The sequence below is a fragment of the Streptococcus moroccensis genome (genome assembly GCF_030812835.1).
Taxonomy (GTDB): Bacteria; Bacillota; Bacilli; order Lactobacillales; family Streptococcaceae; genus Streptococcus; species Streptococcus moroccensis.
Genome location: NZ_JAUSTM010000011.1, coordinates 1 through 57,671, shown reverse-complemented (window position 1 = coordinate 57,671; position 57,671 = coordinate 1). Strand labels below are relative to the sequence as shown.

Annotated in this window: 49 protein-coding genes (1 of these 49 running past the window's edge); 16 read left to right on the top strand and 33 right to left on the bottom strand. The window is 42.2% G+C overall.

Annotated features, from left to right (window positions below; translation table 11 throughout):
* The 4 genes from J2S23_RS06560 to J2S23_RS06545 all read left to right on the top strand — a co-directional run.
* Nucleotides 1-900: the 3' portion of a sucrose-6-phosphate hydrolase gene (locus J2S23_RS06560; protein ID WP_307121951.1), read on the top strand. Its footprint begins 546 nt before the window's first position; 900 of the gene's 1,446 nt are visible here — the last part of the coding sequence; its start codon lies off the left edge, out of view; its stop codon occupies nucleotides 898-900.
* Nucleotides 890-1,858 (top strand): LacI family DNA-binding transcriptional regulator, encoded by a 969-nt coding sequence (locus J2S23_RS06555; RefSeq protein WP_307121950.1) that lies wholly within the window; start codon nucleotides 890-892, stop codon nucleotides 1,856-1,858. The genes J2S23_RS06560 and J2S23_RS06555 overlap by 11 nt, the downstream gene beginning before the upstream one ends.
* A gap of 121 nt (nucleotides 1,859-1,979) precedes the next feature.
* Entirely contained in the window at nucleotides 1,980-3,551 is a 1,572-nt protein-coding gene (locus J2S23_RS06550; protein ID WP_307121949.1) for an ABC transporter substrate-binding protein/permease, read from the top strand.
* The gene (locus tag J2S23_RS06545) at nucleotides 3,544-4,284 is read left to right on the top strand and encodes an amino acid ABC transporter ATP-binding protein (RefSeq protein ID WP_307121948.1); all 741 of its coding nucleotides are present in this window, start codon (nucleotides 3,544-3,546) and stop codon (nucleotides 4,282-4,284) included. The genes J2S23_RS06550 and J2S23_RS06545 overlap by 8 nt, the downstream gene beginning before the upstream one ends.
* A gap of 111 nt (nucleotides 4,285-4,395) precedes the next feature.
* On the opposite strand, the gene nusB is transcribed toward J2S23_RS06545, so the two are convergent.
* From nusB to J2S23_RS06510, 7 genes are all read right to left on the bottom strand, one after another.
* A complete protein-coding gene (gene nusB / locus J2S23_RS06540) occupies nucleotides 4,396-4,833 on the bottom strand; it encodes a transcription antitermination factor NusB (protein WP_307121947.1) in 438 nt (145 codons plus the stop codon).
* Nucleotides 4,826-5,215, bottom strand: coding sequence for an Asp23/Gls24 family envelope stress response protein (locus J2S23_RS06535; protein ID WP_307121965.1), 390 nt, complete (start codon nucleotides 5,213-5,215; stop codon nucleotides 4,826-4,828). Before J2S23_RS06535 ends, nusB begins: the two co-directional genes overlap by 8 nt.
* A gap of 96 nt (nucleotides 5,216-5,311) precedes the next feature.
* Nucleotides 5,312-5,872, bottom strand: a complete 561-nt coding sequence (gene efp / locus J2S23_RS06530) for an elongation factor P (protein WP_307121946.1) — start codon at nucleotides 5,870-5,872, stop codon at nucleotides 5,312-5,314.
* Between the two features lie 146 nt (nucleotides 5,873-6,018).
* Complete coding sequence (locus J2S23_RS06525; RefSeq protein ID WP_307121945.1) at nucleotides 6,019-7,092, bottom strand: M24 family metallopeptidase; 1,074 nt, start codon at nucleotides 7,090-7,092, stop codon at nucleotides 6,019-6,021.
* Nucleotides 7,093-7,244: 152 nt separating this feature from the next.
* The gene (uvrA, locus tag J2S23_RS06520) at nucleotides 7,245-10,073 is read right to left on the bottom strand and encodes an excinuclease ABC subunit UvrA (protein ID WP_307121944.1); all 2,829 of its coding nucleotides are present in this window, start codon (nucleotides 10,071-10,073) and stop codon (nucleotides 7,245-7,247) included.
* A 123-nt stretch (nucleotides 10,074-10,196) separates the two neighbouring features.
* Nucleotides 10,197-11,909 carry an ABC transporter permease/substrate binding protein gene (locus tag J2S23_RS06515; RefSeq protein WP_307121964.1) on the bottom strand — a complete coding sequence of 571 codons (1,713 nt, stop codon included), beginning with the start codon at nucleotides 11,907-11,909 and terminating at the stop codon, nucleotides 10,197-10,199.
* 39 nt (nucleotides 11,910-11,948) lie between these two features.
* Entirely contained in the window at nucleotides 11,949-13,139 is a 1,191-nt protein-coding gene (locus J2S23_RS06510) for a quaternary amine ABC transporter ATP-binding protein (protein WP_307121943.1), read from the bottom strand.
* A 282-nt stretch (nucleotides 13,140-13,421) separates the two neighbouring features.
* On the opposite strand from J2S23_RS06510, the gene J2S23_RS06505 reads away from it, so the two are divergent.
* Both J2S23_RS06505 and J2S23_RS06500 read left to right on the top strand, forming a co-directional pair.
* A complete protein-coding gene (locus tag J2S23_RS06505; protein WP_307121942.1) occupies nucleotides 13,422-14,369 on the top strand; it encodes a magnesium transporter CorA family protein in 948 nt (315 codons plus the stop codon).
* A 99-nt stretch (nucleotides 14,370-14,468) separates the two neighbouring features.
* Nucleotides 14,469-15,134, top strand: coding sequence for a DUF1129 domain-containing protein (locus J2S23_RS06500; RefSeq protein WP_307121963.1), 666 nt, complete (start codon nucleotides 14,469-14,471; stop codon nucleotides 15,132-15,134).
* A gap of 31 nt (nucleotides 15,135-15,165) precedes the next feature.
* Here J2S23_RS06500 and J2S23_RS06495 read toward each other — a convergent pair whose 3' ends face one another.
* The 5 genes from J2S23_RS06495 to J2S23_RS06475 form a co-directional block, all read right to left on the bottom strand.
* Nucleotides 15,166-16,155, bottom strand: a complete 990-nt coding sequence (locus J2S23_RS06495) for an aromatic acid exporter family protein (RefSeq protein WP_307121941.1) — start codon at nucleotides 16,153-16,155, stop codon at nucleotides 15,166-15,168.
* Nucleotides 16,156-16,333: 178 nt separating this feature from the next.
* Nucleotides 16,334-16,573 carry a 30S ribosomal protein S18 gene (rpsR, locus tag J2S23_RS06490; protein WP_000068664.1) on the bottom strand — a complete coding sequence of 80 codons (240 nt, stop codon included), beginning with the start codon at nucleotides 16,571-16,573 and terminating at the stop codon, nucleotides 16,334-16,336.
* 68 nt (nucleotides 16,574-16,641) lie between these two features.
* The gene (locus tag J2S23_RS06485; protein ID WP_307121940.1) at nucleotides 16,642-17,160 is read right to left on the bottom strand and encodes a single-stranded DNA-binding protein; all 519 of its coding nucleotides are present in this window, start codon (nucleotides 17,158-17,160) and stop codon (nucleotides 16,642-16,644) included.
* Nucleotides 17,161-17,171: 11 nt separating this feature from the next.
* Nucleotides 17,172-17,462 (bottom strand): 30S ribosomal protein S6, encoded by a 291-nt coding sequence (gene rpsF, locus J2S23_RS06480; RefSeq protein WP_018373684.1) that lies wholly within the window; start codon nucleotides 17,460-17,462, stop codon nucleotides 17,172-17,174.
* A gap of 145 nt (nucleotides 17,463-17,607) precedes the next feature.
* Nucleotides 17,608-18,171, bottom strand: coding sequence for an LOG family protein (locus J2S23_RS06475; RefSeq protein ID WP_307121939.1), 564 nt, complete (start codon nucleotides 18,169-18,171; stop codon nucleotides 17,608-17,610).
* A 254-nt stretch (nucleotides 18,172-18,425) separates the two neighbouring features.
* Here J2S23_RS06475 and J2S23_RS06470 point away from each other — a divergent pair, with 254 nt between their 5' ends.
* A complete protein-coding gene (locus J2S23_RS06470) occupies nucleotides 18,426-18,662 on the top strand; it encodes a GlsB/YeaQ/YmgE family stress response membrane protein (RefSeq protein WP_307121938.1) in 237 nt (78 codons plus the stop codon).
* A 31-nt stretch (nucleotides 18,663-18,693) separates the two neighbouring features.
* A complete protein-coding gene (locus J2S23_RS06465; RefSeq protein WP_307121937.1) occupies nucleotides 18,694-18,912 on the top strand; it encodes a CsbD family protein in 219 nt (72 codons plus the stop codon).
* A 78-nt stretch (nucleotides 18,913-18,990) separates the two neighbouring features.
* Here J2S23_RS06465 and J2S23_RS06460 read toward each other — a convergent pair whose 3' ends face one another.
* Together J2S23_RS06460 and J2S23_RS06455 are read right to left on the bottom strand one after the other, a co-directional pair.
* Nucleotides 18,991-19,638, bottom strand: a complete 648-nt coding sequence (locus tag J2S23_RS06460; RefSeq protein WP_307121936.1) for a YczE/YyaS/YitT family protein — start codon at nucleotides 19,636-19,638, stop codon at nucleotides 18,991-18,993.
* Nucleotides 19,639-19,762: 124 nt separating this feature from the next.
* The gene (locus tag J2S23_RS06455) at nucleotides 19,763-21,199 is read right to left on the bottom strand and encodes a 6-phospho-beta-glucosidase (RefSeq protein ID WP_307121935.1); all 1,437 of its coding nucleotides are present in this window, start codon (nucleotides 21,197-21,199) and stop codon (nucleotides 19,763-19,765) included.
* Nucleotides 21,200-21,354: 155 nt separating this feature from the next.
* On the opposite strand from J2S23_RS06455, the gene J2S23_RS06450 reads away from it, so the two are divergent.
* Nucleotides 21,355-22,551, top strand: coding sequence for a DUF6688 domain-containing protein (locus tag J2S23_RS06450; protein ID WP_307121934.1), 1,197 nt, complete (start codon nucleotides 21,355-21,357; stop codon nucleotides 22,549-22,551).
* Between the two features lie 59 nt (nucleotides 22,552-22,610).
* On the opposite strand, the gene J2S23_RS06445 is transcribed toward J2S23_RS06450, so the two are convergent.
* From J2S23_RS06445 to J2S23_RS06390, 12 genes are all read right to left on the bottom strand, one after another.
* The gene (locus tag J2S23_RS06445) at nucleotides 22,611-23,612 is read right to left on the bottom strand and encodes an aldo/keto reductase (RefSeq protein ID WP_307121933.1); all 1,002 of its coding nucleotides are present in this window, start codon (nucleotides 23,610-23,612) and stop codon (nucleotides 22,611-22,613) included.
* Between the two features lie 27 nt (nucleotides 23,613-23,639).
* Entirely contained in the window at nucleotides 23,640-24,224 is a 585-nt protein-coding gene (locus J2S23_RS06440) for a histidine phosphatase family protein (protein WP_307121932.1), read from the bottom strand.
* Complete coding sequence (locus tag J2S23_RS06435; RefSeq protein ID WP_307121931.1) at nucleotides 24,221-24,865, bottom strand: histidine phosphatase family protein; 645 nt, start codon at nucleotides 24,863-24,865, stop codon at nucleotides 24,221-24,223. Before J2S23_RS06435 ends, J2S23_RS06440 begins: the two co-directional genes overlap by 4 nt.
* Nucleotides 24,866-24,876: 11 nt before the next feature.
* Complete coding sequence (locus J2S23_RS06430) at nucleotides 24,877-25,233, bottom strand: hypothetical protein (RefSeq protein WP_307121930.1); 357 nt, start codon at nucleotides 25,231-25,233, stop codon at nucleotides 24,877-24,879.
* A gap of 73 nt (nucleotides 25,234-25,306) precedes the next feature.
* Nucleotides 25,307-26,770, bottom strand: a complete 1,464-nt coding sequence (locus tag J2S23_RS06425) for a glycoside hydrolase family 1 protein (RefSeq protein WP_307121929.1) — start codon at nucleotides 26,768-26,770, stop codon at nucleotides 25,307-25,309.
* A gap of 198 nt (nucleotides 26,771-26,968) precedes the next feature.
* A complete protein-coding gene (locus tag J2S23_RS06420; protein ID WP_307121928.1) occupies nucleotides 26,969-27,601 on the bottom strand; it encodes a GDSL-type esterase/lipase family protein in 633 nt (210 codons plus the stop codon).
* Complete coding sequence (locus J2S23_RS06415; RefSeq protein ID WP_307121927.1) at nucleotides 27,579-28,427, bottom strand: Cof-type HAD-IIB family hydrolase; 849 nt, start codon at nucleotides 28,425-28,427, stop codon at nucleotides 27,579-27,581. Before J2S23_RS06415 ends, J2S23_RS06420 begins: the two co-directional genes overlap by 23 nt.
* Nucleotides 28,428-28,750: 323 nt before the next feature.
* Nucleotides 28,751-29,581: a carbohydrate ABC transporter permease gene (locus J2S23_RS06410; protein WP_307121926.1), complete on the bottom strand. Its 831-nt coding sequence runs from the start codon at nucleotides 29,579-29,581 to the stop codon at nucleotides 28,751-28,753.
* The gene (locus J2S23_RS06405; RefSeq protein ID WP_370868698.1) at nucleotides 29,562-30,455 is read right to left on the bottom strand and encodes a carbohydrate ABC transporter permease; all 894 of its coding nucleotides are present in this window, start codon (nucleotides 30,453-30,455) and stop codon (nucleotides 29,562-29,564) included. The genes J2S23_RS06410 and J2S23_RS06405 overlap by 20 nt, the downstream gene beginning before the upstream one ends.
* A 92-nt stretch (nucleotides 30,456-30,547) precedes the next feature.
* Nucleotides 30,548-31,843 carry an ABC transporter substrate-binding protein gene (locus tag J2S23_RS06400; RefSeq protein WP_307121925.1) on the bottom strand — a complete coding sequence of 432 codons (1,296 nt, stop codon included), beginning with the start codon at nucleotides 31,841-31,843 and terminating at the stop codon, nucleotides 30,548-30,550.
* A gap of 130 nt (nucleotides 31,844-31,973) precedes the next feature.
* Entirely contained in the window at nucleotides 31,974-34,985 is a 3,012-nt protein-coding gene (lacZ, locus tag J2S23_RS06395) for a beta-galactosidase, LacZ type (protein ID WP_307121924.1), read from the bottom strand.
* Nucleotides 34,966-37,269, bottom strand: coding sequence for an alpha-galactosidase (locus tag J2S23_RS06390; protein WP_307121923.1), 2,304 nt, complete (start codon nucleotides 37,267-37,269; stop codon nucleotides 34,966-34,968). The genes lacZ and J2S23_RS06390 overlap by 20 nt, the downstream gene beginning before the upstream one ends.
* Nucleotides 37,270-37,480: 211 nt before the next feature.
* Here J2S23_RS06390 and J2S23_RS06385 point away from each other — a divergent pair, with 211 nt between their 5' ends.
* Nucleotides 37,481-38,485: a LacI family DNA-binding transcriptional regulator gene (locus J2S23_RS06385; RefSeq protein WP_307121922.1), complete on the top strand. Its 1,005-nt coding sequence runs from the start codon at nucleotides 37,481-37,483 to the stop codon at nucleotides 38,483-38,485.
* Nucleotides 38,486-38,738: 253 nt separating this feature from the next.
* Here J2S23_RS06385 and J2S23_RS06380 read toward each other — a convergent pair whose 3' ends face one another.
* Together J2S23_RS06380 and J2S23_RS06375 are read right to left on the bottom strand one after the other, a co-directional pair.
* Nucleotides 38,739-40,223, bottom strand: a complete 1,485-nt coding sequence (locus J2S23_RS06380; RefSeq protein WP_307121921.1) for a glycoside hydrolase family 1 protein — start codon at nucleotides 40,221-40,223, stop codon at nucleotides 38,739-38,741.
* A gap of 17 nt (nucleotides 40,224-40,240) precedes the next feature.
* Nucleotides 40,241-41,677 carry a glycoside hydrolase family 1 protein gene (locus tag J2S23_RS06375; protein WP_307121920.1) on the bottom strand — a complete coding sequence of 479 codons (1,437 nt, stop codon included), beginning with the start codon at nucleotides 41,675-41,677 and terminating at the stop codon, nucleotides 40,241-40,243.
* Between the two features lie 707 nt (nucleotides 41,678-42,384).
* Here J2S23_RS06375 and J2S23_RS06370 point away from each other — a divergent pair.
* From J2S23_RS06370 to J2S23_RS06355, 4 genes are all read left to right on the top strand, one after another.
* Complete coding sequence (locus J2S23_RS06370) at nucleotides 42,385-43,281, top strand: helix-turn-helix transcriptional regulator (protein WP_307121919.1); 897 nt, start codon at nucleotides 42,385-42,387, stop codon at nucleotides 43,279-43,281.
* Nucleotides 43,282-43,695: 414 nt separating this feature from the next.
* Entirely contained in the window at nucleotides 43,696-44,709 is a 1,014-nt protein-coding gene (gene sppA, locus J2S23_RS06365; RefSeq protein ID WP_307121918.1) for a signal peptide peptidase SppA, read from the top strand.
* Between the two features lies 1 nt (nucleotide 44,710).
* On the top strand, nucleotides 44,711-45,244 hold the full coding sequence (locus J2S23_RS06360) for an RDD family protein (protein ID WP_307121917.1): 534 nt from the start codon (nucleotides 44,711-44,713) through the stop codon (nucleotides 45,242-45,244).
* Between the two features lie 191 nt (nucleotides 45,245-45,435).
* Nucleotides 45,436-46,773: a ferredoxin reductase family protein gene (locus J2S23_RS06355; protein WP_307121916.1), complete on the top strand. Its 1,338-nt coding sequence runs from the start codon at nucleotides 45,436-45,438 to the stop codon at nucleotides 46,771-46,773.
* Nucleotides 46,774-47,338: 565 nt separating this feature from the next.
* Here J2S23_RS06355 and J2S23_RS06350 read toward each other — a convergent pair.
* The 4 genes from J2S23_RS06350 to J2S23_RS06335 form a co-directional block, all read right to left on the bottom strand.
* Nucleotides 47,339-48,598: a CapA family protein gene (locus J2S23_RS06350; protein WP_307121915.1), complete on the bottom strand. Its 1,260-nt coding sequence runs from the start codon at nucleotides 48,596-48,598 to the stop codon at nucleotides 47,339-47,341.
* Between the two features lie 257 nt (nucleotides 48,599-48,855).
* Nucleotides 48,856-50,520, bottom strand: a complete 1,665-nt coding sequence (locus J2S23_RS06345; protein ID WP_307121914.1) for a carboxylesterase family protein — start codon at nucleotides 50,518-50,520, stop codon at nucleotides 48,856-48,858.
* Nucleotides 50,521-50,529: 9 nt separating this feature from the next.
* On the bottom strand, nucleotides 50,530-52,014 hold the full coding sequence (locus J2S23_RS06340) for a prolyl oligopeptidase family serine peptidase (protein WP_307121913.1): 1,485 nt from the start codon (nucleotides 52,012-52,014) through the stop codon (nucleotides 50,530-50,532).
* 83 nt (nucleotides 52,015-52,097) lie between these two features.
* Nucleotides 52,098-54,032: a beta-glucoside-specific PTS transporter subunit IIABC gene (locus J2S23_RS06335; RefSeq protein WP_307121912.1), complete on the bottom strand. Its 1,935-nt coding sequence runs from the start codon at nucleotides 54,030-54,032 to the stop codon at nucleotides 52,098-52,100.
* Between the two features lie 331 nt (nucleotides 54,033-54,363).
* On the opposite strand from J2S23_RS06335, the gene J2S23_RS06330 reads away from it, so the two are divergent.
* The gene (locus J2S23_RS06330) at nucleotides 54,364-54,819 is read left to right on the top strand and encodes a rhodanese-like domain-containing protein (protein ID WP_307121911.1); all 456 of its coding nucleotides are present in this window, start codon (nucleotides 54,364-54,366) and stop codon (nucleotides 54,817-54,819) included.
* 98 nt (nucleotides 54,820-54,917) lie between these two features.
* Nucleotides 54,918-55,784, top strand: a complete 867-nt coding sequence (locus J2S23_RS06325) for a Cof-type HAD-IIB family hydrolase (protein WP_307121910.1) — start codon at nucleotides 54,918-54,920, stop codon at nucleotides 55,782-55,784.
* 733 nt (nucleotides 55,785-56,517) lie between these two features.
* Here J2S23_RS06325 and J2S23_RS06320 read toward each other — a convergent pair.
* A complete protein-coding gene (locus tag J2S23_RS06320; protein ID WP_307121909.1) occupies nucleotides 56,518-57,453 on the bottom strand; it encodes a dihydroorotate oxidase in 936 nt (311 codons plus the stop codon).
* Nucleotides 57,454-57,671 lie beyond the last annotated feature (218 nt).

Here is a 57,671-nt window from a genome sequence, read left to right as displayed (position 1 = left end):
GGACAAGATTTGGAGAACAAAGGGATCATCAAACTCTACAAAGCTGTGGATAACGACTATAAAAATTGGGAAGAAGTGGGTGACTTGGCCTTTGGCAATGACCGCACAGCCTACATGATGGAGTGTCCAAATCTTGTATTTGTAGATAACCGCCCGGTCTTACTCTACTGCCCGCAAGGCCTTGATAAGACGGTTCTAAACTACGATAACATCTACCCTAATATGTATAAAATCGGGCAAGACTTCGACCCTGAGAAGGCTGAAATCTTGGAGCCTTCAGCTCTTCAGAACCTCGATTACGGCTTTGAATGCTATGCAACTCAAGGTTTTAATGCCCCTGATGGTCGTGCCCTCACTGTCAGCTGGTTGGGACTCCCAGATGTTACATACCCGACAGATGATTACGACTATCAAGGTGCTCTTTCCTTGGTTAAGGAGTTAAGACTCCAAGACGGTAAGCTCTACCAGTACCCAGTTGATGCCATCACTAGCCTACGTCAAGACGAGAAACCTTTCGCTGCTCAAATGGAGACAGACAACGTCTACGAATTGCAGTTAACAATCCCTAAAGGTAGCCAGACAGAACTAGTCCTTTGCGCAGATGCGGATGGCAAGGGGCTCAAACTGTCCATCGACCTTCAAGAAGGAACCTTTACTGTTGATCGTAGCCAAGCCGGCCAACAATACGCCCTAGACTTTGGTCAAACTCGTAGCTGTTTCCTTGACAACCAAGACACTACGCTTGCTATCTTTATGGACAAGTCTATCTTTGAAATCTTTATCAATAAAGGAGAGAAGGTCTTCTCCGGTCGCGTCTATCCAAACGACGACCAGACTGGCATTCGTTTGACACATGGTCAGGCTGAAGGAACCTTCTACACATTAAACCATGGTCGCTAAACTTACCGATGTTGCTGCCCTAGCTGGTGTCAGCCCAACAACCGTTTCACGGGTCATCAATAACAAGGGCTACCTTTCGGATAAAACTATCCAGAAAGTCCACGCTGCCATGCGTGAATTGTCCTACAAACCCAATAATCTTGCCAGAAGCCTGCAGGGCAAATCGGCCAAGTTGGTCGGATTGATTTTTCCAAAAATTTCCAACGTCTTCTACGCCGAATTGATCGAGCATTTGGAACTCGAACTCTTTGATCGGGGGTACAAAACCATTATCTGCAACAGTCAAAGCGAACCAGAAAAAGAACGCGAGTATTTGGAAATGTTGGAAGCCAATCAAGTCGATGGCATCATCTCCTCCAGCCATAATTTAGGGATTTCCGATTATGACCGAGTATCAGCCCCTATCATTGCTTTTGACCGTAACCTTTCTCCTAGTATCCCAGTTGTTTCTTCAGATAACTTACAGGGTGGGAAATTAGCAGCTAACCAGCTGATCAAAGCCGGCTGTCAACGACCACTCATGATCTCAGGAAACGACGATTCTAACTCCCCTACTGGCTTGCGTCAGGCAGGTTTCACAGAGCAATTACCAGATGCTCCAGTCATCCATGTATCGTCTAATTTCTCAGCTCTACGAAAAGAGATGGAAATCAAAACCATTTTGAAGAAATATCAACCAGATGGGATTTTCACCTCAGATGATCTAACAGCCATTCTGGTACGGAAAATTGCTTTAGAGGCTGATTTATCTATGCCTCAGGACCTTAAATTGGTCGGCTATGATGGCACGGCCTTTATGGAAAACTACTTTCCTCAGTTAACCACCATCAAACAGCCACTCAAAGAAATTGCCCAATTGATGGTTGATCTCTTGGTTGAGCGCATTGAACAAGGTCAAGAACTACCTGAAAAACATTATATCTTACCCGTTACCCTTGTCGCAGGAACAAGCGCCTAATTTAAATGATCTTTCCAAATCACAGATTGCAAAAGTCTGTGATTTTTTTATCCAATTAGTTGCGAATTTTTAGAATTTTATGTAAAATGTTAGACTGAATGATTATTAATGAGGAGTCTATATGAAAAAGACATTTTTAAGCCTGGCCATGCTTTTGCTAAGCCTTTTTAGCTTTGTTAGCATTGCTCAGGCAGAGGATAACTACTTGCGTGTTGGGATGGAAGCTGCCTACGCGCCCTTTAACTGGACACAGGACGATGACACCAATGGAGCCGTTCCCATCGAAGGAACCAATCAATATGCCAACGGTTACGACGTCCAAATCGCTAAGAAAATTGCCGAAGATATGGATAAAGAGCTTCTGGTCGTTAAGACTTCTTGGACTGGTCTCATTCCAGCCTTAACCTCTGGCAAAATTGATATGATCGTCGCTGGGATGAGTCCAACAGAGGAACGAAAACTGGAAATTGCCTTCTCCGAAAGTTATTATACCAGCGAGCCTGTCCTCGTCGTCGCATCGGATGGCGATTATGCAGGGGCGACCTCAATCGAAGATTTTGTAGGGGCTAAGGTCACTGCCCAGCAAGGCGTTTGGCACGTCAACCTCTTAACTCAGTTGACAGACGCCAACATGCAGACTCCTATGGGAGACTTTTCGCAAATGCGGCAGGCCCTTCTAGCTGGTGTCATCGATGCTTACATCTCTGAACGCCCTGAAGCGATGACAGCTGAAGCTGCGAACAGTAAGTTTAAAATGCTGACATTAGACCCAGGTTTTGAGGTGGCAGAATCTGACGCTGCTATTGCTGTCGGCATGCGTAAAGACGATATTCGCATCGTACAAGTTAACGAAACCATTTCAAAAATGACTACCGATGAACAAGTGGCCCTCATGGACGACATGATCACCAAACAGCCACTGGAAGAAAATGATAGCGAAGAGACACCTTCCTTTCTCTCTCAAATGGCCACTATTTTGACTAAAAACTGGCAACAACTCCTTCGTGGAACAGGCATGACCCTCTTAATTTCTATTGTCGGTACCATCATCGGAACCATCATTGGGCTTTTAATCGGTGTTTACCGGACCGCTCCAAAAGCTTCCAATCGTTTTCTTGCTGGCCTTCAAACCCTCTTTGGTTGGCTGCTCAATGTCTATATTGAAGTCTTCCGCGGTACTCCGATGATTGTACAAGCCATGGTTATTTATTACGGTACGGCACAAGCCTTCGGACTTAATATCGACCGAACACTTGCGGCCATCTTTATCGTTTCCATTAACACTGGGGCCTATATGAGTGAAATCGTCCGCGGTGGGATCTTTGCAGTCGACAAAGGCCAATTTGAAGCAGCAACGGCTCTTGGCTTTACCCATGGGCAAACCATGGGCAAGATTGTCCTGCCTCAGGTAATTCGTAACATTCTTCCTGCGACAGGAAATGAATTCGTCATCAATATAAAAGACACCTCCGTTTTGAATGTGATTTCCGTTGTTGAACTCTATTTCTCAGGAAATACCGTGGCCACTCAGACCTACCAGTACTTCCAGACCTTTAGTGTCATTGCTATTATTTACTTTGTGCTCACCTTTACCGTAACCCGCATCTTACGCTATCTTGAAAAACGGATGGATGTGGATACTTACACGACGGGAGCCAACCAAATGCAAATCGAGGAGGTGCCACATGTCTAGTCCTATTTTAGAAATCAAACACTTAAAAAAATCCTTCGGCCAAAATGAGGTCTTAAAAGATATCTCCATGACTGTTCATAAAGGAGAAGTCATTTCGATCATTGGCTCATCAGGATCGGGAAAATCCACCCTATTACGCTCCATCAATCTACTAGAGGACCCGAGTGCAGGAGAAATCCTTTTCCACGGTGAAAATGTCTTGGAAAAAAACTTTAATTTAACAGCTTATCGGGAAAAAATGGGAATGGTTTTCCAGTCGTTTAATCTCTTTAACAACCTTAATGTTTTGGAAAATGCCGTCGTTGCTCAGACGACTGTCCTTAAAAGAGACCGAGCAGAAGCTGAAACCATTGCTAAAGACAATTTGGAGAAAGTGGGTCTTGGTCAACAATACTGGCAAGCCAAACCTAGTCAACTCTCGGGAGGCCAAAAACAACGGGTCGCTATTGCTAGAGCCCTCTCTGTCAATCCAGAAGCCATGCTTTTTGACGAACCAACGTCAGCCCTTGATCCAGAGATGGTCGGTGAAGTGTTGAAAACCATGAAAGATTTAGCCCAATCTGGCTTAACCATGATTATCGTGACCCACGAAATGGAATTTGCTAGAGATGTTTCCGACCGTGTCATTTTCATGGATAAAGGAGTGATCGCTGAAGAAGGCACTCCTCAACAACTGTTTGAAAACCCAAGGCAAGAGCGCACCAAAGAATTCTTACAACGGTTTTTGGGGTAAACTAAAAAAGAGCAAAGGTGTCTCGTCTGAAATGATCCTAGACCTTTTACTCTTCACTATTATCATTCGATACTTTTAAGGAGCTGGACTAAATGTCCAGCTCCTTTAGTGTTATTCTGTTTCTTCAGTAACAAACTGAGTTAAAACGCCATTGATAAACCGCGCTGACTGCGGATCTGAAAAGGCCTTAGCCAGCTCTACGGCTTCATTGACTGCGACTTTAGCAGGCGTTTCTTCAAAAAAGATTATTTCAAAGAGACCCAGACGGAGAATTGTTTTGTCAACCATGGTTAAACGATCCATAGTCCATCCAGCTTTCAGCTTCCCTGTTAAAAGATTATCCAGTTCGGACTGCTGTTGTGTAACCCCCTGAACAAGATTAAGCAAAAAGATTGGCAGTTCTAAAGAATCCCCTTGCGCATCAAGATCATCATTGCTATGGACATGTGCAAAACGTGCAGCATCCAATGGCTCTGCTCCAAAATCTATGGCTAATAACGCCTGAAATGCTTGTTCTCGTAACTGACGACGCGTGAAAGATTTAGTCATCAAGGAAGTCCTCGTTAAACAAATCTTTCAAATCAGGTTTTGGTGTTTTATCGGATGCAATACCAATAACATGGATATTGGCTTCTGCGATTTCAACATCTGCATAATTTAAGACAGCCGATCTAACCGCTTTTTGAATTTCCATCGCCACAGAAGGCACGCTCACACCATACTGCATATAGACATAGATATCAGCAGTAATATTTCCCTCTTCATCAGTATGTAAATATACACCGCGACCTTTATTCGTCTTTACCAAACCATCTGAAACAGCCTTATTCCGAAGTGCATACACACCGTCTACTTTAGCTGCAGCGATTCCGGTTATCACTTCCAGCACACGCGGTGCAATAACGATATCACCTAAGTTTTCCATCGTGATTTCCTTTCTATTTCTAGAAGTTAGAACTAGCTGTACGCCTATGACACTTTCCTATGGCCACAACCTATTAGTTCTTAACGGGCTTTGTATCCTATGTTAAGCGCGAGATACGTATGTGCCTTCTGCTGTATTGACAATCAATTTTTGACCAACTTCGATGAAGTCTGGCACGTTAACGACAAGCCCTGTTTCAAGAGTTGCTGGCTTACCAGAACCTGTGACAGTAGCACCTTTAATAGATGGTTGTGTGTCGACAACGGTCAATTCAACAGTTGTCGGAACGGTCACACCAATCACTTCTGTCCCGTAGAATTGAATTTTAACTTCTGTGTTTTCTAAGATATATTTCAATTCATCTTCCACGTTAACTACTGGAATTTCATATTGTTCGTAAGACTCTGTGTCCATGAAGAAAGCTGTATCATCCATTTGGTAAAGATAAGTCGCAGGACGTGTTTCAATGATGGCTTGATCAAATTTTTCGTCTGGACGGTAGGTCGTGTCAAATGTTGAACCTGTACGCACATCACGGAGTTTCATACGCATGATGGTGTTTCCTTTACCTGGTTTGTGATGGCTAGCTTCCAAGACACGCAACAGACGACCTTCATCTGTTGTGAACGTCATACCAGCTCTTAATTTACTTGCATCTACCATTAGTGTTTTACCTCTTCAAAAAATATTATTCGGTCTATTTTACCATAAACCACGGGCTTTCTCAAATGTTTTCTTCTCTAAGGCCTGATCGTTCGACTGGGGCTGGTCTCACGTAAAAACGAAAAGCACCCTTTCGGATGCTTCTCTTAAATCACGATTAACTCTTTTGGCGCATGGGTCAAAATCTCACAACCTGTTTCAGTAATCAGGAGATCATCTTCGATGCGCAGGCCGTATTTGCCCTCTAGGTAAATACCTGGCTCATCCGTAATGACCATACCTGCCTCGAGCACTTCATCAGTCTTTCTAAAGAAGGGTTCTTCGTGCACATCAAGGCCTATTCCGTGCCCAATCCCATGGGTGAAATAAGGACCGTAGCCAGCTTCTTCAATGACCTTTCGTGGAATCCCATCAACATCGGTAAAGGTCAGTCCTGCCCTAGCTTTTTCAATCAAGGCTTGATTCGCTCTTAGGACGATGTCATAAATTTCCCGCTCTTCATCGGTCACATGCCCGACATGAATGGTCCGCGTCATGTCGCTCACATAATGGTTGTAGTAACAGCCAAAATCCAAGGTCAAAGACTCCCCTGCTAGAATCAGCTTGTCACTGGCTCGACCGTGGGGCATGGCAGAGCGGTATCCTGATGCTGCAATGGTGTCAAAGGAAATCCCTGATGCTCCGTACTCTCGCATGCGAAAATCGAGGAAGGTTGCCACCTCTAATTCCGTCGTTTTTCCTGGCTTAATAAAGTCCAAGACATCCAAGAAAGCCTTATCGGAAATCGAGCAGGCTTGTTTGATGGTCGCAATCTCAGAGGCATCCTTAATGAGACGCAATTGCTCGACAAAGTTAGCCAAAGGCTCCAACTGATAGCCTTCAAAGACACGCGCCAATTGTTGGTAAAAGCCAAACGTCACGTCATTTTCAAAACCAATGGTCTCTAAGCCATCACCAGCAATAGCCTTAGCAATCTCACCCAGAGCATCGCGATGATCAATGATGTCAAAGCCCTGAACCACTTCTCTCGCCATGGCGATATAACGCGCATCCGTGACAAAGAGGCGGCGTTTGTCGCTTATTAAAATCGTCGCATTGGTTCCATGAAAACCAGTCAAGTAGTAAATATTAGTTAGATTGGTCACGAGAACAGCATCAACCCCTGAAGCTTCCAATGCCGCATCAAACCGAGCCAATCGTTGCTTTAAATAATTGGTCATAACAGTCTCCTTATAATCGATAGACCTATTTTATCATGAAAAGGGAGAGAAAAACCAGCTAAAACTGGTTAACCCGAAAACTTAGGAAATGACCTAAGTGAGGCTTACAGTATCAGCTAATCCTTCAGTTTGTTTATTAAATTGATTCCATCTTAATGATTTAGCTTGGCCTTCAGGTATTGACCGGTAAAGCTGGCCTCGTTTGCCGCGACGTCTTCTGGGGTGCCTGTCGCTATGATCTGTCCGCCTCCGATACCGCCCTCAGGACCGAGGTCAATGATATGATCTGCTGTCTTAATCACGTCCAGATTATGTTCGATGACCAGAACTGTATTGCCATCATCCACAAAACGTTCCAGAACCTTAAGCAAGCGGGCAATGTCCTCTGTGTGAAGGCCCGTTGTCGGCTCGTCTAAAATATAGAAGGACTTGCCCGTTGAGCGTTTGTGGAGTTCTGAAGCCAGTTTCATCCGTTGGGCCTCTCCTCCTGATAACGTCGTTGCTGGCTGGCCAAGACTGACATAACCTAGACCGACATCCTGAATGGTCTGGAGTTTGCGAGCAATCTTGGGAATGTGTTGGAAGAACTCAACCGCATCGTTAACGGTCATATCCAGAACTTCTGAGATATTCTTTTCCTTATAGTGAACCTCAAGGGTTTCACTGTTGTAGCGCCGGCCATGACAAACTTCACAAGGTACAAAGACATCCGGCAAGAAGTGCATCTCAATCTTGATAATCCCGTCTCCTGAGCAGGCTTCACAGCGGCCGCCCTTAACGTTAAAGGAGAACCGGCCCTTCTTATAACCACGGACCTTGGCCTCATTGGTCTTGGCAAAGAGATCGCGAATATCATCAAAAACACCGGTATAGGTAGCTGGGTTTGACCGCGGTGTCCGACCGATTGGGCTTTGATCAATGTCAATCAAGCGGTCAATGTGCTCGATCCCTTCAATCTTTTTATGCTTCCCTGGTTTGGCTGAATTGCGATTGAGTTTTTGGGCAATGCCTTTTTTAAGAATGCTGTTGACCAAGGTCGACTTACCTGAGCCTGAAACACCAGTAACAGCGATAAATTTCCCAAGAGGGAAGGTAGCTGTCACATTTTGGAGGTTATGCTCTGTCGCTCCCGTCACACGGATAAAGCGTCCGTTGCCTGCGCGTCTTTCTAGAGGTACCTCAATCTGGCGTTTGCCAGATAGGTATTGGCCTGTAATGGATTTTTTATTTTTAGCAACTTGTTTTGGAGTTCCGGCAGCGACAATCTCGCCACCAAACTTCCCTGCACCTGGGCCAATATCAATCAAGTAGTCCGCTGCCATCATGGTGTCTTCATCATGCTCAACCACGATCAGGGTGTTACCCAAGTCCCGCATTTTTTTCAAGGAGTCAATCAAGCGGTCGTTATCCCGCTGATGAAGGCCGATGGACGGTTCATCAAGGATATAAAGGACACCAGACAGGTTTGATCCAATTTGTGTCGCTAGACGAATCCGCTGGCTCTCACCTCCCGATAGGGTTCCTGCAGCCCTTGATAAGGTCAGGTAATTGAGCCCGACATTGTTTAGGAAGGTCAAGCGATCCGTGATTTCTTTCAAGATAGGTTTTGCGATAGTAGCTTCATTGGCGGACAATTGCAGGTCAGACACCAAAGCCAAGTGATCCGCAATCGACAGATCAGACAAGGCCCCAATATGCAGGCCATCCTGCCCACCAATCTTGATAGACAGGGCCTGATCGTTGAGGCGATAGCCCTGGCAGGTCGCACAGGTCAGCTCATTCATGTAAAGGCGCATCTGACCTCTGGTGAAATCACTATTGGTCTCGCGGTAGCGGCGCATGATATTGGTCAGAACACCCTCAAAAGGAATGTCAATGTCCCTGACGCCACCAAATTCATTTTCATAATGGAAATGGAAAAGTTCACCTTTTGAACCATGCAAAATTAGGTCCTGACTAGCCTTATCCAGGTCTTTAAAAGGCGTGTCCATGTCAATCCCAAACGTCGCCATGGCCTGTTCCAGCATTTGCGGGTAGTAATTTGACGAAATAGGGTTCCAAGGCACGAGTGCCCCCTCACGGAGAGTCAACTCAGCATCAGGCACAACCAAGTCCACATCGACCTCAAGCTTGCTCCCAAGACCGTCACAGTCGCTGCAGGAGCCAAAAGGCGCATTGAAAGAGAAGAGTCGAGGCTCCAACTCTGGCACCGTAAAGCCACAAACAGGGCAAGCATAGTGCTCGGAGAACAAGAGTTCCTCCCCATCCATGGTATCAATGATGACATAACCATCTGCAATCCGAAGAGCAGCCTCAACCGAGTCAAAGAGACGGCTTCTGATGCCCTCTTTGATAACAATCCGGTCGATCACAACCTCAATGTTGTGGGTGAAATTTTTAGCCAACTCTGGAGCTTCTGTGACATCATGAACCTCACCATCGATGCGAACCCGCACGTAGCCATCTTTTTGGATTTTCTCCAGCATGTTTTTGTGCTGGCCTTTCTTGCGGCGCACCACAGGCGCTAGAATTTGCAGGCGCTGGCGCTCAGGTAACTCCAAAATCTGATCCACAATCTGCTCAACAGAGGTTGCTGAAATGGCTCCGTGCCCATTGATACAGTAGGGCACACCGATACGGGCATAAAGCAAGCGCAGATAGTCGTTAATCTCCGTCGCTGTCCCGACAGTCGACCGTGGGTTTTTAGAGGTAGTCTTTTGGTCGATGGAAATGGCTGGGGACAGGCCATCAATACTATCCACATCTGGCTTATCCATATTTCCTAAAAACTGTCTGGCATAGGCAGACAAGCTTTCCACATAGCGGCGCTGCCCTTCTGCGTAGAGGGTATCAAAGGCCAGACTTGATTTTCCAGAGCCTGACAAACCAGTGACCACGACTAGCTTGTCCCTTGGAATTTCCACATCAATATTTTTTAAATTATGGGCACGCGCCCCATGAATAACAATCTTATCCTGCATAAAAGCCTCTTTCTACTATCCTTCTATTATAGCACATTTGGCAAACAAACTCTGAAAACCGCTACAGGAGTTCCTGCTGAAAACACAGGAAAAACCCCGCGGTAACCCACGAGATTTGAAGTCCTATTTGGTCCATTCAGCTACTTTTTCAGGATGTTCTGAAATCCATTTTTGAGCAGCTTCTTCTTCAGACATACCGTCTGCAATGTCTAGCATGACTGCTTCCATATCTTCTTTTTCCCAGAAGAACTGATCAATAATCTGATAAGCTTTTGGAAGGTCCTCTGCCAAACCTTTACGGCTTAATGTATGGATATTTTCCCCAGCACCGAAGACACCTTCCGGATCTTCTAAGTATTTGAGGTCATACTTAGCAAACATCCAATGTGGTGACCAAGCAGTGATAACGATTGGTTCTTCAGCCTTGATAGCCTTATCTAGAGCCGTTACCATAGCTCCTGTCGATGAGGCTTCCAAGGTCCAACTGGAGAGGTTGCTATAAACAGACAAACTCTCCTCGGCACTGTTCATGATCCCAGCGCCGGGCTCAATCCCTGTAATAGCAGAGCCAGCTTCTGTCGTTAACTGACTGATACTGTCGATACCAACATACGTTGGCACCGCTAGACCCAATTGAACATTTTCAAGGTTGGCTCCCAAATCATCGATTTGGTCTTCATATTCTTTTGCCAAGTCTCCGTGAGTTACCGGTAACCAAGCACTGACAGACGCATCCATACTGCCATCTGCTAATGATTTCCAAGCAACAGCATTATCCAGCGGTGTCATCTCGACGGTAAACCCTTCTTGACGAAGGACTTCTGCTATGACATTGGTCGAGGCAATCTCAGAGTCCCACTGAACATAGGCAAGTTTAACCGTATCTCCCTGATTGTCCTTGTTCCCGCCAAAAAGAGAGGCTAAGCTTGGCAAGAGGAGAAAAGCGATAGCTAAGCCCGCTAAGATTTTTTTCCAGAGGCTAGGCAGTCCTTTTCCTTGTGGTTTAACATTAACCAGTTGCATCATCCGGTCGATAATGATAGCCAGGATAACCAAGCTCAGACCATTGACAAATCCATTACCAATATCAGCTTTCTGAAGGGCCGATAAGACCCCACGACCAAGACCAGGGGCCCCGATCATCGAACCGGTAACCACCATGGACAAGGCGAGCATGATGGTCTGGCTGATACCCGCTACAATGGTATCCTTAGCCAGTGGTAATTCAACTTTAAAGAGCTTTTGTGGTCCCGTACTACCGAAGGATTCTGACGCTTCTACTAATTCACGCGGTACCTCCCGAATACCCAAATTGGTAAAACGAACCGTTGGCGGCAAGGCAAAGATGATGGAGGCAAAGACTCCTGGCACCATCCCGATACCAAAGAAAGCAACCGCCGGAATTAAGTAGACAAAGGCTGGCATGGTCTGCATAAAGTCCAGAATCGGGTTAATGACCTGCTGGACGCGATCGCTTTTAGCCATCCAAATCCCCAGCGGAATACCAATCACGACGGACAGGAGACTGGCAACAAGTACCAAACTTAGCGTGTTCATCAAATCTGTCCAAAGCCCTTGGTTGTAAATAAACAAGAGACCAATCAAGGTAAACACTGCTAGACCAAAACTACGCGCAGACTTTCTCCGACCGAGAAGATAAGCCAAGCCTGTCAAGACCGCAATCATGACCAAGGGATGGAAAAACAAGAGCGTGTCCGTCATGGTTGACATGACAGCATTACCGGCATCTTGAACGACGCCAAAGAGACCAGAAAAGGTTTTAGTGACCCATTCCGTTGCCTGGTCTACCATCGGTGCAACGGGTAAGGGGCTCATCTGTGATAAAACGATTAGTGTTGACAAAATGTCCTCCTTCTATTCAGCTGCTTCAGTGTCTTTAGCGAGGGCTTCAAGTACACGACCACGGATGATAACACCTTTTAGGCGCTCATTGTCATCGACCACAGCAATAGGACTCGATGAATCGTGAATCAATGGTAAAATATCCGTCACTAAAGTGTCTTGTGAAATGGTAATCACATCAGAATCCAAAACATCCTTCAGAGCGATATGGTTTTTGGCTGCTTCTAAGGCCTTATCTGCTGTCACCACACCCTGCAACTGACGCTTGCGGTTGACTGCCATCAACATGCTGACGGATTCTGTCCGCATCCGCTGAAGGGCAACCTTAGGACCATCAATATCCAAGTTGGTTGTGATGGGTTTAATCATGATATTTTGAGCCGTTAAGACCTTGGAACGGTCGACATCCTCGACGAACTCACGGACGAATTCATTGGCAGGATTGGTCAAGATTTCTTCACCCGTTCCTATCTGCATGATTTGACCATCCTTCATCAAGGCAATCCGGTCCCCAATCCGCAAGGCTTCATTGAGGTCATGGGTGATGAAGATAATCGTTTTTTGGACGCGTTCTTGAAGATCCAAGAGTTCATCTTGCATCTCTTTTCGAATCAGTGGATCAAGGGCTGAAAAGGCCTCGTCCATCAGTAGGATTTCAGGGTCATTGGCCAAGGCACGCGCCAAACCGACACGCTGTTGCATCCCCCCTGAGAGCTGCCCAGGATACTGATCCTTAAAGGCCAACAAATCCGAGTTCTCTAAGGCCTTTTCAGCTGCTTTTTGACGTGCTTCCTTAGGCACACCTCGCAATTCCAAACCAAATTCCGTGTTTTCTAGAATGGTTTTATGAGGTAAAAGGGCAAAGTTCTGGAACACCATGTTAATGGTATGGCGACGAACTTCCCGTAACTCTTCCTTATTCATCTTAGCGATATCCTGCCCATTGATATAAATATCGCCTGACGATGGCTCAATCAAACGGTTAAGAAGACGTATCAAGGTCGACTTACCACTACCAGATAAGCCCATGATCACGAAGATTTCCCCTTCTTTGACGTTAAAATTAGCATCGTAGACACCAACCGTTGCACCGGTCTTCTTTAAAATATCTGTTTTACTAGCACCTTCTTGAACCATTTTTAAGGCTTGCTTCTGTTTCTTTCCAAAAATTTTGGTCAGGTGCTTAATTTCTAATTTTTCCATGTTATCCTTTCTCTTGACTTGTCACAGTCATTAAAAATTCCACGGCTTTTAAACCGACCACACTATTTTATAATAAAGCGGTCACTTTTGTCAAGGAAGGTTAGCTCTATCAAATGATTTGTAATCCCTTTCTTTCCGTTCAGATAGGGCGATAAAAATTTTTTGAAAAATCATGGATTTTGCGAGATTCTGCCATCTTTTGAACTTTTTTAATTCCACTTTTTAGTGTATAATAGAAGGCGTGCATCAAGCATGAAAACAACTAAAGGAGGGATCGATAGGATGAAACAGATTTTTTTGTCTTCGGTAACTGAATTAGAAGAGATTGATACCTTTGCGCCTGGCGCTTGGATCAATTTGATCAACCCCTCCCAGAGTGAAACGATGGAAATTGCAGAACGCTTTAACATCGATATCACTGACTTGCGGGCACCGCTCGATGCCGAGGAGATGTCGCGTATCTCTGTAGAAGATGACTACAAATTGATTATTGTCGATGTTCCTATTTCGGAAGAACGCAATAGTAAAATTTACTATGTCACCATTCCCCTAGGAATCATCATTACGGAAGAGGCCATTATTACGACTTGCTTGGTCGATCTGCCACTTTTTGACTTCTTTATCAATCGTCGGGTCAGGAACTTCTATACCTTTATGAAATCCCGTTTCGTTTTCCAAATTCTTTACCGTAATGCTGCTATCTATCTCTCTGCCCTTCGCCAAATTGACCGAAAAAGCGAAGAAATCGAGAGCCAGATGCATGAATCTACGCGTAATGAAGAATTAATTGAACTGATGGAACTGGAAAAAACCATCATCTACTTCAAGGCTTCGCTTAAAACAAACGAACGTATCGTAAAAAAACTGACAGCCTCTTCCTACTTGCTTAAAAAATATGAGGAGGATGAGGATTTGCTGGAAGACACGCTCGTCGAGACCCAACAGGCCATCGAGATGGCTGATATCTATGGTCACATCTTAAAAGGAATGACCGATACCTTTGGATCGATCATCTCAAATAACCAGAATACTATCATGAAAACCTTGGCCTTGGCTACCATGGTCCTCTCGGTTCCGACCATGATTTTTTCAGCCTATGGCATGAACTTCGTCCAGATGGATGCCCTTCCTTTTAACGATATCCCTCACGCTTTTTGGTGGGTAATCTTAGGCGCTTTTTCTGTTAGTGGCCTCTTGATTATTTACTTTATTCGCAAAAAATGGTTCTAAGCTATGGAGCTATCGAACATCTGTCGTCATTTGACAGAAGTTCCTAAACTCTTTCTGACGACTAATACTAGACTAAAAACTTATGGAGATTTACTGATCATGGACAATACCTCGTTAACCACTCAACTGACTAAGAAAAACCAAGAATATATTCACATTGCCACCAACCAATTGTTAAAAAATGGCAAAACTGACGCCGAAGTAAAAGAAGCTTTGGAATCGATTCTCCCAACAATTGTTGAAAATCAAAAAAAAGGCCTCACGGCTCGTCAACTCTATGGTGCTCCAACTGTATGGGCTGATGGCCTCACAGCGCAAGCCGAGTACGAAGCTGCCAATCCTGCAGAAAATGACAATCCTTGGCTCATGTGGTTGGATGCCAGCCTCTTTATCCTTGGGATTATGGGGATCATGATGGGCTTACTCAGCCTAACACAATCTGATAATCAAGCTTATGGCTTAACCAGCTTGATCCTTCTCAGTATTGCGACAGGTGGTATGATGTATGCTATGTACTACTATGTTTACCGTCACCTCCGTAAACCAAAAGACCAACGTCCAGGTGGTCTTAAAACATGGGGAACATTGGCTCTCGTGATGTTTGGACTTTTCTTTGTCTTTAGCCTTAGTACCCTATTGCCAAGCCCCCTCAACCCTATCATGCCAACCTGGTTCAACGTCTTCATTGGTCTAGCAGGTTTTGGCGTTCGCTACTTGCTCAAAAAGCGTTACAATATCAAGAGCGCCATCACCAGTAAAGATTAAACCTTAAAAAGGCTTCCATGCGGAGGCCTTTTTATGCTTCTTCTAAAATGTCTCGTTCATTTTCTGAGTAAGTGGCGTAGAAATCGATCTTCAGTTGGATAAATCGCGTCAAGTCCGTCAATACTTGAAAGAGGATGGCTCTGGTTTCAAATTCCTGGCGGGTTTGGGGGAGGTCACGGGCTCTGAATTGCTCTAGCATAGCCTCGATATCCGCCAGCAAATAGGTTGCTGGGTTGTGCTCACTGAGCTGATCTGCAGTTAATTCAAACAAGCTGGCCAATAACTTGGCTTCTGTCAGTTCTAAGCGACAGCTTTTTAAATTCCAGGCCATGACTGCTAACAGTTTGACCTGATTATGCCGCATGTCTAAATAATGCAAGTCATAATCAATCTGACTAAAGAGGCGGTTCTCCCTTTCACGATAGACTAAACGCTTCGCCGCCTTGATTTCTCGCCTTAAGCTTTCGATGGTTTCAACCTGTTGATGGTCTTCCAAATCATATATAGCATTAGCAAGTCCTGAAAGGATGGCTCGTAGTTGCGCCTCTATGCTCTCGCGACTTGCCATAATAGCTCTTTGTTGTGAGGGCATGTAGACATGTAGCACAATGGCCAAACCAGCTCCTATTACCATCAGTAATAACTCGTTCCAAAGAAAGGAAAGGCTCAGGTCTTGAGCCAACCACAGGTGGGTGACCAAAACGGAACAGGGAGCAATTGCGGCCTTCATTTCAAAGCGGTAGGCAAAGAAAACAAAGACTGATAAATAAAGGAGAAAGGCTGGTAGCTGAAACCCTAAAAGGGCAAAACTGACTGCTCCCAAGGTCAGGGCTACAACCGTTGACACTAACCGTTGCCAGCCTATCTGGAGGGATGACTTTCTCGTATCAAGAACACTTAGCATGGCAATGATTCCGGCAGAAGTCCCATTTTCGAGGCCCATCAATTGCGCTAGTCCTATCGCTAGTCCAGTAGCGATGATTATTTTTAAGACTTGGACGGTCATGGTTTTTCCTAACATAAACTTTTACTCTTCTCTAAATGAACAACCGCCTTAGACCTTGCTAAGGTGATTTGATGAATTTCACCTCAATCGGCATCACCTAATTTAATTTTTAGTTATTGATTATTATTATGACTAAAAAAGAAGGTTTTTTCAACTAAAAATCCCTTTCCAAGTCTTGGAAAGGGATATCTAATTAATCTTCGTTTACGAATGGCATAAGGGCCATAACGCGAGCACGTTTGATTGCTGTTGTTACCTTGCGTTGGTTCTTCGCTGAAGTACCAGTTACGCGACGTGGCAAGATTTTACCACGCTCAGATACGAAACGGCTAAGCAATTCAGTATCTTTGTAATCAACGTATTCAATTTTGTTAGCTGCGATGTAATCAACTTTTTTACGGCGTTTGAATCCGCCACGACGTTGTTGAGCCATGTGAGTTTCTCCTTTATATGATAATGGGTGAACTCAGAAGAGTTCGATTCGTTCCAGATTTTCTAATCTTAGAAAGGTAAATCGTCGTCTGAAATATCCATTGGATTAGTAGCTCCAAATGGGCTTTCATCTCGACCGAAGTTTGGTGTTGCGTTTGATTGTGAACTACCTGATGGGAAACCACCGCCAAAGCTGTTGTCTCCTCCAGAAGCATGTCCACCAAAACTATTGTTGGCTTGATAGCTACCAGATTGGCCTTCACGCGCAGTGCGACTTTCCAAGAGTTGGAAGTTTTCCGCAACAACTTCTGTCACATAAACGCGTTGCCCTTGTTGGTTTTCATAATTACGGGTCTGAATACGGCCCGTAATCCCAATCAAAGCACCCTTTTTAGCCCAGTTAGCCAAGTTCTCAGCCTGCTGACGCCAAATCACGACGTTGATGAAGTCCGCTTCACGTTCACCGTTTTGATTTTTAAAATTGCGGTTAACCGCTAGTGTAAAAGTCGCAACAGCTTGGTTAGACGGGGTATAGCGAAGTTCTGCATCTTTGGTCATGCGACCAACAAGCACTACATTATTAATCATAAAACACCTGCTTACGCGTCAAGTTTGACGATCATGTGACGAAGAATATCGCCGTTGATTTTAGACAAACGGTCAAACTCGTTAAGAGCGACTGCATCTGTAGCTTCAACGTTAACGATATGGTACAAACCTTCGCGGAAATCATTGATTTCGTATGCGAGGCGACGTTTTTCCCATGCCTTAGACTCAACAATAGTAGCACCATTGTCAGTCAAGATAGAGTCGAAACGTGCGACCAAAGCGTTTTTCGCTTCTTCTTCAATGTTTGGACGAATAATATAAAGAATTTCGTATTTAGCCATTGATATGTTCCTCCTTTTGGACTAATGACCCACAGGCCTCCCTGTGAGTAAGTGAGGTTGTCTCACAAATAAACATTATAACAGATTTCTATGAGAATAGCAAAATATTTAGCCATTTTTTTAGGGATGCCGTTTCCGCCTCCCTTTACTTGTATGTTCGAATCTCCTGGGGTGGGAGAGAGTTAACAAAGGGTTCAATAGCATCCAGATGATCAACAAACGCAATACGTGCAAAATCCTTCTCACTCAAAAAGCCTTCGTCTCGCATCTTTTGATAGAAGTCTCTTAGAGCATCATAGTAATGGTTAACATTGTAAAAAACACAGACATTATCTGACTGGCCAATGCGCGCCCAAGAAATGGCTTCAGCAATCTCTTCTAGTGTTCCAGGTCCACCTGGTAGTGCAATACAAACATTGCTCCGATCAATCATGATTTGCTTGCGCTCTGCCATGTTTGGAGCACTGATCAGCTCCGTTAACTGGTCATGCGCAATTTCGCGTTCAATCAAAAAATCAGGCATAACACCAATAATCTTGCCACCTTGCTCCAAGATAGTGTCCGCCAAAACCCCCATTAAACCAACACTACCACCACCATAGATAACGTCTAAGTTCTTGTGGACTAGCCAGCTGGCTAATTCCTTAGCAGCCTCCGCATAAATAGGATTATGACCGGTTGCTGCTCCACAATAGACTGCTACTTTCACATTTTTCTCCTTTGCAATGCATCCTTAATCTTATTAATGAACACAGTTTACCATAGACGCCCTCTTTTTTCAAAAGCGAGCTAACCGATTTGAATGCTAACAGCTGTTAGTCGGAAAATTATCTTTTTCTTTATCTATTGCCTCACAGAGAAGCTAGATTTTCAACGCTTTCATAGACATTTTCAAACAATTGTGCTATACTATCAGTACAGAGGCTCAACTGAAGCCTTGAGTTTTATTTCAGGAGGCGTACTATGATTTGGTCTCTTATTATTGGTGCCTTGATTGGTGCCGTAGCTGGTGCTATTACCAACCGCGGTGAAAAGATGGGCTGTATCGCTAATATTATCGCTGGTCTTATTGGATCTTCTGTAGGTCAAGCATTGCTCGGCCATTGGGGTCCTAGTCTAGCTGGTATGGCACTTATACCATCTATCTGTGGAGCGATTATTGTCATTGCTGTTGTTTCTTTCTTCTTGGAGAAAAAATAAGGTCAGCATTTTAAAAAAAGGAGGCATTTTTATGTCTGAAAAAATCGATGCAAAGTTGGACCAATTAAAAGGTTCAGCCAAAGAAGTTATTGGTAAGGTCACAGGCGATAAAGAAGTCCAAGCTGAAGGCGTTATTGAAAAGACAATCGCCAAAGCGAAGGAAGCTGTCGTTGATGTCCAAGATGCAGCCAAAGGAGCGACAACTGCCATCAAGGATGCCTTAGATCAAAACGACAACAAGTCTCATTAATAATGAACAAAAGCAAGCTAGAAAATTCTAGCTTGCTTTTTATAGTCCGTTTGGTTCTTTTGTTAGCATCTGCTCCCACTAAGATGCCTTGATCAGTCGCTGGTACAGTTTTTCTGTGGTTGGATGACTGAGGGAAATAATACGCCCTGTAAAAACCATACCCAAAATGGTACCAACACCTACACCGACTAACCTTCCAGCGAAAATAAGTCCAATGAGGCTAGCTACTGTAATAGAAATCATGTCTAGCATATTTTTTCCTATCCCAAATCCTTTTCCCGTTACACGGCCGATGACATGGGCCAATGCATCAGCTGGGTTTGGCACGACATTCATCCCAACAGTCACAGAAGCTCCCACACCTACCAGACAAATGCCACATGCTAAATAAGCAATCCGTAGGCTGAGAGACTCAGGTGTTAGCAGATGGGTATCAAAGAGATCAATAAAAACACTACCCAGAAAACTTGCTAAAATTTGACTGAAATCTCTCGGTCGAAACTCTTTTCCTATCAAAAGAAATTGGACAACCATTAAGAAACAGAGGTAAAGAAAATTCGTAAGGGCAAATGATGTGCCAGTCACAGCTGCAATTGCAAAAATAACGCTGGTGACAGGGGAAACTCCGAGATTACTTTTGGCGTTTAAACAGATCCCTAAGGCTAGAACAACTGTCCCTAGCAAGTATACACCTAAGGTTCCTATAGTGATATGCGGTTTTTTCATGTCTTAACTTGTCTCAACCCTTTCTGTGCCTTCTGTTATAGTTTACCATGCTTGATAGCCCTGCTCAACCTCTTAGCTCAAAAAACTCACTCGGCTAAGGAGTACCGAGTGAGTTGGAGCCAAATTAGTTAACAGAAGCACCGTTTGTTGCAATGACTTCTTTGTACCAATCGAAGGACTTCTTCTTAGAGCGTTTCAATGTTCCGTTACCTTCGTTATCAAGGTCAACATAGATGAAGCCGTAACGTTTTTTCATTTCACCTGTTCCAGCTGAAACAAGGTCGATACAGCCCCAAGTCGTGTAACCCCAAAGTTCCACACCATCTTCATTGATGGCATCGCGCATCGTTTTCACGTGCTCAGCCAGGTAGTTGATACGGTAGTCATCTTCCACATAACCATTCTCATCAGGTGTGTCGATGGCACCTAGACCATTTTCCACGATAAAGAGGGGTTTTTGATAACGGTCCCAGATCACGTTAAGCGTGATACGTAGCCCAAGTGGGTCAATCTGCCAGCCCCACTCAGAAGCATCCAAATATGGGTTCTTAAGAGAAGCAAAGATGTTGCCAGCTGTCTTATCATTTACCTCTGGGTCACCAGATGCCACACGGCTTGAATAGTAAGAGAAGGAAATGAAGTCAACCGTATGTTCCTTCAAAACGTCAAGGTCGCCATCATCCATGGCGATTTCAATGCCTTTGCGTTCCCATTCTTTCTTAGCGTAGTTAGGATATTCGCCACGCGCTTGAACGTCTACAAAGAAGTAGCCTTCGCGGTCAAGGTTGATAGACTCCCAAACATCGCGCGGATGTGGCGTGTTAGGATAGTATTGACCAGCTGCCAGCATACAGCCGACCTTGTTTTCAGGGTCGATTTCGTGGGCAATCTTAGTCGCAATCGCTGACGCTACAAGCTCATGGTGAGCCGCCTGATATTTCACTTGTTCGACATTTTCGCCCTCTTCAAAGTAGAGGCCCGCTCCCATAAATGGGGCATGGAGAATCATGTTAATCTCGTTGAAAGTCAACCAGTACTTAACCAAGCCTTTGTAACGGGTAAAGAGGGTACGGCAAAGACGCTCATAAAATTCCAGCATCTTGCGGTTACGCCAACCGCCATATTCCTCGATCAAGTGCATTGGGCAGTCAAAGTGAGTGATGGTTACAAGAGGCTCAATGCCGTACTTGTGGCATTCTTTGAAGAGGTCTTCGTAGAATTGAAGGCCCTTTTCATTTGGCTCAAGCTCATCTCCTTTAGGGAAGATACGGCTCCAAGCGATGGACAGACGGTAAGTTTTGAAGCCCATTTCGCCAAAGAGCGCAATGTCTTCTTTGAAACGGTTGTACATGTCAATCCCCACCTTAGCTGGGTAGTGGTAACCTTCTTCAAAATCAAACATTTTACGTTTTCCAAGAATCACATCCACACGGTCTGGACCGATTGGTGCCACGTCAACGTTTGCTAAACCACGGCCATCCGCATCGTAAGCTCCCTCACATTGGTTGGCAGCGGTCGCACCACCCCAAAGGAAACCTTCTGGAAAAGTCAATTTTGTCATTTTGTTTACCTCACTTTTAATAAGTTAATTCTATTTTACTGTTTTCTGCAAACCTTTTCTTGTCTTTTTCTACGAAAAACTGATACTATTCTAAGATGTTTTCTTTTGATAGCTATTTAAAACCAATTATTGTATGATAGACTTGGAGGAACACTATGAACAAAAGAAACATCTCCATCAGCTTAATTATTATTGCTATCTTAGCTAGTATTTTCTTAGGTTTCGATACCGTAATCGTATTTATTCAAGCGATTGGCTTAATCTTGTTTTTCTTAGGAACACCGTTCTTTTTAACGTTCAAAAACATTCTATACCTTTCGAGCGTTTATCACAAGAAATCTACTTCCCATGCCATAACAGATTTCTGGACCATTTTCTTAGGCAGTCTCTTTAGTTATTTACTCCTAGACATCAGTTTTCATGTGACCAATAGCACTTGGTCGGAGGTCGTCTATAACAGTGAACGCCATCAAATCCTTTGGTCAGGGAGTTTTCCCAGCATTTTCCTGTTAACTATTTTCGTTTTTGGAGGCTACTTTTTACTAAATTATGCTAGTTTTCAAAGTTTTCCGCCTTTAGTCACCGTTTTAGCCATCAGTAGCCTCTACTTAGGAATCGTATTTTGTCTCACCTGGATGATTCAGTTAGCCATATTAGCTCAGGAAAATGACGCTATCTACCTTTTTCTCTATCTTTTTCCGATAAATCTCATCCTCATTTTTATCAGAAGCATTTTATATACTGTCATTCAATGGCCTGACTACTGTGCTGAGAGACCTTTCTCTAGGAAAATCCCTCAATCTTGGGTTAAATTCCTAAATTCAGCGCCCTCTTTACCTCTCCTAGCCCTGCTCTTTACATTACCTTTGCTTGGTTTTATCATTATGATAACGATTCTTTTAGGCCAAGAGCCAGACAGCCTTATTAAGGCATGGACAGAGACGAGTGATTGGACCTTGTCGCAAAGAATAGCTCCTCCTAACGCTTATTATGACGAGCACTACCTCTGTACTGTGGGAGCTAGTGGACACCGTAAGATTGTAAAACCAATCCGTATGGGAGTTCGCCACGGAAGACGTGTTGTGGTCAATCGCCAGCTCTGTATCGCCAATGCCTTTGAACAAATTCTTGAAGAACGTCTGCCCAAAATCCACCTTGCTATCCGATGCCTCTATGACCGTTATGGGTATCCACTGTCTCGTCATATCAAAAAAGCTTGGCAGGCAGACATCATTTACGTCCTAATGAAGCCTTTAGAGTTTCTCTTTTTAGCGGTTATCTACTTACATGATTCCAAACCTGAAAATCGTATCGCCTTGCAATACATTTCCAAACCTCCATTTACACCATAATTAAAACGAGACTATTCAGCCTCGTTTTTTTGTAATTTGTTAAAACCTCATCCTTAATCCTATCGGCGAGGTTTATAAGTGTTCTGAGCCATGACACCTGACAGGGCATGCGGAAGGTAGAGTTCTTCCAGATAGGCCAGGTCTTCTGAACTCAGTTTGAGGTCAAGAGCCTCAAGTGGCCCTTCTAGGTGGTGCGGTTTCGTTGCCCCAACAACTGGCGCATCCACTCTGGTTAAGAGCCAGGCCAGAGACACAGCCGTCATGCTGGTCTGGTATTTGTCTGCCAACTCTGCCACACGCGCGATGATTTTGTTATCTTCTTCAGCAGTTTGGTCATATTTGGACTGGGCAAACTTATCCTCTTCCAAGCGCTTGGTCGTCACACCCGGTAAACGCGACAAGCGACCACCTGCTAGTGCAGAGTAAGGCGTTGTTGCAATGCCCTCTTCTTGGCAATAGGTCATAAGTTCGCGCTCGTCTTCGCGCATGATAAGGTTGTAGTGACTTTGTACCGAGATAAAACGCTTGTAGCCCATCTTATCAGCGTAGGCATTAGCCTTGGCTAATTGCCAAGCAAAGCAGTTGGCAATCCCGATTTCACGGACCTTACCAGCCTCAATAGCACCATTTAGGGTATCCATAACCTCCTCAATCGGCGTATTATAGTCCCAGATATGGTAGATGTAAAGGTCAATGTAGTCCATGCCAAGGTTATCCAGACTCTGCTCAAGTGAGCGCTCAATGTGAGCGCGACCAGAGACGCCTGATTCAATATCTTCTTTAGAACGGGGTAGGAATTTTGTCGCAAGCACAACTTCTTCACGTTTGGCAAAGTCGCGTAGCGCCCGACCTACAAAGCGTTCGCTAGAGCCATTTTGATAGCCTAAGGCCGTGTCAAAAAAGGTTATGCCTGCTTCCAGGGCTTGCTTGATGATGGCTCGGCTATCTTCTTTGTTTAAAGTCCAAGAATGTGGACCATCGGTAGCGTCACCAAAGCCCATGCATCCCAGACAAATCCGAGAGACCATGAGGTCACTTTGTCCTAAGCGTCGTTTTTCCATCTGCTTCTCCTTTCATGCCTATTCTTCTTATTGCGCCGTTGGATCAATGACTGCTTCCAGTGTCAATTCGCCTTCCGCGTAGGTCAGTCTGCAAATGGCACAATTGCCAAAGCGTGCTCCCTCTGGTAAAACCGCATCAATATGCAGGATAAAGCCCCACATAGCCGCCCCATGACTAACCGCTAGCAAGGTGTCACCATCAGACGCCTGGTCCAAAACTGCTAGCAAGCCCTCATAAACGCGCTTGCCAACCAAGCGAATATCCTCCCCTCCATAGGGAACCAGCTGGTCTTCAAAAGACTTGGTCCCCGGACGGTGAACAGGCAAGAGCCGTTCTTCTTTTGCTTCAAAGGTGCCAAAATCCATTTCCTTGATAGCTTTAAGGCGTGTAGGCACTTGCCCAGAGACGATTTCTGCTGTATCACTGGCCCGCTCCTGGGTTGACGAATAGACCTGGTCAAAGCGAATGCCATTTGTTTCAAAATAATCCTTAGCCATGCCTGCTTGAGCAATTCCCAAGTCTGTCAAAGGCGAATCGTAAGCCCCTTGGACCCTGCCTTCGACATTAAGTCTCGTCTGCCCATGTCGCATCAAATAAAGTGTTTTTGTCATGTTGTTTCTCCAAATCTTAATTCCAGGTCCTTGGGAACCCCGTGTTCTTGATCGTACAAGAACTCACCGGCCACAGGGTCGTAGATTGAGAATAATTCAAACTGTGACCCAGTCACTTCAAAGTCTAAAATAGCGCAGTTGCGCATTCTAACTTGCGGTGGATCAGCTAATACCCCTCGGTAAAACTGGGCAATAGCCCCACCGTGACTCACGACCAAAACTGTTTTCCCATCATTGTCTCCCACAATCTGTCGAATGGTATCTCCCATACGCTGGCGCGCAGCCAGAGACCCTTCTCCACCATAGGTCACAAAGTAATCCCCATAACCGATGTCTTTTTGCAAGGGCGGATTGAGAAACTCCTGCTGACCTTCAAAAGCGCCAAAATCAATCTCCTTGAGCCCTTTTAGGCGGGTGTAGTCTGTCCGACCTGTTACCAACTCTGCGGTGTCACAAGCCCGCTCCTGGGTTGATGTGTAAATAGCATCAAAAGAGATGTTTTGCTGATCAAAATAAGCCTTGGCAGCAAGGGCCTGCTCAATCCCCAGGTCCGTCAAGGGCGAATCCGATGCTCCTTGAATCCTACCTTGGGCATTAAAACGCGTCTGCCCGTGCCGCATGAGATAGAGTTTTGTTGTCATAACGTTCCTTTCTAGAACGGCTGAGATACCACTAATTCTTTGACCTTATGAATAGTGTGTTCCAAAGATTTCTGAACAATCACAACCTGCTCACGGTCTATTTTACCCGAGAACAGGGTCTCATCATCCATAAAGACTAAATCATCTGATAATGACTCAGCTATTTCCGGGTATTTTTGCTGAACTGCTCGAAAATGAATGCCCACGATTTTTAAACTAATGTCTGCTTCTTCTATGTGAGATTGCTTAACCATACTTGACACAAAACCTCCCAAAAAGAACTCGAAACAACCAGGTCTCGTTAGGGCTTCGAGTTTGCGGTAAGCATAGTTTAATGCATCCAGTAGGGCTTGTAGATCCTCAGTCATTTCAATCCCTTCTTTCCAGCAAAAGACCAATAGAGGTTGGGCATCACGCCCAGCCTCCTTGTCTTATCCGTCTTTAGTCGTTCAAGATATTAGCACCGTTGGTTGCGATGACATCCTTGTACCAGAAGAAAGAATCCTTGCGTGAACGGTCAAAGCTACCATTGCCTTGGTCATCCGCATCCACATAGATAAAGCCATAACGCTTAGACATTTCACTGGTTGACGCTGATACCAAGTCGATACAGCCCCATGGGGTATAACCCAACAGCTCCACACCATCTTCGATGGCTTCATACATCTGCTCGATGTGTTTTTCCAAGTAATCGATCCGGTAGCTGTCATGGATCGAACCGTCTTCCTCGACCTTATCCAAAGCGCCAAGCCCATTTTCCACGATGAAGAGCGGCACTTGGTAACGGTCGTAAAGCTTGTTAAGGGTCACGCGCAGACCAACTGGGTCAATCTGCCAGCCCCAATCAGAAGCTTCTAGGTAAGGGTTCGATTCCCCTAACATTAAGTTACCTGATGTTTTCTCACCAGAAGGATTGGCACGCGCAATGCTGGTCATGTAGTAAGAGAAGCTCATGAAGTCTACTGGGTATTGCTTGAGAATCGCTTCATCACCTGGCTCAAACTGGAGTTCGATATTGTTTTCTTTGAAGAAACGCTTCATGTAACGAGGGTATTCCCCACGAACCTGCACATCTGAGTAGAAGAGGTTGGACTGGTCCTTCTTGATGGCTTCCATGATGTCATCTGGATTACAAGTTGCAGGATAGCTCTCCATACGGGCCAACATCATCCCAACCTGGTTTTCAGGATCAATTTCATGGGCAGCCTTGGTCGCAAGAGCTGACGCGATAAACTGATGGTGAACCGCTTGGTACATTTCATCCAAGTGCAACTTGCCATCTTCAAAAAGAAGTCCACCTGATAAGTAACCTGTCAAACCAAGAATGTTGATTTCATTGAAGGTCAACCAATATTTGACCTTGCCTTTATAGCGGTTGAAAACAGTCTCAGCATAACGCACAAAGAAGTCGATCACTTTGCGGTTTTTCCAACCACCGTACTCAGTCACCAAATGGATCGGAAACTCATAGTGGGACAGGGTTACTAAAGGCTCGATACCATATTTGTTGAGCTCATCGAAGACCTTGTCGTAGAAGGCAAGCCCTTCTTCATTTGGTTCTAGCTCATCCCCTTTAGGGAAAATCCGTGGCCACGCAATCGACAAACGGAAGGTCTTAAAGCCCATTTCTGCAAAGAGGGCGATGTCTTCCTTATAACGATGGTAGAAATCAGACCCCCAGCGTTTTGGATAGAGACCTTCTGTGTCTTCCATGGCAAACTTGAGTTTTTCAAGGGTCATTGGTGTGGTAAACTCCCCACCCATAGATTTGCGTTCTTCTGGGGATACGGCACGCGATGTATCAGAAGTCGCGAAACCTCGACCACCTTCACCAAAGCCGCCTTCATACTGGTTGGCAGCAGTCGCTCCGCCCCATAAGAAACCATCTGGAAATTGTTTTGTCATGATAATACCTCACTCATTATTTTTTCATAACTATAGTATAGCACGACCTGCAAAGGTTTTCCTGTGTTATTCTATTGAAAACTGGTATTATTCTAGGGAATAAAAATAGACAAAAAGGAAGACAGTATACCTTCCTTTGCCTAGTATGACATGAAAAATCCGATTATGGCAAGCAAGTGGGCATAATCGGATCTCGTCTTATAATATTTCCCCCAACCTCTCTAAAACCACCTGATAGCCGGGCATGGTAAGGTGAACGCCATCTCTAGTGTAGTCTGGATTGAGGGTTTGGTCTGGCATGGTCAGTTGGCTGTGCAGGTCGATATAGGTGATCCCTGTCAGGTTACGAAGGTAAAGATTGGCCACCTCTACCTCGTCAGTTAAGGCAGGCCCCCACTGGGGAGAATCCTGTCTCGGGTAAAGGCTTTGGAGGTAAATGTCGCAGGTTGGAAGTTCTGCCTGAATAATATCCAGTAGCTCTCTGATCTCCTCAGCCAGGCTTTCTGGGGCCATGCCAAACATGAGGTCATTGGTCCCGATAAGTAATACCAAACGGCTAGGCTTGAGGTCTAAGATAAGTTCCTTTACATGGTCTTTTAAAAAAGCAATGCCTGTCCCACGAATCCCTCTGTTATAGACAGGGCCATTTGCCGCAAGCTTTTGGTGCGGGAGAAACTCTGTCAAGGAATCGCCAGCTAGGACGAGACCACCGGTCTGGGCCTGCGGGTTGCGCTCTTGGTATTTGGCTAAGAGAGCCTCTTGCTGCTCTTCAAGGCTTAATTGGCGAAAGGCCAGCTCCTCTGCTTGGCTAAATAACTTTCCCTCCGTCATCGTGAATCTCTCCTTTTAAAAATTGCTCAATAATTGTTAACACACCATGTTCGTCATGGTTTGGCGCCACATGCTTAGCTGCCGCCTTGACGAAGTCCGGCGCGTTATCCATGGCATAACTGTATTGAGCTAATTGTAACATTTCATAGTCGTTTCCGCCATCCCCAAAGGCCATGACCTCGCTGGCGGCGATGCCCCAGCGCGTCAACAACTGCTCCAAGCCCCAAGCCTTATGGACCCCTTTAGGCATGATGTCAACTGCCCCATATCCGCTAGTGGTCGCGATTAAACTGCCGGAAAAATGATGGTTAAAATCTGTCATAATGGCGTCACACTCTGCCTCTGGCAGAATCATGCCAAGCTTCATAATAGTGCCATCTGGAAGCTGGCCAAAATCATCGATCTTGCGAATGCGGGACCGAAAAAGGGCCATCTGCTCTGGTGCAATCTTGCTAAAGGCATCGATCCCAAACTGGTCACTGACCATGTAGATCGCATCCTCGTAAGTGACAGTGATCCGGTAGTCCTCCCAATTGTCCTTAAAGTAATCCAGAAAGGCCAAGGCATCACTGTGGGCAATGACTTTATGGGCGATGGGCTCATCCTGATCAAGCACATAGGCACCGTTTTCGGCGACATAGGATATGCGATCCGTAAAGCCGTCAAAAATCATCTCAATCCGGTGCATGCTGTTGCCTGTTGCCGCCACAAATCGGATCCCTCTGTGGTCTAATGCATCCAGCACCTTGGCAAATCGCTTACGATCAATATTGCCTGACGCGTCCAACAAAGTCCCATCTAAATCACTTGCAATCACTTTTATCATGTCATACCTCCATTATCTCTTATTATTATAATCTTTTTTTAAGGGGATTTCTGACAAAATCCTATGAAAAACTGATATTATGGTATGATTTTAATGACCTTAATTTCTGTTTTAAATTTAAAATCGGAACTTGATAGACTTCATAGAAAATAATTTTTTATTAACCCATATTTATATTTGATTTACGAACATCAATTGATTTCAATTTTTTTGGTTAAAAATAAGGCCTTCTGCTCTTTAGTGAGAAAGAAGGTCCTTTAATAATTTTTTAATTTTTGATATCCCAAGCGATAATAGGTAATTTACTGGTCAAGATTATTTTGTTATTTAGAAGCTCCCAACATCCCTGCAACAAAATGTTTTTGCAAGAGAAAGAATATGATTAAAGTTGGTACAGTGGCAATTAAAACAGAAGCCATAATCATACCAAAATCAGGTGAGTAACTCGATCCTAATTGTGAAATCAATAGCGGAACAGTTTGTTTTTCAGGAGATTGTACAACGACTAATGGCCAAAGGTAGTTGTTCCAGCTATTCATAAATGTAATAATCGCTGCTGCTGCATAAGTTGTTTTCATTGTTGGCATATATATTTTAAAGAATAGACCAACTTCGGATACACCATCAATTCTGCCAGCTTCGAGTAAATCTCTTGGGAACATTTTAGTATTTTGCCTAAAATAAAAAATTAAGAACGCTGTTGCAATATATGGTAAAAATATTGACGCTACAGAATTGATTCCAATTAGAGATGAAACACTCGATAATTTAGCAAAAAGTCTAAACAGAGGGATCATAATAGCAGCAAAAGGCACCATCATAGATAGTAAAATTATATTGAAGACAATATCTTTTCCTTTACTTCGATATATTTCAAATCCGTATCCAGCTGCCGATCCAATTAAGAGTGCCAACACTGTTTGAAATAAAGCGACTACTGCTGAGTTTTTCATGGCATTTAACATCCCAGTTTGGCTAAAAATATTTATTATATTTGTAAATAATTGTGTTCCTGGAAGCATACGTCCATTAGTTACATCAATGCTAGAATTTGTAGCACTAACAATCAAAAAATAGAATGGAAAAGCAAAAACAATAGACATAACTATAAGGAATATATATGTTGCTATATTTTTATTTCGTTTTCGTTTCATCGCGTCCTCCAATCCGAGTTTGAACAATAGACAAAATAACTACGAGTGCTACAACTGCGTATGAAACTGCTGCTGCATATCCAAAGTCAGGTGTATATTTAAAACTTAAATTATATATATATTGAGAAATCGTTGTTGTAGCATCACCTGGTCCACCTTGGGTTATATTCATAGGTTCATCAAAGAGCTGTAACGTTCCGATGGTAGATGTTATTGTTGTAAAGAGAATGACTGGTTTTAATAAAGGAGCAGTAATACTAAAAAACTTACGAACCGAACTAGCTCCATCCACATCAGCCGCCTCATAGATTTCTGGATTAATATTTTGGAGGGCAGATAAGAAAAAGATCATATTATAGCCAGTCCAACGCCAAGTTATTGCTATAATAATAACAACTTTTGCCCAAAAGCTATCCGATAGAAATAATATCGGTTCATCTAAAATATGAAGATTCATCAAAATCTTATTGATAATACCATCATTTGAAAAAAGGTACTTAAATACAATCGAATAAGCTACTAAAGAAGTAACAGATGGTAAAAATACAATTGTTCTAAAAATACCTTTGAATTTCAATGACTTGTTATTCAACAGGACTGAAAAGAACATGGCTAGCACTACCATAACTGGAACTTGAATTACCAGGAATAACACCGTATTCTTTAAAGCATTGATAAAGACAGGGTCACTCAATAGTATTTTATAGTTATCCAAACCCACAAAAGATAAATTATTTCCTTTTCCAGAGGAAAGTGACAATTTGAAAGCCTCTACCATTGGATAAAAATAAAATAAAATAATTAAAAACGTTGGAATAATGATAAATAACCATCCCATTATTTTTGATTTTAAAAATGGATTCATTTTCTTCATTCTAATCCCTCAATTCTTCTAAAAAAACAACCAAATAATTTAGTTATCAAGCTTATGCCATCAAAAACCTAAATTATTTGGTTAAACCTAGATTATTTCAATTGGTTTTCAGCTTCTTTCTGAGCAGCTTCTAACACTTTATCAATATCATCGCCTTTCAAATAATTTTGAAGCGCTTTGATTAAGATATCCTCGATTGCATACGTATTCTCACCATAGTTAACAGATGGAATTTGAGTTGACCATTCAGCAAAGTCTTTATATATTTTTTGTCCACCAAAGTATGTAGCCTCAGTATCGTAAACACCTGCCTCGGTAGCTGGTACATAAGAACCAATAGCACCTATATTTTCAACGAGTGTTTTATAAAGGTCAGTGCTTGAACCAAATGTTTCTTGCAAGAACTCTGCTGCTGCTTCTTTACCATCAATGTTTAAAACATAAATAGAAGCTCCTCCAAGGTTAGAAGCATTAACTGACCCTTCCATCTCCTGACGTGGGAAAGGAACAACTGCCCATTTACCTTCTTGATCCTCTTGAGCTGTGATTGATGGTGTAATCCAGTTTCCTGTTGGTACAGTCCAAACGACTCCATTGTTAAAGTCACTAAGCCATTGACTCCAATCACTATTACTATCCGTTAAACCAGCATCGTACATTTTCTTGAAATCTTCAAATGCAAGTTTTAAAGATGCGTTATTTGCTAAAGTTGGCGTCTTACCATCTTCTCCAGTATACCATTGACCACTTGAATTGATCATGGAACGAATCAATCCTAAATCATTAACATCTGTTGAAAGTAATTTTTTACCTGTTTTTTCAAGTACAACTTTACCAATTTCAGTATATTCAGACCAAGTGATATTCTGCAAATCTTCTAATTTGTATCCTGCTTCTTCTAAGATATCAGTGCGAACATAAAGTCCCGTTGAACTTGTATCAAATGGCACCGCATAATTTTCATCATCTACAGAAGTAGCTTCAATTTTATAAGCGCTGAAATCTTCTGCATTAATAAAATCGGTCAATGGGTAGAAACTATCTGGATATGCTTCTAAAAAGCTTTTTGCACGGTAATCTTCTATTAACACAATATTAGGAAGTCCATCAGTAACTCCCGAACTCAATGCAGTATTCATTTTTTGAACGATATCATCTTGAGCATTTTCAACAATATTTAAATCTACTTTATCTGGTTCAGCCTTATCATAGACCTTTTCAGCCTCTTCAAAAGCTCTCACATTGTAATTTGCATCCCAAGCCCAGACTGTTAGTTCTTTAACTCCAGAATCACTCGCTTGATTACCAGAGTTTGATCCACACCCAACTAAAAGTAATGTTGAAAATAAAGTGCCAGCTACGATAGCTGTAATGGTTCTCTTTTTCATTGAAAGAGTCTCCTTTTGTTATGATTTATTTGTTGTATACATTATAGTATAAAAGCGCTTCCAAATCAAGTCTTTTTTACTAATTTTTTTACTAAATTTTTTATTTTTTTACTTAATATTATTATTGTTTTTATAAAGCTTTTATCGTAAAGGCAAATCGCAATAACTTCTCTGATGACAGATGAAATTCATCGTGCACAGGCGCTCCCCAAGAATCATCGCCACCTACTCCCATCTGAGCAGCAAGAATCCGAATCCACGTATAATATGATTTTGGTAATTCTTCTTGATGACTAGCATTTTCTAATTCATAAGCACTATGTGGTAACACACTCATTTCAAACGGAGATTCAATTGATTCAAAAAGTATCCCTTTACCTAAATCATCTGTAATCTCAACCCATCTTACTCCACAGCGATTTCCTGTTTCTTGTGGCATTAAATATGGTGCTTTATTTTTTAAAGCTGTTGTCTCAAATATGCCTAAGCGAGCTCCTTCTTTACGATCAATATAATTTTCTTCAGGACCATAACCGTAAAATTTAACATTTTGGAAACGAGATTTAATTTTAAAGTCCATTCCGTACACTGGTAATGATGGCAATTCCTTGTATCCCGGATAGTTTCCTTCAACAGAAATAGAACCAGAATGATCTACTGTATATGAGATATTATGAGTAATATTTCCAGGCAGTGGTAGCTCATGTACAAATGTAATTTTAACTTTCTCTTGACTTTCATCAATTTGAACATCAACATGCTTTTGATATAAACTAGCACCTAACCAAATCCCTCTATCAAATCCATGTTTTGTACCACGATCGTTATCCGTCATCGCTCTCCAAAAGCTAGCTTTAGGTGTCCTTGTAATATATTCTTGACCATCCTTTACAAATGAAACCAAGCCTCCTTCAGCGATTGAAAATAAAATCGAAAAATTACTTCCATGAACACCTATATTTACATCACCTTTTACTACACGGAAATTTGGATCATTAACAGTTTTGACTGTCTTTTGTCCAACTTTCTTCGTAAATTGCGCAAACGTCAACTCGTATCCAGATTCTGACCAAAGAGTTTGATTTTTTAAATGCTGAGTTACGTGATAGCTATATTCTCCTTCTTGTGTGAATGTAGGAGAATGAAATTCAAAACGTCTATGTTGTCCTGGTTTAACTACAAAATCATAATGCTGCTCCCAAATTGCTAAGCCATCCTTAAATACAGTAACTTTAAAATAAGTATCACTCGTATCTATAAATAAGTTTTGATTGTCAACTGTGATATCTTTATCTGAAATGGATAATTTTACATTAGAATATAATTGTTTGACTTCTTGCGCTTTCGGAGAAATCGTTCTATCTGCAAAAACAATTCCGTTACCACAAAACTCATAATCTGTTGCTCGGTCATCCCAATCTCCACCGTAGGTTAATACTTCTTCACCAAACTCATTGCGCTTCAGAAGTGATTGATCCATATAATCCCAGATAAAACCACCTTGATATTGGTCAAACCGATTTTCTAAGTCAGTATATAAACTAAGACCTCCTAATGAATTGCCCATGCCATGCATGTATTCACATGAAATATAAGGTTTTGCAGGCTTGCTTTCTAAATAATCTATGATTTCAGTTGGCTTAGCATACATTCTACTTTCCATATCTGAAATTTGATCATATTTTCTATTCCAGAATACTCCTTCATAATGTACCAATCGACTAGAATCATTCTCATGGAAAAAGTCCGACATATCTAAAATGTTTTCGCCGGCGTAAGATTCATTACCACATGACCAAATAAGAATAGAGGGATGATTCTTATCACGCTGAAACATACTATTCGCTCGATCTAATACACATTCTCTCCATTCAGGTAAATCCCCAGGCACATTCCAAGAAGGCTCTAACTGACCTAGCTTTTGCCAAGAACCATGACTCTCTAAATTAGCTTCATCAATGAGATAGATACCATATTCATCGCATAGTTCGTACCAACGTGTCTGATTTGGGTAATGTGATGTTCGAACAGCATTGATATTATGCTGCTTCATAAAACGAATGTCCCACAACATCTCATCTTCTGTAATCGCACGACCGCGTCGATGATGGAATTCGTGTCTATTAATTCCTTTAAATATAATACGTTTGCCATTAATCAACATTAGGCCATCTTTCATTTCGAAATTACGAAAACCAATCGTTTGAGTGACAACCTCAATGATCTCATTGTTCTCTTTTACCAATAGTTCTAGCTGGTAAAGATATGGATTCTCCGCACTCCATGCTGTGACATCATCTATTTGAATCCCTTCTTCTAATTCAGCTAAATTACCTTGATAAATGATATTATTGTCTTTATTACGGATAACCGCCTCCACAATCGTATTGGGATCATCACCAATCATCCTTACTTCAACTTTTAACTTACCGTCCTGATAATCATTCACTAATTCAGGGTGAACAAAAATATCTTCAATATGGATTTTGGGAATAGCATATAAATAAACATCTCGGAAAATACCTGAAAAACGCCAAAAATCTTGATCTTCAATCCAACTCGCACTTGAACGTTTGTATACTTCAACTGCTAATTTATTTCTACCAGTCTTCAGAAAATTTGTTATCTCAAAATCTGAAGGTGTAAACGAATCTTCACTATAACCTACAAATTCGCCATTTAACCAAACATAGAATGCAGTTTCTACCCCCTGAAAAGAGATAAATGTCTGCTTGTTTAACAAACTTTCTTCGAGTTCAAAAAAGGTAATATAAGATCCAACAGGATTATAATCATTCGAAACATGTGGTGGGCGGAGCATTTCTTGCCCATCCCAAGGATACATAGTATTTATATACTGATTTCGGTCGTATCCTTGGGTTTGAATATGACCCGGAACAACAATTGAATCAAAACCTGTCGGTTCAAAATCTTCCTTATAAAATTCTTTTTGACGCAAGCTTGGATTTTCAGCATATGCAAATTTCCAATTCCCATTTAAGGATTGTTTTAGGTAAGATTTTCCCTGTCTTGCTTCGTACTCTGATTGGAAAAATAAATGGTCTGAGTGGGCAGCAATCCTATTTACTTCATATACAGTAGGTTTTTCCAACCACTCTAGACTAGCTTTCTTGAATTTCATTGTTTAAGTCCTCCTGTTTTTTAGCCTTAAAATAATACATCTGAGTATTAAAATCTTGACGAGCGATTGGATTGTAAATCCCTATATTCATAAGTTCTGAACCAGAAAAGACTTCTCCAATAGCAATCGGTTTATGAGCATAAATTGAACTGAAGTAACCGACAGAATGATCCGATTCTCTATCAGATAACAACGGCATAAGTTCATAGTCTGCATCTGGATTTAATCCCACAAGCTTTGTTTTCGTTAAAATAGGTTGGGCGTAAGACAGGATATTCGCTGTCATTAACAAAGCCTCTTCTTTATTCTCGGATACGAACAACCAAGCTGATTCATTGCTTTCTAATACTGACTTCAATCGATAGAAAGTTCCGTATTGAACTAAGTGTCTTACAGACTTATATCCATTAACCTGTTCTTTAACAAGAATTTTTTCATTGGCTGTCATTTTGGTTAAATCAAGTTCATATCCTAAAACACCACTCATTGCAACATGCCCCCTAGCCTCTAATGAGCATTCTCTTCCAGTCTGATGATTTGGAACAGCAGAGACGTGCGAAGTAATACTTGAGATAGGATAAGCCAGTGAAGTTCCTTCTTGTATGGTGAGCCTAGCAACTGCATCAGTGTTGTCACTTGCCCAAGATTGTGGCATATAATATGTCCATCCTGTATCAAATCGCCCGCCGCCGCCAGAACATCCTTCAAAAAGGATATTTGGATAATCATTTATTATTTTCTCTAATAATTCATAAACCCCCAATATATAACGATGGCTAACTTCACCCTGCCTACTAGGGGGCAGGGTCGGAGAATAAATATCCGTTAAATGTCGATTCATATCCCACTTAATATAGTCAACATATCCCTTATCTAAAATATTTTTCAATTGATGATAGATTGCATTAACAACTTCTTTATTACACATATCTAAGACAAACTGGCTTCGAGAAGAGCTTGGTTGTCGATTTGGGGAACTCATAAGGTAGCTTGGATAATTCCGATAAAGGTTCGAATCCATCGAAATCATCTCTGGTTCAAACCATAATCCAAATTTCAACCCTTTTTGATGCACATAATCTGCGAATTTTTCTAAGCCATTTGGAAATTTCTTTTTATAAATTTGCCAGTCCCCTAAAGACGATTGATCATTGTCTCGTTTTCCAAACCAGCCATCATCTAAAACAAACATCTCCATTCCTAGTTCCTTTGCTTCATCAACAATTGGCTTTAATTTTTCTTCATTAAAATCAAAGTAAGTTGCCTCCCAGTTATTGACTAGAATAGGACGATCCTCGTATTTAAATCTACCACGAACAATATGATTGCGAATTAAACCGTGGAAAGTTTGGCTCATATAGTTTAAACCTTCATTCGAATAGGCCATCAATACTTCCGGTGTCTGAAAATGGGCTCCAGGCTTCAATTCCCACTCAAAATTATAATCATTAATTCCAGCAAGAACACGAACTTGAGACAGTTGATCTTTTTCCACTTCAAACAAGTGATTCCCAGAGTATACAAAATTAAGTCCAAAAGCTTGTCCAGAATGCTCATCTGTGCCCTTATCAACTAAAGCAATGAAAGGATTCATCTGATGACTAGAAGTTCCCCGACGACTTTCAAATCGCTTTGTTCCGTAATCAATCTTTTGCCGACTAATATGACGTTCGTTAGCATGGGCTCCAGGCAAGCAAATTACATCAAAATCTTGTGAAACAAAATCAATTTGCATTGAGGATATTTTTTCTAATTTTACAGAACTCTCGCCTAAATTCCGAACACAACTAGAGCGTGCAATTACATCATAATCTCTAAAGATGCTATACAGTAAATCGATTTCTAGCCCCGTTACTTTGTCTTCAAGGGTGACAACTAAAGTCTCAGACTGGCTTTCTTGTTCAACGTAAGATGCCGGCAAGCCAGCCAAGACGGGTTTCCCGCAACTAATTTTATAATCTTTAAATGTCCAAGCATTCGATCGACTTCCATTAGCATGCTGAGCAACAAAAGAAGGTACACGGTAATCACCAGCATCACTTCCACTATACTCTTGTGGTAATGTATCTTTAGAAAAACCACGGTCAGGGTGATTGAGTACATTTCCAGAGAAACCTCTATCAATTCTAGGATACCGCATCTGATTATGATAGCGCTTTATTTTTTGTCCAAAATATAAATGGCTTAGTAAGCCACCTTCTTCTATTGAAAACAAATAGGAGATTCTTGTATTGCTTAAATGAAATAAACCTTGTTTAGGATCATACTGAATCAATTTTTCCATAATAACCTCACTTGTGGATTGTTTAAATTTATTTTACTTTTTTTATATAAAAAAGGCAACATTTTAGTAAATTTTTTACCAAAATTTAACCCTTTAGGATTACTTACTTTCCAACAAATAATCTGTAATCTAATAATTTTTGGTCATTTTTATTTTCTAAAGTTTTACTTATGATATAATAAAATTAGTAATGATTTTGAAAGGAGAGAGAATGGCAACTATAAAAGATATTGCTTCAGAGTTAAATATATCTACAGCAACTGTATCTAGAGTTCTTAGCAATGATGAGTCAATGTCAGTTAGTATGGAAACACGAAAGAAAATCTTCCAAACTGCAGATAAACTTGGTTACACTCGCCATAAAAAGTTATATACCCCAAAAATAGATACAAAGAAAATCGCTATTATACAATGGTATTCTGAATCCGAAGAAATGAATGATCTATATTATTACTCTATTCGTTTAGGAATTGAACAGAGGGCTCAAGATCTAGGCTATGAGATAATACGAATATTCAACGATAGTCCTTTGGAAGATGCTCAATCAGCAGATGGTATTATCGCAATCGGTAAATATAGTAAAAATCAAATTAAAAGACTTGAGCAGATTAATAAACATCTTGTATTTGTTGATAGCAATACCTTACCATCAGGACATACTTGTATTACCACTGATTATACAAACTCCGTTATAAGTGCTCTAAATCATTTCCTGGAGCACAGCCAAACAAAAATTGGAATGATTACCGGCCAAGAAACGACTCCTGATCACACATTTCCAGAAATTGATCATCGCTATGCTGTCTTCAAGCATTATTTAACCCACCACAAGTTATTTAAGCCTGAATTTGTGTTCGTTGGTAACTATCTTGCAGAAGATGGATATCGCCTCATGCAACTGGCAATTGAAACACTCAAAGATGAACTACCGCAGGCCTTTTTTATAGCCAATGATGCCTTAGCTATTGGAGCTCTCAGAGCACTTCACGAAAATGATATTCCTGTTCCAGAGAGGGTAAGTTTAATTTCGTTTAATGATACCGTCATTGCTAAACAAGTGTATCCTCCACTTAGCAGTATTACAGTTTTTACTGAAGAAATGGGGCATAAAGCAATGGAAATATTAAATCAACAATTGGAAGGAACTATTTCTAAATTTCCTATTATGATTAAACTTGGAACTTCATTAACTTTGCGTGGTAGTAGTATCAATTAATAAAAAACTTATATTAGTTATTTTCTTCCTTCTCTTATAATTTCCCAATTTGTAATATTTAATAATTTTCAAATAATAACTATTACTAAAAAATAATTCTTGAAATGTTTATATCCTCAAAGTACTTCAAGAATTACTTGTTCGACTTGTTTAAGAAAGATTAGGAATTTTAAATTGTAGCGCATAATTTGGCTGCAAATATCTTTAACCCTCACACCAAAAAACAGCCCCATCGAGGCTGTTTTTTCTTGTCTTAATCTAAGTCTGTCCCGTTTGAAGCGATGACTTTCTTGTACCAGTAGAAGGAATCTTTTGGTGTACGGTCCATTGTTCCGTTCCCTTCATCGTCCATATCCACATAGATGAAGCCGTAGCGTTTGCGCATTTCACCGGTACCTGCTGAGACGATATCGATACAGCCCCAGGTGGTGTAGGCAATCAGGTCCACGCCATTTGCAATGGCATCGGCCATGGCCTTAACATGGGCACGGTGATAGTCGATTCGGTAATCATCATGGATAGACCCATCTTCTTCGACCGTGTCAAAGGCACCAAGGCCATTTTCCACAACCATGAGTGGCACTTCATAGCGATCATAGATTTTTTCCAAGTAGTACTGAAGACCGGTCGGATCATGGGCCCAACCCCAATCAGAGTAGGTCAAGTAAGGATTACGGACACCGGTTGAGAAGTTACCAGAGACCTTGTCGTCAGAATCATGCGTGGTCACATTGTTAGACATGTAATAAGAGAAGGTGTACATGTCCACAGTCCCTTTTCGCAGATCTTCCAAGTCTTCTTCGGTAATGTCAAGCACCACATTATGCTCGTCCCATAGGCGTTTAGCATAGGTTCCGTATTTTCCTTTGACTTGCACGTCACCGCAGTAGTAGATCCCACTTTCCCACTTGTGTTGATTGGCAAGGATGTCAGCTGGGTCTGGTGTTGCTGGGTAGAAGGTAATCCCGCAAATCATGTTCCCAAACATAAAGTTAGGATTGATTTTCTTACCGACTTGAACCGCCTTGGCTGACGCGACAAATTGGTAATGAAGTTGTTGGTAACCTGCTTGGTAGTCAGCATCCGACGCTTTGCCACCAAACATGTCAAGGAACATAGTTGTGTTGTTGATTTCGTTAAAGGTCAGCCAGTATTTAACCAGATCCTTGTACTCATTGAAAATCACTTCACAGTAGCGCACGTAGAAATCAACCAATTTACGGTTGTTCCAGCCGTTGTAGTTTTCCTCTAAGGCAAGTGGCGTGTCAAAGTGCCAGATAGATACCAAAGGCTCGATATTGTGCTTGCGGCACTCCTCAAAGACACTACGATAGAAGTCAAGACCAGCTTGGTTAGGCTCCTTGTCATCACCATTTGGAAAAATCCGTGCCCACGAAATCGAGAGACGGAAAACTGAGTAACCCATTTCGGCAAAGAGGGCAATATCTTCCTTGTAACGGTGGTAGAAGTCAACCGCCTTGTGGTTTGGGTAGTACTCTGTATCTAAAACGGCGTACTTAGCCCCTTCAGGGATACGGGCATGGTGGCCCATACCGCCTGCCTTACCAGGCTTGCCGTCCTTATCAATATAGGTCGTGTAACGCGGAGAGTTCACTGTTCCACCAGTCGTCACGTCTGTCTGCACCAGGCCACGGCCGTCAACGTTATAGGCACCTTCTGCTTGGTTGGCTGCAATCGCGCCACCCCAGAGGAAATTTTTAGGAAATGTTTTTGTCATATTAGTCACCTTTTCTATTACTTATACAAACTTTCACCGTTTGTCGCAATCACTTCTTTGTACCAGTCAAAGGACTTTTTCTTGTAGCGCGCCAAGCTACCTGTGCCATCGTCATTACGATCCACATAGATAAAGCCGTAACGCTTGCTCATTTGAGCGGTTGAAGCTGATACCAAGTCAATTGGTCCCCAGGTGGTGTAGCCCATCAGCTCTACACCATCTTGAAGGGCTTCTCCCACTTGAACCAAGTGTTTTTGCAGGTAATCAATGCGGTAGTCATCTTCAACTGTTGGTCCATTTGGCCCATCCACCAAGACATCCTTAGCACCTAGACCATTTTCCACGATAAAGAGTGGCAACTGGTAACGGTCATAGAATTTATTGAGGACCAAACGTAAGCCAACAGGGTCAATCTGCCAGCCCCACTCAGACGCCTCAAGGTAAGGATTGGTAATGCCACCCATAATGTTCCCGCGACCACTGTTGTAGTCTTCTGGGTTGTGGGCTTGCGCCACACTCATGTAATAAGAGAAGGAGATAAAATCAACCGTGTGAGTCAACATCTCCTCATCACCGTCTGCAAACTGGATTTCAATGCCATTTTCCTTGAAGAACCGCTTGATGTAGTTAGGGTATTTCCCACGCGCATGAATATCTGAGAAAAGGTAGTTTTGGTTTTCAAATTCGTGAGCTGTTAACTGATCCAAAGGATTTGAGGTCATCCCATAAGCAGGCATGGCTAGAACCATACACCCGATCTTAAAGTCGGGGTTGATTTCATGAGCGACTTTGGTCGCCAAGGCTGACGCTACCAACTCGTGGTGCACCGCTTGGTAAAGGTCTTGCTTAGAAAGCTTTTCATAAGGAGTCGCAATCCCACCAGACATGAAGGGTGCATGAAGCACGGAGTTAATTTCGTTAAAGGTCAACCAGTACTTCACCTTGTTTTTGTAGCGGGTAAAGACTGTGCGCACATAGCGCTCGTAAAAACCGATCAAGTCACGATTGGCCCAACCATTGTACTCACGCGCCAAATGAAGGGGGGTTTCATAGTGAGAGAGGGTCACCAAAGGCTCGATGCCATATTTGGCCAATTCGTCAAAGACCTTGTCATAAAAGGCAAGACCAGCTTCATTCGGCTCTAGCTCATCGCCATTAGGGAAAATACGTGACCAACCGATCGACAAACGGAAGGTCTTAAAGCCCATCTCCGCAAAGAGAGCGATGTCTTCCTTATAGCGATTGTAAAAATCAATTCCAACCAACTTGAGGTTGTCTTCAGTTGGCACATCGGTAATCAAGGGATTATGGTCGCCAGGCTTGGCAGGAACCCCACCTTGAGGGGTAACATCCTGAACGGAAAGCCCCTTGCCATCTAAATTATAAGCACCTTCGAACTGGTTAGCGGCAGTCGCCCCACCCCAAAGAAAGTCCTTTGGAAATGTGTAAGTCATGGTAAACTCCTTTAGTTAAATTCTGCGATAATCGCAATCTTATGTTGCTCACTCAAAAACAGGAACAACTAGTACCATTATCTATTTTACACCAAAAAAACACCCTTTTCTTAGCTTATTCTCTTAAAAACTGATACTATAATAGTATCAAAGGATACAAAGCCCGTTAAGAAAAGCGTAGAAAAATGAAAAAAAGAGACGACGAGTCTCAAGACTCTAGGAACTTTTTGAATTTTATCTAGCTTTTTAGGGCGTGTTCAACTACAAAGGATACAAAGCCCGTTAAGAAAAGCGTAGAAAAATGAAAAAAAGAGACGACGAGTCTCAAGACTCTAGGAACTTTTTGAATTTTATCTAGCTTTTTAGGGCGTGTTCAACTACAAAGGGTACAAAGCCCGTTAAGAAAAGCGTAGAAAAATGGCGGTAAGTCAGAAATCTTTGATTTCTTTGACGCACTCCGGTCAGGACGACTAGAACTTTCGTAGATGTTTCATCAAGAAAGTTCAGACGTCTACGACTTCATGATCATTAGAAGATACTATTTCGTATAAGGTCTTTAGGATTTTAGCTCGAATTCGACTAATAGGATACAACAGGCGTCTAGAGAGCAATGGAAAACCCCATTTTGTCCGACCCCACCTAAGTAGATTTGACTCTTTGTTACAATCTTATTCGATTTACCCTTATCATTATTATAGGAGTACCTTATGGCTGTTCAAGAACTGATTCAGGAATACCGACAATCCATCGAACATCAAAACAGGCTTTTACCTATCACGGTAAAGCATACTGTAGTCAAAAATGGCATCCCAGATATTCTTTTTCATTGGCATCCTGAGATGGAAATTATTTTGGTTCGGGAAGGAACGGCTAATATTCACATCGACTATGACCGCTTCGAAAGTGAAAAAGATGATATTATCCTCATTAGACCAAACGGACTTCACTCCATCCACCCGATCGATACGCAAACACACGTTACAGATAGTCTGATGGTGCATTTAGATTTCTTGGGTGCTTCTCAGATGGATCAAGCTAGCATTCATCTCCTTCAGCCCTTACAAAATGCAACCTCAAAGTTTGTTCTACGCATCCAGCCTACAGATCCTGGTTATGATGATTTACGGTCTACTTTAGAGTCTATTTTAAAAGTGGAGCATGAAAAATCTGACTTTTATGAATTAGAACTCAAGTCTTTACTCGGTCATTTTATCTACACGACCTACAAGCACAATTACGTGCGGCAAAAAATGACCGATGATTTTTACCGAAAAAATGAAAAGATTAGGGCTATTATTGAGTATATCCATCGAAATTACTATCGTACGCTAACGATTGCTGAATTAGCGGAGGAAGCCAATTACAGCGAAACCCATTTTATGACCTTCTTTAAAAGTCAAACAGGAACATCTGCCATGGACTTTATAATTCAGCATCGCTTACACCTGGCGACACAAGAACTTAAGCATTCTGTTAAACCTGTTTTACGCATTGCAGAGGAGGTTGGTTTTAATAACCTTTCAAACTTTAACCGTCAATTTCGCAAGTACTATCACCAGACCCCAAGCCAATATCGAAAATCAAAACAAGTTAAGAAGACGTAAACAATGTCTGCCCCAAAGCGAGAAAACAAAAAGCCTTTCATTTTCATTATTATGAATAAAAGTTCTTTTCAACTCTACAAGAACCTCTTTGGAAATAAGCCTAGTCTTTTAAACACAGTTGTTCTACTTTCATCACCTCACCCCCAACTGTGTATAACCTTTTATCGCCAATACCAAAACGCCCTTGAGACCGTATTCGTTCAAGGGCTTTTTTAATTTAAAAGGGTCAATTGCTCTCACAGAATCGTTTTTTTAGAACATCAATTGATATAAACGGCACGAAAATTCTTCCTCTATTTTATAAAAATCGTATTCATTTCTAACTAGGTATTTTGAGGTGATTTTCTGAACCGCTTGATTTTTTCACTGAAAACGATATAATAAAGCAAACTTATTTTTCAAAAGGAGTTACGAATGGATAAGAAAAAGGGTATTGTTATTGGACTTGCAGCAGTTGTTCTATTGACCTCGCTCTTTAGTTCCTCCCCTAAAAAAGCTGAAGTAGACGAAACTACTTCTACAACTAGCCTTAACAAACTGTTTGGCTTGTCAAACTCATTGACCGAAGAGGTTCTTGAAGAGGGGGATGCGCTAAATCGTATATTAGTGATTCCTATAAATGGTTCCATCGGCACTGAAGACGGCCAATATTTTCACGACCATATTTTATCTTCGATTGATAACATTAAAGAAGATTCTTCAATCAAGGCAGTCCTGCTGACGATTGATTCTCCTGGTGGAGGGGTCTATGCGACACGGGAAGTCTATGATCGTATGAAAGAAGTCCAAAGTGAAGTCGACATTCCGATTTATGCCTCAATGGGGAGCACGGCTGCTAGTGGTGGCTATTATCTAGCCATGCTTGGTGAAAAAGTATTTGCTTCTAGTGAAACCTTGACCGGATCTATCGGTGTAATCATGAGTTCCTATAATACAGAAGGTTTGTTAGAAAAACTAGGTGTTAAACCTCAGGTCATTAAGTCTGCGGACATGAAAGATATTATGTCAAGTTCTCGCGAAATGACGGAGGAAGAGCGTCAAGTCCTGCAGTCTTATGTGGATGAATCCTTCCAACGCTTCGTCGATGTGGTGGAAGAGGGACGTGGTATGTCTGAAGACGAGGTCAGAAAGTTGGCGGATGGTCGTATTTACAGCGGTAGCCAAGCACAGGCTGTTGGTCTTATCGATGCAATCGGTTACCAAAAAGATGCTCTACAAGCATTAAGAGATGATTTTGATCTAGCTGATGCACAAGTCTTTACCTACACGACACCTGATTTAGGATTTGGCAGTTTATTCCCAAGTTTCTTGGGTCAATTGGGACTAAACTCTGAAGAAACACCAGCCAGTCAATTAAACCAAGTTATCGAAAAAATCGAATCGTTAGACGACATGACACTAGAATATCGCATGCAAGGAGGGTTCTAATATGGAACAACTTCCTCTTAAAAAATGGCCCAAGCAAGTTTTTGGCGGTTTTTGGATTCGTCTAGCTGCCTTTCTCATTGACAGCCTGCTCGTCAACGCCATTACTAAAATCCTACTCAACTTGTCTGTGCACCATTTTATCGCACCAACCGATGCCAGAGAACAATGGTGGTATTCTCTGATTAAACTCATCATTGTTTTAGCTTATTTTTCAGGAACCATGCTGTATTTCAAGGGGCAGACTGTTGGCAAGTACCTGCTCAACTTAAAAGTTGTCAATTTTAAAACAGGCCAGTCAGACGTGCAAACCCTATTGATTCGTGAATTGGCAGGGCGGACTATTCTCCACTTTCTGCCAATCGTGGCAGTCACGCTTATCTTTACACGGCATCGCCAACACCTTATGGACATGTTGTGTGATACCGTAGTGATTAATCTCAATCAGGTTGATTATTTTAAAAAAGCCCGTGAAGCTCAACTCATTTTACCGAGTGATCTAGCTGAACCAGCTTCTGTTAACACCTCCTTACTCTAGTCAAGCCTATTCTCAATAAGATACAGAGCATTAACTGTCATAACACTCTTTTTAAAACTGAGTACCTTGCTCAGTTTTTTTGAATTCTTAGAATTTTTCCATAGATTTGAAAGCGTTTTTATGATATAATTAGTTTAAAGTTTTAACCTTATTAGTTTTTTAAAACTAAGTTCGCAAAAGGGAGGTATCTTATGGCAAAAAAATCATTTTGGAAAAATGCGTTCTTTCCCCTGATGTCACTCGTGATATTTGCTACACTGTTCGCCAGTATGTTAGTCGTTCGAAGTGGTCTGCCTGCTAAACCGTTGATTTCATTTTCATCTGGGCTTTTAGCTTATTCCATGATGCTTACAGTTACATTTATGGCATCGCGTCCTCGATTTATCGAAAAACATATTGGATTGCCAAAAATGTATGAAATCCACGCGCTAATGGCTGTTGTCCTTTGTGTCACTGGCTTACTTCACGTTATCCTACAATGGAATGGATTTGCCAACATGTTTAACATCATTGACCAATCCAATCTTTCAACCACTGGTTTTATCGCTGTTTTTTCTCTTATTTTGGTCATGTTTACGGGAATCTTTTCACTGTCAGGCGTTTTTGTCAATCACAATCCTAAGCTCCGCGCTTTTAAAAACAAGCAAAACCGAGAAGCCAGTCTCTGGATTCACCGCCTCGCTATTGTAGCAATCATTGCGATTTACCTGCATATCTTCCTATTGGGGTTTGGCGGCATTTTCCAGTTGCTGATAACCGCATACACTGTCCTTGTTTTAGGATACTACGCCTACTGGAAATGGTCAATTGCAACTAGCGACAAGTATACCGTTTCGGTGATAGAACGCCTTCGACATGATGTGTGGCGTCTCGTTTTAACTCCTAAAAATGGAAAAACAAAACACTATCGTCCTGGTGATTATTTCTTTGTCCGAATGCTTGATAACACATTAACTAGGGAAGGTCATCCATTTTCAACGACCAGTGCCAATACGGATCAAAACATGGAATTCATGATTAAAGAAGATGGTGATTGGACCGGACAGCTAGATAAAGTCTCCGTCGGTAATACCGTTACTTTAGAAGGTCCTCATGGCAATTATTTCCCTGAGCGCCTTGATTCAGAACCAGTGGACACTAAACCATTTGTTCTCTTATCTGGTGGAATAGGTGTCACACCAAACTTAAGTATTGCTCGTCATGAACTCGCCCAGCATACGCAAAGAGAAATCCATTTTGTCTGGGGACTTGCTATTGAGAAAGATATCTTCCTCTTACAGGAGTTAGAAGAAATCAAAGCTAAAAATCCAAACTTCTCCTATCACCTCATTTTTTCGAACGAAGCTGTTGAAGGCTATGACCAAGGCTTTATCACTAGTGACTATCTCGCTAAAATCGGAGCCGATCTCTTCCAAACAGCAGAATTCTTTGTTTGTGGACCTCCTCCTATGCTAACAGCTGCTCAAGAAATGCTAGCTAAAGAGCAGGTAGATCCTGAACGCATTCATATTGATGAATTTGGTTTCTAAAGAAAAGCTTTCACCATCAATCATGCTGGTACTAAAGAGAACGAAATAGGCTGGACTTAGCGTCCGGCCTATTTGAGAGCGTAGACAAACCCTGTTTTCTGCATTATTGATTTTCAAAAGTTTGGCTAATGATTTAAAATAATGTTTTTTTAGTGAGAGAGGTAAGTTTCTGTCTTGATAAAAGAGCCTGAAACTATTACGTTTCAGGCTCTCAGAAGTTTTGGGGTGAAATAGTCCAGTGGACTATTTCAGGTCTGAGCTTGGAAATGAAAAAGCGAAGAAGGCTCAAAACTTAGGTTTGCTTTAACAGTCTGGGAGACTGTTAAAGGTTGGAAATAGAGCAAGCAATAGCTTGAGTCAGACGTCCAAAGGAAGTCGCTACCGTCCGTTATCACCTATGGAAAGTTTCAAAAGTAACTTTGTCTTCAATCTGAAATGAGGCTGGACTTTTCCCCAGCCTATTTTGGTACAGTTCTTGATTTCTTTGATTGACTATCTTGTGCGCCATCAGGAGAGAACACGAGACTCATTCTTGGTATGTAGCTTATTTGATCACTTCTAATCATTATTCCCAATAAAGTCCCATGAAATCATTCATTTCAGTGTAAGCTGTATCAATGCGTGCTTGTGTTTCGCTATCTAACGAGTCACGGTGTTTTCCGCCTGCAATAAAATCTTCCAATATCAGTGTCTGATAGTCATATAAGGCGTAACCTTCTGGAGAGTAACGCCCATTAGGCGTGCGTTGCACCCATGTTGGATGCGCCTTAGCCGTTTGAATGATTGTAGTCTCTCCGGTTTTTTCAAAGACCACATCCATCAATACCCCACGTTCTGTCCACTGGTAGTTGGCAACACCTTCCATGGTTTCCATACGTTGATTGGAGATGAAATTCCCCATTGAATAAATAATGAGTTTTTGTTGGCCATCTTTCTCAACCGTTTCAGAAGGTTCTGCTACGTGTGGATGTCCCCCAAAGACCACATCAGCACCCCAATCGATCATTTTGTGGTAAAGCGTAATCTGCTCTTGGGTCGGTTCTAGGCTATATTCAATGCCCATCTGAGGCATAATGATCGTCACATCTGCCGCTTGTTCGGCAGCTTCTATTTCTTTTTGCATCTGACCGTCATCCAAATTAGACAAATAATTTGCCTGTTCCTCAACCGATAAATTAGCCTCCATGCCATTAAATCCGTAAGCATAGGCCAGAATCGCAATTTTGATGCCATTGACTTCTTTGATTAGTAGCGGAGCTTCTGAACGATTCCCCTCTGGATAGACACCCACCGTGTCGATGCCAGCGTCCTCAAAGGCCTTGGCTGTTGACAGCAAGCCAGAAAGATAAGAATCTAAAATATGATTATGCGCCAAATCCATGACATCATAACCAGCATTCTTAATGGCGTCGACAACTTCTATAGGCGCATTAAAAAGGGGATATCCAGCTAAAGGGAGCTCTGGGGCAATCGTACCTTCAAAATCTCCAATAACCAGATCCGCTTGGTCAAACCAAGGTTTCACATATTCAAAATTCAGGTTGAAATCATAAGTTCCATCATCCTGTAGGGCGGACATATAGATGATATCATGGTACAACAAATCCCCATGAGCCATGACCCTGGCTGTCGTTTTCTCTCCCACCTCATCCTCTTCTGTTGTATCGCTTGAGACAGTTAAAGCCCCTCTAAAAACGACTTCGTCTTGTTGCCATTGGTGAAATAAAAAAGTGAATCCCACTAATAAAAAGGCCAGAAGGACTACTAACATCGAGAATGTTTTAGAATTAACTAAAGACTTTTGAGATTTTCTTTGACGTGACATAGGCTGTCTCCTTCGTTTAGTAACCTTATTGTAACAAATTTTACAAAAAAAGGCACTAGTAATAAAAAGGCTTTCAAGAATTGCCACGTTAAACAGAGTTAACGAACTGACCTACTGCCTAGGATAGTTCTTTCCCCTTTTCACCTTGACATTCTTCCTTAAACAAACTTCTTCAACTAAAACAAAAGGAATGGGACAAATAGAATTCTCCCATTCTTTATTTTTTCTTTTATTGCGATGAAAAGTTGACGCGTTCCTTAGTATTGGAAATTCGACTGATCAAGTGGTCCACTGAACCAACGACCGTTCAACACTTGTTCGTTTAAGGTTTTCTTCTGCTCAGCAGAAAGGCTATCATCGGCCTCCATTTTAGCAATAACGTCTTCAGCAGTCTCGCTGTCAGTCGTCATTTCAAGCTTGGCCTCAGACTTATCAGCATCTAAAAGGAGGACTTCTTGATTAGCTGCTGTCCAGACCGTCCAGTCTTTGCCAGGTTTACCGGTAGCAATAAAGTCTTTGAGATGCCCTTTAAAAGCCGTTGCTAGAGCAGCTTGGCCATCGTTATAAAACTCCTCACCGATTAAACTAGCATAGTTGGACGGTGTTTGGAGGAAGGGTTCAAAGACACCATGATAAGCTGACAACCCATTAGCAAGACTTGGTGTCACTTCAGCATTTGAGCCATAAGCAATCTCACCGACATAGATTTCTGATTGGTAGTGACCATCTAAGATACGGGCACTTTCAACACCGTTAGAGAGGCGGTAGAAATCGCCACCATAGTTGCGAGCATAGAGAAACTCAGCCATCTTGTCCTCATCTTTGGCAAGGTTACCGCTAGTAAAGTCTTCCATGAAGTACTTGTCAAAGGCTGTAAAGAGTGAAAACTCGCTGGTCCCTGTCACCAGCATCAATGGCACATCATTAAAGGTTGCCCCTTCAAAACCATCTTTTGGCAAGACGTGACCGTCTTTATAGAGGTGTGGGAAAACAGACATGCGGATGCTAGCATTACCCATCATTGGAGCCAAGCGGTCAGCCTCTAAGCCATGGAGATAGTCAGCTACTTCTTTGGCATCTGTCAGCAGCCAAGCCACTGCGTCTTCCTCAGTATCCTTGACCTTATCTTCAACTACTAATGGTGCAAACGCCTTAGCAAAGATCTCTTGACTTTCCGCTTCATCTGCTAGGGTAATCCCTCCACTAAAGGAAATTGCCTTGTTATATTTATCCTTAAACAGAGGCGAAATCAAGGTTGCCATCACATCACGACCACCCGCTGAGAAACCAACTAGGGTTACATTGTCCGCATCGCCACCGAATGTTTCAATGTTTTCATTGACCCAGTCCAGACCAGCTGCCAAGTCCAGCAAGGTATAGTTTCCTGAGTTTTCCTCATCCGTCCCTGTTTTAAGGGCTGGCAGTGGGTTAAACCCAAGCGCACCCAAGCGATAGTTGAGTGAAACATAGACTGCATTGACATCATTGACAAAGGTATTGCCCTTGATCTCCTGGGCTGTTCCTGATTGGTTGTTGCCTCCGTGAACAAAGACAATAACTGGCAGGTCTTTGGCATCAGTATCTGGACGGACGATGTCTAAGTTAAGTGCATCTTCTACTCCGATTTGTTCGCCATTTGAGAGTTGAAGAGCCGGCTCACCTGCTTTTGTAGCATCCAAGGTCTCCTTCCAAGCCTCAACAGGCTCTGGAGCCGTCCAGCGGTCCGTCACGTGGGCATAGGGAACACCAAGCCACTCGATAACCTTGTTTTCCTCATCTTTTTGCCCTTTCACAGGACCACTTTTAACGGTCTGTTCCACCTCTTGGTTAAAGGTTTCTTCAGGTGTTGCTGACGTACAACCAGCTAGAGCTAAAGTAGCTATCCCTAGAACGGCCGTCCATTTGCTTAAAAATTTTTTCATCATGTTCTCCTATTTGCTTTGCGCATTCATCCATTCGAAGATGTTGCTATAGGACGCTTGACTGTTCCCACCGAAGCTTGCATTGCTTGGTTGGTATGCTGAAGCCACATCTGAAGCCGCTTTAACAGCTTCAGTATCCTGAACGCCGGTCACTTGGTTATTGAAGAAGTAAATCCAAGACCAGTGGCCCATGTATTGGTTTTCAGGGATATCTTTGCCCTGAACGGTTTCATAGTAAGATAGCCAAGCGTTGTCTGCGCCAGCTTGTAAAAGTGCCTGATAGGTTGGCAGCACATAGCGATCGGGTAGGACGACTTCATCGTCTGCTGACATGACAAACCAAATTGGCAAGTTTTTCAACGTCGCTAATTTCTCTTCTGTGACAAAGATTTGCCCATTTGGAATAAAGCTAGCGGTTGTCCCGTCACTCGCTTCTTCCTTAGCATAAGTCCCGTCTGGGTTTCGTTGATAATCATAAAAAGAATAGGCTTCTGCTAATGGGTAGGCCGCTGCAAAATAGTCTGGGTACTCGATAGCCATGTTCATGGTCATGTAACCACCGTTTGAGCAACCGCCCAGATAGATACGATTAGTGTCCACATCTGGATTGCTAGCCACATAGGCCTCAATCGCTGCCATCAGGGCTTCTGTGTAACGGGATTTTCCAGCTCCAGCGCCATTAGTACCATCTCCCTCATCCATCCAGTAGGTCGGAGTTTGGACAGCCAGCACATAAGCCCCTTTTTCTGCCTCATCTCCTGTCGCACTGTAGTAGCTCTGGATATCATCCCGAGTTAGAGCGGTCACTTCATTGCCTAAGAGGGTGATGTCAATGTCTGTTCCGCCTTCTCCCTGGCCATGGAGCCAAATGACCAATGGGCTCTTAGCTACCGTTTCTTTCAAATGCTCTGGCTCATAGGCAGCATACTGGAGAATCAATTCTTCTGAGTTTCCTGTCAGCGGATTATTGTAATGCCCTTGGTGTTGCCCACGCACATTAAAGGCATCGGTGTCGTTCATGATTCGTTTGTTAATAGCGTCTGTACTGTAATCAAGGATCTTTCCAGCAACCGTGAGTCCTGATATCTCGATAGGGTATTCTGTAGCCCATTCGTTCATCATGGTGTCTAAATTAAAATTGAAGGGCGAGGCATTATCTGGCGAGGCAAAGCTATAGGTCACCTCTAAGTCCAAAGCAACGTATTTACTAGAAACATCAACCTTTTGCCCCTTCTCATCTGACAGATAAACTGCTGTCACCTGACGATCAACGCCCAAGGTTTTAACTGAGATGTCCTCTGCAGTCACATCTGACACCTCTTGATCCAGCTCAACCACAAGAGCAGAGACAGAAGGGCCCCATTCGTATCCTGTTACTTCGATTTTTGCGTCTTTTATGGTCACTTTACTGGTCTCTTTTTTACTGGCCTGACTACAAGCCACTAGCCCTAAAATGGCTGTCGCAGCTAATAAGTATTTCAACGTCTTTTTCATAAAAACCTCCAGTTATTAGTAATCGCTTACATTTTATAGCAAGAAAAAAGGTAGGCCGTTTCCGGCATACCTTTTTAAAGTTGTTATTTCACAATTTCTAACAAGTCATGTCCAGCTTGAACTGCTCCTGCCGTTGTCGCAGTCACGCTAGCAAAGTCTGCTGTGTTAGTTACAATAATTGGTGTGGTTACAGGGAAACCTGCCGCCTTGATCGCTTCGATATCAAATGATACAAGTGGCTGACCAAGTGTGACACGATCACCTTGTTTCACATGGGCCGTGAAGCCTTTTCCATCCAATTCAACAGTATCCATACCGATGTGGATCAAAAGTTCCGCACCGTTATCTAATTGAAGACCAATCGCATGGTTGGTTGGGAAAAGAAGACTCACTGTTGCATTAGCTGGTGCAAGCACTTCGCCGACACTTGGCTCAACCGCAACACCTTGGCCCATAGCACCCGATGAGAAGACAGGGTCTTTCACATCAGCAAGAGCTACCACATCACCAGTCAATGGGCTTGCCAAGATTGGTGATACTTCAGTTGTTGATGAAGCTTCCACAGCTGCAACAGGGGCTACTGCTTCAGCACTAGGCTTTTTTACAGGAGCCTCCGCTGGAGCTTCTCCGAAAAGATTTGGGACTGGTACAAGCATTTGAATGGCAAATGAAGCCACGATAGCTACTACTGTCAACCCAATAGCAATCATCATTTTGCTAGTATCCCCAGTTGCTGGATCTACCATTGCAGGGTATTGGAAAACTCCCATACCACCAATACTATATGATCCGACATTAAACATTTGCATCAAGGCACCAATAACAGCTGATACCACACATGAAATGTAGAATGGGGTTTTCATTGGAAGAGTAATACCATAGATTGCTGGCTCTGTTACACCAAAGATAGATGAAACGAAAGCTGGCATTGCAAGTGATTTAACTTTTTGTTCTTTCGTTTTGAGCATAATCGCTAACAAAACACCTGTTTGTGTAAAGTTAGGTAATCCTGCAGGTGATAGAATCGTTGAGAATCCATTGGTTGCGACATCCACAATAGCAAGTGGAACAATCGCCCAGTGAAGACCAAACATAACGAGAATTTGCCAAGAGAATCCAAGTACTGCACCATAGAGGATTGGGCTAAAGTTTTGAATAGCTTGGAAAGCTCCAGAAAGAGCATCAGAAGCAAAGTTAGCTACAGGTCCAACGACTAAGAATGTCAATGGCACAGTTACCAAAATAACAACAAATGGAACAACAAAGACTTTTACCACATCTGGTGTGATTTTCTTCATTTGTTTTTCAATGAGAGAGGCTACCCAGACTGCCAAAATTGCTGGCATTACAGTAGATAGGTATGAACCTGAAGATGGTAATGCAAATGGAATGCCCAATACCTTATCCAAACCAGCTTCTTGAAGAACTGCGATAGATCCCGGTAAAGTAGGATATACCAAGGCTGCGCCAATCGCTAGAGCAGTAAACTCATTCATACGGAATTTACGGGCTGCAGTTAATGCAATAAGTAACGGCAAGAATTGGAAGAATCCATCTCCAGCAGCATTTAAAATGACATAAAGTGCGCTGTTATCTGCAGTCATTCCCAAGCTTGATCCCATGATAGCGACCAAACCTTTGATGATACCGGCAGCAGCCAATGGCCCAAGGAAAGGTTGGAAGATACCAGAAACCAAGTCAACAAAACGGTCAAAAAGATTTCCTTTTGGTCCGTCGCCTTCATCGATATCAAGGCTACCACCTGCAGCCAATCCACCAACTTTGACAACTTCCTCGTAGACATCAGGTACATGGTTACCGATAACCACTTGGTACTGACCACCCGCTTTAACAACAGTCACGACACCGTCTCGTTGTTTTAGGTAGTCTGTGTCTGCCTTGCTTTCGTCTTTCAAGTCAAAACGTAAGCGAGTCACACAGTGTTTCAAACTGTTAATGTTTTCTTTGCCCCCAACGTGAGCAATGATATCTTGTGCTAATTCTGTATATTTAGCCATGAGATACTCCCCTTTAATTATTTTTTGATGGCTGATCACTGTTCTCTTCCGGTACCTGTCCGAGAAACAAAAGAAAAACCTAAATAAATATCAAACAATACACCTTCTGAGTTCTCTCAAAAAGTGGGTATTATTTCATATTTACTTAGGTTTTGCCTGCATGACCAGTAACAATCCATGAACTTATTCTATCACATTTCAAAAATAATGCAAGCGTTTTTAAAAAATTTTAAAAAAAATAGCAGACAGTGCCTTTTTCCCGATAATTTGTTAGACTATTAGTTAGTTAGATAAATTCAAAAATGATCTTTACCAAAGGAGTAATCCAACCATGAAAAAAATCACATCTACCATCTTTTTAGTGATGTTCGTTTTTCTCATAAGTGCTTGTCAGCAAGAATCCAAAACGGCTACAGAGACTGAAGTTCCTGTGACCGCTGACACCATTGATTGGTCAAAAACAGGACCAGATGCCAAAGAAAATCACATCACCTTTGAACAAGTCGTGCAAGATGTCGAAAATGGTGCGGTTTTTTATGACGTTCGCTCAGAAGAAGAATTTACCAAGCAAAATTTTGGCCTGACTACCAATTTTCCCATTACTGAGTTAGAGGCTGGCTACCTGCCTGACCTCCCTAAAAATCAGAAAATCTATGTGCATTGTCAACTTGGGATTCGGTCTGCAGCAGCTACTAAGATCCTTCGAGATGCCGGTTTTACAGCAGTCTATGATTTGGGTGGGTTGGCCCAGGTCGAAGCCATTGGAGGGCTACTGTCTTCTCCTTAAATAAACAAACCTTCAACAATGGTGGATCAAGAAGACCCACCAGACATAAAACTCCGTTTTCTTGATTGAAAACCTCCCCCCTAAAAAGGACTATTTAAATGATTGAACTCGTAGCATCTGATATGGACGGCACTCTTTTATCTGACCATGTTGCCATCCATCCTGACAACATCGCAGCTATTCAAGCATTAGCTATACAAGATATCCCCTTTCTCGTCTGTACAGGTCGAAACTTACAAATGGCCCAAGTTGCACTTGAGCCCTACAATATCATTTGTCCTAAGATATTATTAAACGGTGCCATTGTTTATGATGTTAATGACCAAATTTTAGAACGATCTGAGATTTCCAAAGACGATGCTCTGATCCTGCTCCAAAAAGCGACTGAGCTTGGATTGTGTGCTGAACTAATCACTGAAGAAGCAGTCTACATTAGTGAGCGTCAAGCGCGCCTAAAAGTTTTTAAGACAGATCTTTTAAACGAAAAACCTCACCTTTCAAGTGCTCAACTTGAAAAAGAAATTTTAGATATCGATGCCAAATTAATGGCGATAGAGGTTAGCTCATTTGACGATATTCTTAATGATCCTAATCAGCATGCTCTTAAAATTAGTCTCATGGACTCTGCTGGTCCTGACGTTTTTGGACCTATCATTACTTACATTAATGAGCATTTGCAATCTCTAATTGTGTCTTCTTCAGGGCGATCTAACATAGAAATCACGCATAAAGAAGCTCAAAAAGGGCTAGCTTTAGCTCGATATGCCTCAAGGATAGGTGTTAAGTTAGACAACTGCATTGCATTTGGAGACAACTTTAATGATGTTAGCATGCTAGAAATGGTTGGCCATAGTTTTGCCATGGGCAATGCTGAACCAGAAGTCAAAGCTCTTGCTCGCTACCAAACAGTTGCTAATATTGAAGCTGGAGTTGCTAAAGGACTTGCACAGCTTATCTCCTTATAAATTCTACCATCACCATCGAAATAACCCAAGAGGCCAAGGCATCCGCCTTGACCTCTACTGCATATTCAGTTGTATTTTAAGCCGAATCGATGAACGATAGACTAAACTATACTTTAACCTTGTTGATATGAAACAGCTAAGGTTTTTTCTAGATTAAACATTCTTTCATGGTAGCTTATCTACAAATCTCACAATTGTCTTTCGCTATTCTTATCAGAATCTCACGCTTTGTGTAGACGCTACTCGCTATTGGCTATAATTCTTATCTTGATTAATATTGTTACCTCCGTGACAGACTCTGTCGTCTGTTCCTTTTGGTAAAATGCCTGCGCATTTAACTTATAAATCTAGATTATGCTTTAAAACGTAGCGATAAACAATAGAGTTACTTTCCATTAATCATAAGGTAAACACCTTATCACTAAATGTAAATCTCAGTTGTCACCGTTCTTGTACCGACTCATATTCATCTTAAGCATATACATACCTCCAATAAATATTTTGTGCGATGTGAAGAGCCTCTTTCATTCGAGAATCGTCATCCTCTCCTCACCAAGCCTCTCCATAAGTGATATAAAATTGCCTAGGCCAGATAATCTTATCGTGTACTTGAATAAGGTTATCTTCTTTATGGTTTAATTATATCGCAAGCGCTTACAAAAGTCAAGGGTTTTGTGCTTTCTTTTTAAAATTTATTGAACAAAAGCTAAAAAAGCCGTCAAAACGGCTTTTCTTAGTCCATATAATGCAATTTCCCGCGGAAGTCTTCAATTGAGTCGTAACCTTTTTCAGCCATGATTGCCTTGAGTTCTGCTGTCACGCGCTCAAAGATTCCCACACCTTCTTTTTGCAACTGGGTTCCAATTTGGACCATGCTGGCACCACAGAGGATGTGCTCAAAGGCATCGCGACCTGTCAGAACACCACCAGTTCCGATAATCTGGATTTCTGGTTTCAACCTTTGGTAAAAGGCATGCACATTTGCTAGGGCAGTTGGTTTAATGTATTGACCACCTAAACCTCCAAACCCTTGCTTCGGTTTGATCGCCACTGTCTCGTCTTCAATATAGAGCCCATTTCCAATTGAATTAACACAGTTGACAAAGGTTAAGGGGAATTTATTGAAGATTGTTGCTGCCTGGTCAAAATGCACAATGTCAAAATATGGGGGAAGCTTCACACCCAGAGATTTTGTAAAATAGGTGAAGACTTCTGTCAGCAAATTCTCTGTTGTCTCAAAATCATAGGCAATTTGTGGCTTACCTGGAACATTAGGACAAGAAAGATTGAGCTCAATAAGGCCTTGATATGCAGATGCCTCTACTTTTTTTAGAATGGTATGTGTCTCATCTGGCGATAGTCCTACTAAGGATAGGAAAAACGTATCTTCTGGAGCTGTATCTTGCAACTCTAAGAGATAGTCTAAATAATAGTCCAGTCCTTGGTTGGGCAAGCCCATTGAATTGATTGACCCTAGAGGAACGTCATGATAACGGGGCTCTGGATTGCCAGCTCGAGATTCCAATGTCGCTGTTTTGGTAACAAAGGTCCCTGCAGCAGATTGCCGAACCGTTTCAAGTTCTTCTCGTGTCATGCAATAAACACCTGCTGCGTTCATGAAAACATTTTTAAACTGAAAATCTCCAATATGAGATGCTGTTGAAACCATAGTGCCTCCAAGTTCTTTTTTCTTTTTAGTATACCATAAGATAACAACTTTAGCTGGTATAAAACAGGCATAGCTTCATTGCCAAATGTTAAAATAACGTAAATTCTACTGTTCTTGAAAAAATAGCTAAATTTCAAGTAGAAGTTAGCCATTTTTAAGAAACTGTGCAGGAGACAAATAGTTCAGTATTTTCTTAGGATAATGATTGATCCAATTTT

What these genes read in the sequence shown, in the direction of transcription:
- J2S23_RS06500 (WP_307121963.1), top strand. Translation starts at nt 14,469, where the DNA reads ATGGACAATACCTCGTTAACCACTCAACTGACTAAGAAAAACCAAGAA.
- nusB (WP_307121947.1), bottom strand. Translation starts at nt 4,833, where the DNA reads ATGACTAAATCTTTCACGCGTCGTCAGTTACGAGAACAAGCATTTCAG.
- J2S23_RS06545 (WP_307121948.1), top strand. Translation starts at nt 3,544, where the DNA reads ATGTCTAGTCCTATTTTAGAAATCAAACACTTAAAAAAATCCTTCGGC.
- J2S23_RS06420 (WP_307121928.1), bottom strand. Translation starts at nt 27,601, where the DNA reads ATGACGGAGGGAAAGTTATTTAGCCAAGCAGAGGAGCTGGCCTTTCGC.
- J2S23_RS06345 (WP_307121914.1), bottom strand. Translation starts at nt 50,520, where the DNA reads ATGAAAAAATTTTTAAGCAAATGGACGGCCGTTCTAGGGATAGCTACT.
- J2S23_RS06400 (WP_307121925.1), bottom strand. Translation starts at nt 31,843, where the DNA reads ATGAAAAAGAGAACCATTACAGCTATCGTAGCTGGCACTTTATTTTCA.
- J2S23_RS06360 (WP_307121917.1), top strand. Translation starts at nt 44,711, where the DNA reads ATGGAACAACTTCCTCTTAAAAAATGGCCCAAGCAAGTTTTTGGCGGT.
- J2S23_RS06510 (WP_307121943.1), bottom strand. Translation starts at nt 13,139, where the DNA reads ATGGAAAAATTAGAAATTAAGCACCTGACCAAAATTTTTGGAAAGAAA.
- J2S23_RS06415 (WP_307121927.1), bottom strand. Translation starts at nt 28,427, where the DNA reads ATGATAAAAGTGATTGCAAGTGATTTAGATGGGACTTTGTTGGACGCG.
- J2S23_RS06330 (WP_307121911.1), top strand. Translation starts at nt 54,364, where the DNA reads ATGAAAAAAATCACATCTACCATCTTTTTAGTGATGTTCGTTTTTCTC.
- efp (WP_307121946.1), bottom strand. Translation starts at nt 5,872, where the DNA reads ATGGTAGATGCAAGTAAATTAAGAGCTGGTATGACGTTCACAACAGAT.
- J2S23_RS06405 (WP_370868698.1), bottom strand. Translation starts at nt 30,455, where the DNA reads ATGAAGAAAATGAATCCATTTTTAAAATCAAAAATAATGGGATGGTTA.
- J2S23_RS06425 (WP_307121929.1), bottom strand. Translation starts at nt 26,770, where the DNA reads ATGACAAAACAATTTCCAGATGGTTTCTTATGGGGCGGAGCGACTGCT.
- J2S23_RS06370 (WP_307121919.1), top strand. Translation starts at nt 42,385, where the DNA reads ATGGCTGTTCAAGAACTGATTCAGGAATACCGACAATCCATCGAACAT.
- J2S23_RS06380 (WP_307121921.1), bottom strand. Translation starts at nt 40,223, where the DNA reads ATGACAAAAACATTTCCTAAAAATTTCCTCTGGGGTGGCGCGATTGCA.
- rpsR (WP_000068664.1), bottom strand. Translation starts at nt 16,573, where the DNA reads ATGGCTCAACAACGTCGTGGCGGATTCAAACGCCGTAAAAAAGTTGAT.
- J2S23_RS06385 (WP_307121922.1), top strand. Translation starts at nt 37,481, where the DNA reads ATGGCAACTATAAAAGATATTGCTTCAGAGTTAAATATATCTACAGCA.
- rpsF (WP_018373684.1), bottom strand. Translation starts at nt 17,462, where the DNA reads ATGGCTAAATACGAAATTCTTTATATTATTCGTCCAAACATTGAAGAA.
- J2S23_RS06550 (WP_307121949.1), top strand. Translation starts at nt 1,980, where the DNA reads ATGAAAAAGACATTTTTAAGCCTGGCCATGCTTTTGCTAAGCCTTTTT.
- J2S23_RS06325 (WP_307121910.1), top strand. Translation starts at nt 54,918, where the DNA reads ATGATTGAACTCGTAGCATCTGATATGGACGGCACTCTTTTATCTGAC.
- J2S23_RS06410 (WP_307121926.1), bottom strand. Translation starts at nt 29,581, where the DNA reads ATGAAACGAAAACGAAATAAAAATATAGCAACATATATATTCCTTATA.
- J2S23_RS06430 (WP_307121930.1), bottom strand. Translation starts at nt 25,233, where the DNA reads ATGACTGAGGATCTACAAGCCCTACTGGATGCATTAAACTATGCTTAC.
- J2S23_RS06335 (WP_307121912.1), bottom strand. Translation starts at nt 54,032, where the DNA reads ATGGCTAAATATACAGAATTAGCACAAGATATCATTGCTCACGTTGGG.
- J2S23_RS06350 (WP_307121915.1), bottom strand. Translation starts at nt 48,598, where the DNA reads ATGTCACGTCAAAGAAAATCTCAAAAGTCTTTAGTTAATTCTAAAACA.
- J2S23_RS06450 (WP_307121934.1), top strand. Translation starts at nt 21,355, where the DNA reads ATGAACAAAAGAAACATCTCCATCAGCTTAATTATTATTGCTATCTTA.
- J2S23_RS06375 (WP_307121920.1), bottom strand. Translation starts at nt 41,677, where the DNA reads ATGACTTACACATTTCCAAAGGACTTTCTTTGGGGTGGGGCGACTGCC.
- J2S23_RS06515 (WP_307121964.1), bottom strand. Translation starts at nt 11,909, where the DNA reads ATGAGCCCCTTACCCGTTGCACCGATGGTAGACCAGGCAACGGAATGG.
- J2S23_RS06495 (WP_307121941.1), bottom strand. Translation starts at nt 16,155, where the DNA reads ATGTTAGGAAAAACCATGACCGTCCAAGTCTTAAAAATAATCATCGCT.
- J2S23_RS06435 (WP_307121931.1), bottom strand. Translation starts at nt 24,865, where the DNA reads ATGACAACAAAACTCTATCTCATGCGGCACGGGCAGACGCGTTTTAAT.
- J2S23_RS06455 (WP_307121935.1), bottom strand. Translation starts at nt 21,199, where the DNA reads ATGACAAAATTGACTTTTCCAGAAGGTTTCCTTTGGGGTGGTGCGACC.
- sppA (WP_307121918.1), top strand. Translation starts at nt 43,696, where the DNA reads ATGGATAAGAAAAAGGGTATTGTTATTGGACTTGCAGCAGTTGTTCTA.
- J2S23_RS06485 (WP_307121940.1), bottom strand. Translation starts at nt 17,160, where the DNA reads ATGATTAATAATGTAGTGCTTGTTGGTCGCATGACCAAAGATGCAGAA.
- J2S23_RS06465 (WP_307121937.1), top strand. Translation starts at nt 18,694, where the DNA reads ATGTCTGAAAAAATCGATGCAAAGTTGGACCAATTAAAAGGTTCAGCC.
- J2S23_RS06460 (WP_307121936.1), bottom strand. Translation starts at nt 19,638, where the DNA reads ATGAAAAAACCGCATATCACTATAGGAACCTTAGGTGTATACTTGCTA.
- J2S23_RS06525 (WP_307121945.1), bottom strand. Translation starts at nt 7,092, where the DNA reads ATGACCAATTATTTAAAGCAACGATTGGCTCGGTTTGATGCGGCATTG.
- J2S23_RS06320 (WP_307121909.1), bottom strand. Translation starts at nt 57,453, where the DNA reads ATGGTTTCAACAGCATCTCATATTGGAGATTTTCAGTTTAAAAATGTT.
- lacZ (WP_307121924.1), bottom strand. Translation starts at nt 34,985, where the DNA reads ATGAAATTCAAGAAAGCTAGTCTAGAGTGGTTGGAAAAACCTACTGTA.
- J2S23_RS06355 (WP_307121916.1), top strand. Translation starts at nt 45,436, where the DNA reads ATGGCAAAAAAATCATTTTGGAAAAATGCGTTCTTTCCCCTGATGTCA.
- J2S23_RS06445 (WP_307121933.1), bottom strand. Translation starts at nt 23,612, where the DNA reads ATGGAAAAACGACGCTTAGGACAAAGTGACCTCATGGTCTCTCGGATT.
- J2S23_RS06440 (WP_307121932.1), bottom strand. Translation starts at nt 24,224, where the DNA reads ATGACAAAAACACTTTATTTGATGCGACATGGGCAGACGAGACTTAAT.
- J2S23_RS06390 (WP_307121923.1), bottom strand. Translation starts at nt 37,269, where the DNA reads ATGGAAAAATTGATTCAGTATGATCCTAAACAAGGTTTATTTCATTTA.
- uvrA (WP_307121944.1), bottom strand. Translation starts at nt 10,073, where the DNA reads ATGCAGGATAAGATTGTTATTCATGGGGCGCGTGCCCATAATTTAAAA.
- J2S23_RS06470 (WP_307121938.1), top strand. Translation starts at nt 18,426, where the DNA reads ATGATTTGGTCTCTTATTATTGGTGCCTTGATTGGTGCCGTAGCTGGT.
- J2S23_RS06505 (WP_307121942.1), top strand. Translation starts at nt 13,422, where the DNA reads ATGAAACAGATTTTTTTGTCTTCGGTAACTGAATTAGAAGAGATTGAT.
- J2S23_RS06340 (WP_307121913.1), bottom strand. Translation starts at nt 52,014, where the DNA reads ATGAAAAAGACGTTGAAATACTTATTAGCTGCGACAGCCATTTTAGGG.
- J2S23_RS06555 (WP_307121950.1), top strand. Translation starts at nt 890, where the DNA reads ATGGTCGCTAAACTTACCGATGTTGCTGCCCTAGCTGGTGTCAGCCCA.